This window comes from Brachybacterium sp. AOP3-A1-3 (genome assembly GCF_052378285.1).
GTDB lineage: Bacteria > Actinomycetota > Actinomycetes > Actinomycetales > Dermabacteraceae > Brachybacterium.
On the sequence record NZ_JBQSXM010000002.1, the window covers coordinates 225,708 to 282,007 of the forward strand.

The 56,300-nt window shown below is 69.2% G+C and carries 51 protein-coding genes (2 of these 51 cut by a window edge); 34 read left to right on the forward strand and 17 right to left on the reverse strand.

Translation table 11 applies throughout. From position 1 onward, the window contains the following. Positions 1-681, forward strand: partial view of a hypothetical protein gene (locus ACT3T5_RS03820; protein ID WP_444593659.1) — the 3' portion only. It extends 408 nt beyond the left edge of the window; the window shows 681 of its 1,089 coding nt (coding positions 409-1,089); its start codon lies off the left edge, out of view; it ends in the stop codon at positions 679-681. Positions 682-781: 100 nt separating this feature from the next. On the opposite strand, the gene ACT3T5_RS03825 is transcribed toward ACT3T5_RS03820, so the two are convergent. Next, complete coding sequence (locus ACT3T5_RS03825) at positions 782-1,720, reverse strand: helix-turn-helix domain-containing protein (RefSeq protein ID WP_193115903.1); 939 nt, start codon at positions 1,718-1,720, stop codon at positions 782-784. Between the two features lie 91 nt (positions 1,721-1,811). Here ACT3T5_RS03825 and melA point away from each other — a divergent pair, with 91 nt between their 5' ends. Further along, a complete protein-coding gene (melA, locus tag ACT3T5_RS03830) occupies positions 1,812-3,200 on the forward strand; it encodes an alpha-galactosidase (protein WP_444593660.1) in 1,389 nt (462 codons plus the stop codon). A gap of 60 nt (positions 3,201-3,260) precedes the next feature. Here the strand turns inward: melA and ACT3T5_RS03835 are convergent, their stop codons facing one another. Together ACT3T5_RS03835 and ACT3T5_RS03840 are read right to left on the reverse strand one after the other, a co-directional pair. Further along, the gene (locus ACT3T5_RS03835; protein ID WP_444593661.1) at positions 3,261-4,433 is read right to left on the reverse strand and encodes an FAD-dependent oxidoreductase; all 1,173 of its coding nucleotides are present in this window, start codon (positions 4,431-4,433) and stop codon (positions 3,261-3,263) included. Between the two features lie 47 nt (positions 4,434-4,480). After that, positions 4,481-5,182: a TetR/AcrR family transcriptional regulator gene (locus tag ACT3T5_RS03840; protein ID WP_444593662.1), complete on the reverse strand. Its 702-nt coding sequence runs from the start codon at positions 5,180-5,182 to the stop codon at positions 4,481-4,483. A gap of 178 nt (positions 5,183-5,360) precedes the next feature. Here ACT3T5_RS03840 and ACT3T5_RS03845 point away from each other — a divergent pair, with 178 nt between their 5' ends. The 3 genes from ACT3T5_RS03845 (at position 5,361) to ACT3T5_RS03855 (ending at position 8,766) form a co-directional block, all read left to right on the forward strand. Then, a complete protein-coding gene (locus ACT3T5_RS03845; RefSeq protein WP_444593663.1) occupies positions 5,361-6,794 on the forward strand; it encodes a sulfatase-like hydrolase/transferase in 1,434 nt (477 codons plus the stop codon). 92 nt (positions 6,795-6,886) lie between these two features. Further along, positions 6,887-7,639, forward strand: a complete 753-nt coding sequence (locus ACT3T5_RS03850) for a ZIP family metal transporter (RefSeq protein WP_193117490.1) — start codon at positions 6,887-6,889, stop codon at positions 7,637-7,639. A gap of 167 nt (positions 7,640-7,806) precedes the next feature. Further along, positions 7,807-8,766: an endonuclease/exonuclease/phosphatase family protein gene (locus ACT3T5_RS03855; RefSeq protein WP_444578970.1), complete on the forward strand. Its 960-nt coding sequence runs from the start codon at positions 7,807-7,809 to the stop codon at positions 8,764-8,766. Between the two features lie 17 nt (positions 8,767-8,783). Here the strand turns inward: ACT3T5_RS03855 and ACT3T5_RS03860 are convergent, their stop codons facing one another. Next, positions 8,784-10,307, reverse strand: coding sequence for a DUF1846 domain-containing protein (locus ACT3T5_RS03860; RefSeq protein ID WP_444578992.1), 1,524 nt, complete (start codon positions 10,305-10,307; stop codon positions 8,784-8,786). 548 nt (positions 10,308-10,855) lie between these two features. Here ACT3T5_RS03860 and ACT3T5_RS03865 point away from each other — a divergent pair. The 7 genes from ACT3T5_RS03865 (at position 10,856) to ACT3T5_RS03895 (ending at position 17,224) form a co-directional block, all read left to right on the forward strand. Beyond that, positions 10,856-11,965 (forward strand): extracellular solute-binding protein, encoded by a 1,110-nt coding sequence (locus ACT3T5_RS03865; RefSeq protein WP_444593664.1) that lies wholly within the window; start codon positions 10,856-10,858, stop codon positions 11,963-11,965. 14 nt (positions 11,966-11,979) lie between these two features. Further along, positions 11,980-12,939, forward strand: coding sequence for a carbohydrate ABC transporter permease (locus tag ACT3T5_RS03870; RefSeq protein ID WP_444578967.1), 960 nt, complete (start codon positions 11,980-11,982; stop codon positions 12,937-12,939). Positions 12,940-12,944: 5 nt separating this feature from the next. Then, positions 12,945-13,820, forward strand: a complete 876-nt coding sequence (locus ACT3T5_RS03875; RefSeq protein WP_444593665.1) for a carbohydrate ABC transporter permease — start codon at positions 12,945-12,947, stop codon at positions 13,818-13,820. A 92-nt stretch (positions 13,821-13,912) separates the two neighbouring features. Then, positions 13,913-14,719 carry a ThuA domain-containing protein gene (locus ACT3T5_RS03880; protein ID WP_444578964.1) on the forward strand — a complete coding sequence of 269 codons (807 nt, stop codon included), beginning with the start codon at positions 13,913-13,915 and terminating at the stop codon, positions 14,717-14,719. Then, complete coding sequence (locus tag ACT3T5_RS03885; RefSeq protein WP_444578963.1) at positions 14,716-15,855, forward strand: Gfo/Idh/MocA family protein; 1,140 nt, start codon at positions 14,716-14,718, stop codon at positions 15,853-15,855. Before ACT3T5_RS03880 ends, ACT3T5_RS03885 begins: the two co-directional genes overlap by 4 nt. Before the next feature lie 30 nt (positions 15,856-15,885). Beyond that, positions 15,886-16,866, forward strand: a complete 981-nt coding sequence (locus ACT3T5_RS03890; protein WP_444578962.1) for a LacI family DNA-binding transcriptional regulator — start codon at positions 15,886-15,888, stop codon at positions 16,864-16,866. Between the two features lie 115 nt (positions 16,867-16,981). Next, a complete protein-coding gene (locus tag ACT3T5_RS03895; protein ID WP_444578961.1) occupies positions 16,982-17,224 on the forward strand; it encodes a hypothetical protein in 243 nt (80 codons plus the stop codon). A 33-nt stretch (positions 17,225-17,257) separates the two neighbouring features. Here ACT3T5_RS03895 and ACT3T5_RS03900 read toward each other — a convergent pair whose 3' ends face one another. After that, positions 17,258-17,791, reverse strand: a complete 534-nt coding sequence (locus ACT3T5_RS03900; protein WP_444578960.1) for a hypothetical protein — start codon at positions 17,789-17,791, stop codon at positions 17,258-17,260. Positions 17,792-18,030: 239 nt separating this feature from the next. Between ACT3T5_RS03900 and ACT3T5_RS03905 the strand changes: the two genes are divergently transcribed. The 5 genes from ACT3T5_RS03905 to ACT3T5_RS03925 are packed head-to-tail and all read left to right on the forward strand — an operon-like array spanning position 18,031 to position 24,208. Continuing rightward, the gene (locus ACT3T5_RS03905; protein WP_444578958.1) at positions 18,031-19,257 is read left to right on the forward strand and encodes a peroxidase-related enzyme; all 1,227 of its coding nucleotides are present in this window, start codon (positions 18,031-18,033) and stop codon (positions 19,255-19,257) included. A gap of 49 nt (positions 19,258-19,306) precedes the next feature. Then, positions 19,307-20,410, forward strand: a complete 1,104-nt coding sequence (locus tag ACT3T5_RS03910) for an ABC transporter substrate-binding protein (RefSeq protein WP_444593666.1) — start codon at positions 19,307-19,309, stop codon at positions 20,408-20,410. Next, positions 20,407-21,504 (forward strand): FecCD family ABC transporter permease, encoded by a 1,098-nt coding sequence (locus ACT3T5_RS03915; RefSeq protein ID WP_444578955.1) that lies wholly within the window; start codon positions 20,407-20,409, stop codon positions 21,502-21,504. Before ACT3T5_RS03910 ends, ACT3T5_RS03915 begins: the two co-directional genes overlap by 4 nt. Continuing rightward, entirely contained in the window at positions 21,501-22,322 is an 822-nt protein-coding gene (locus ACT3T5_RS03920; protein ID WP_444578953.1) for an ABC transporter ATP-binding protein, read from the forward strand. Before ACT3T5_RS03915 ends, ACT3T5_RS03920 begins: the two co-directional genes overlap by 4 nt. Next, positions 22,319-24,208, forward strand: coding sequence for an FAD/NAD(P)-binding protein (locus ACT3T5_RS03925; RefSeq protein ID WP_444578951.1), 1,890 nt, complete (start codon positions 22,319-22,321; stop codon positions 24,206-24,208). The genes ACT3T5_RS03920 and ACT3T5_RS03925 overlap by 4 nt, the downstream gene beginning before the upstream one ends. On the opposite strand, the gene ACT3T5_RS03930 is transcribed toward ACT3T5_RS03925, so the two are convergent. Further along, positions 24,198-24,929, reverse strand: coding sequence for an MgtC/SapB family protein (locus ACT3T5_RS03930; RefSeq protein ID WP_343926526.1), 732 nt, complete (start codon positions 24,927-24,929; stop codon positions 24,198-24,200). The two genes, ACT3T5_RS03925 and ACT3T5_RS03930, sit on opposite strands and share 11 nt — an antisense overlap. Before the next feature lie 313 nt (positions 24,930-25,242). Between ACT3T5_RS03930 and ACT3T5_RS03935 the strand changes: the two genes are divergently transcribed. Genes ACT3T5_RS03935 through ACT3T5_RS03955 form a run of 5 tightly spaced genes read left to right on the forward strand, consistent with a single transcriptional unit; the run spans position 25,243 to position 30,868 of the window. Beyond that, positions 25,243-27,069 (forward strand): ABC transporter substrate-binding protein, encoded by a 1,827-nt coding sequence (locus ACT3T5_RS03935; RefSeq protein ID WP_444578949.1) that lies wholly within the window; start codon positions 25,243-25,245, stop codon positions 27,067-27,069. A gap of 8 nt (positions 27,070-27,077) precedes the next feature. Further along, positions 27,078-28,088, forward strand: a complete 1,011-nt coding sequence (locus ACT3T5_RS03940) for an ABC transporter permease (RefSeq protein ID WP_441449071.1) — start codon at positions 27,078-27,080, stop codon at positions 28,086-28,088. A 1-nt stretch (position 28,089) separates the two neighbouring features. After that, complete coding sequence (locus ACT3T5_RS03945) at positions 28,090-29,073, forward strand: ABC transporter permease (protein ID WP_444578947.1); 984 nt, start codon at positions 28,090-28,092, stop codon at positions 29,071-29,073. Continuing rightward, entirely contained in the window at positions 29,070-30,017 is a 948-nt protein-coding gene (locus ACT3T5_RS03950; protein ID WP_444593667.1) for an ATP-binding cassette domain-containing protein, read from the forward strand. The genes ACT3T5_RS03945 and ACT3T5_RS03950 overlap by 4 nt, the downstream gene beginning before the upstream one ends. Continuing rightward, positions 30,014-30,868, forward strand: coding sequence for an ABC transporter ATP-binding protein (locus ACT3T5_RS03955; RefSeq protein ID WP_444593668.1), 855 nt, complete (start codon positions 30,014-30,016; stop codon positions 30,866-30,868). Before ACT3T5_RS03950 ends, ACT3T5_RS03955 begins: the two co-directional genes overlap by 4 nt. Here ACT3T5_RS03955 and ACT3T5_RS03960 read toward each other — a convergent pair. Continuing rightward, positions 30,858-31,481 (reverse strand): TetR/AcrR family transcriptional regulator, encoded by a 624-nt coding sequence (locus tag ACT3T5_RS03960; RefSeq protein ID WP_444593669.1) that lies wholly within the window; start codon positions 31,479-31,481, stop codon positions 30,858-30,860. The genes ACT3T5_RS03955 and ACT3T5_RS03960 overlap by 11 nt on opposite strands. 118 nt (positions 31,482-31,599) lie before the next feature. Between ACT3T5_RS03960 and ACT3T5_RS03965 the strand changes: the two genes are divergently transcribed. Both ACT3T5_RS03965 and ACT3T5_RS03970 read left to right on the forward strand, forming a co-directional pair. Next, positions 31,600-32,424, forward strand: coding sequence for a sugar phosphate isomerase/epimerase family protein (locus ACT3T5_RS03965; protein WP_444593670.1), 825 nt, complete (start codon positions 31,600-31,602; stop codon positions 32,422-32,424). Beyond that, positions 32,421-33,554, forward strand: a complete 1,134-nt coding sequence (locus tag ACT3T5_RS03970) for a Gfo/Idh/MocA family protein (RefSeq protein ID WP_444578939.1) — start codon at positions 32,421-32,423, stop codon at positions 33,552-33,554. Before ACT3T5_RS03965 ends, ACT3T5_RS03970 begins: the two co-directional genes overlap by 4 nt. Positions 33,555-33,697: 143 nt before the next feature. Here ACT3T5_RS03970 and ACT3T5_RS03975 read toward each other — a convergent pair whose 3' ends face one another. Continuing rightward, complete coding sequence (locus ACT3T5_RS03975; protein WP_444593671.1) at positions 33,698-34,438, reverse strand: TSUP family transporter; 741 nt, start codon at positions 34,436-34,438, stop codon at positions 33,698-33,700. Between the two features lie 259 nt (positions 34,439-34,697). On the opposite strand from ACT3T5_RS03975, the gene ACT3T5_RS03980 reads away from it, so the two are divergent. Further along, positions 34,698-35,651 carry an endonuclease/exonuclease/phosphatase family protein gene (locus tag ACT3T5_RS03980; RefSeq protein ID WP_443360417.1) on the forward strand — a complete coding sequence of 318 codons (954 nt, stop codon included), beginning with the start codon at positions 34,698-34,700 and terminating at the stop codon, positions 35,649-35,651. An 82-nt stretch (positions 35,652-35,733) separates the two neighbouring features. Here the strand turns inward: ACT3T5_RS03980 and ACT3T5_RS03985 are convergent, their stop codons facing one another. From ACT3T5_RS03985 to ACT3T5_RS04005, 5 genes are all read right to left on the reverse strand, one after another. Beyond that, the gene (locus ACT3T5_RS03985; RefSeq protein WP_096166039.1) at positions 35,734-36,726 is read right to left on the reverse strand and encodes a glycoside hydrolase family 130 protein; all 993 of its coding nucleotides are present in this window, start codon (positions 36,724-36,726) and stop codon (positions 35,734-35,736) included. Positions 36,727-36,872: 146 nt separating this feature from the next. Next, positions 36,873-37,709 (reverse strand): carbohydrate ABC transporter permease, encoded by an 837-nt coding sequence (locus ACT3T5_RS03990; protein WP_114306161.1) that lies wholly within the window; start codon positions 37,707-37,709, stop codon positions 36,873-36,875. A gap of 1 nt (position 37,710) precedes the next feature. Beyond that, positions 37,711-38,634, reverse strand: coding sequence for a carbohydrate ABC transporter permease (locus ACT3T5_RS03995; protein WP_096166041.1), 924 nt, complete (start codon positions 38,632-38,634; stop codon positions 37,711-37,713). Then, positions 38,631-39,938, reverse strand: a complete 1,308-nt coding sequence (locus tag ACT3T5_RS04000) for an extracellular solute-binding protein (RefSeq protein WP_444578934.1) — start codon at positions 39,936-39,938, stop codon at positions 38,631-38,633. The genes ACT3T5_RS03995 and ACT3T5_RS04000 overlap by 4 nt, the downstream gene beginning before the upstream one ends. Positions 39,939-39,979: 41 nt before the next feature. Next, positions 39,980-41,014 (reverse strand): LacI family DNA-binding transcriptional regulator, encoded by a 1,035-nt coding sequence (locus ACT3T5_RS04005; protein ID WP_441447830.1) that lies wholly within the window; start codon positions 41,012-41,014, stop codon positions 39,980-39,982. Positions 41,015-41,481: 467 nt separating this feature from the next. On the opposite strand from ACT3T5_RS04005, the gene ACT3T5_RS04010 reads away from it, so the two are divergent. The 7 genes from ACT3T5_RS04010 to ACT3T5_RS04040 are packed head-to-tail and all read left to right on the forward strand — an operon-like array spanning position 41,482 to position 49,274. Continuing rightward, entirely contained in the window at positions 41,482-42,534 is a 1,053-nt protein-coding gene (locus ACT3T5_RS04010; RefSeq protein WP_193117518.1) for an extracellular solute-binding protein, read from the forward strand. Positions 42,535-42,583: 49 nt separating this feature from the next. After that, complete coding sequence (locus ACT3T5_RS04015) at positions 42,584-43,669, forward strand: ABC transporter ATP-binding protein (protein ID WP_193117519.1); 1,086 nt, start codon at positions 42,584-42,586, stop codon at positions 43,667-43,669. Positions 43,670-43,692: 23 nt separating this feature from the next. Next, complete coding sequence (locus ACT3T5_RS04020) at positions 43,693-45,429, forward strand: ABC transporter permease (protein ID WP_444593672.1); 1,737 nt, start codon at positions 43,693-43,695, stop codon at positions 45,427-45,429. Then, entirely contained in the window at positions 45,426-46,364 is a 939-nt protein-coding gene (locus tag ACT3T5_RS04025) for a glycerophosphodiester phosphodiesterase family protein (protein ID WP_096166047.1), read from the forward strand. Before ACT3T5_RS04020 ends, ACT3T5_RS04025 begins: the two co-directional genes overlap by 4 nt. Next, the gene (locus tag ACT3T5_RS04030) at positions 46,361-47,476 is read left to right on the forward strand and encodes a LacI family DNA-binding transcriptional regulator (protein ID WP_444593673.1); all 1,116 of its coding nucleotides are present in this window, start codon (positions 46,361-46,363) and stop codon (positions 47,474-47,476) included. The genes ACT3T5_RS04025 and ACT3T5_RS04030 overlap by 4 nt, the downstream gene beginning before the upstream one ends. Further along, entirely contained in the window at positions 47,473-48,390 is a 918-nt protein-coding gene (locus ACT3T5_RS04035; protein ID WP_444578929.1) for a phosphodiesterase, read from the forward strand. Before ACT3T5_RS04030 ends, ACT3T5_RS04035 begins: the two co-directional genes overlap by 4 nt. Further along, positions 48,387-49,274, forward strand: a complete 888-nt coding sequence (locus tag ACT3T5_RS04040) for an HAD family hydrolase (RefSeq protein ID WP_443349600.1) — start codon at positions 48,387-48,389, stop codon at positions 49,272-49,274. Before ACT3T5_RS04035 ends, ACT3T5_RS04040 begins: the two co-directional genes overlap by 4 nt. On the opposite strand, the gene ACT3T5_RS04045 is transcribed toward ACT3T5_RS04040, so the two are convergent. The 3 genes from ACT3T5_RS04045 to ACT3T5_RS04055 are packed head-to-tail and all read right to left on the reverse strand — an operon-like array spanning position 49,245 to position 51,854. Continuing rightward, positions 49,245-49,700 (reverse strand): hypothetical protein, encoded by a 456-nt coding sequence (locus tag ACT3T5_RS04045; protein WP_444593674.1) that lies wholly within the window; start codon positions 49,698-49,700, stop codon positions 49,245-49,247. The two genes, ACT3T5_RS04040 and ACT3T5_RS04045, sit on opposite strands and share 30 nt — an antisense overlap. A gap of 34 nt (positions 49,701-49,734) precedes the next feature. Continuing rightward, the gene (locus tag ACT3T5_RS04050) at positions 49,735-51,270 is read right to left on the reverse strand and encodes a UDP-N-acetylglucosamine 1-carboxyvinyltransferase (RefSeq protein WP_444593675.1); all 1,536 of its coding nucleotides are present in this window, start codon (positions 51,268-51,270) and stop codon (positions 49,735-49,737) included. Between the two features lie 56 nt (positions 51,271-51,326). Next, complete coding sequence (locus ACT3T5_RS04055; protein ID WP_444578924.1) at positions 51,327-51,854, reverse strand: HNH endonuclease; 528 nt, start codon at positions 51,852-51,854, stop codon at positions 51,327-51,329. 262 nt (positions 51,855-52,116) lie between these two features. Here ACT3T5_RS04055 and ACT3T5_RS04060 point away from each other — a divergent pair, with 262 nt between their 5' ends. Together ACT3T5_RS04060 and nagE are read left to right on the forward strand one after the other, a co-directional pair. After that, complete coding sequence (locus tag ACT3T5_RS04060; RefSeq protein WP_193117528.1) at positions 52,117-53,820, forward strand: cation:proton antiporter; 1,704 nt, start codon at positions 52,117-52,119, stop codon at positions 53,818-53,820. A gap of 170 nt (positions 53,821-53,990) precedes the next feature. Beyond that, positions 53,991-55,922 (forward strand): N-acetylglucosamine-specific PTS transporter subunit IIBC, encoded by a 1,932-nt coding sequence (gene nagE / locus ACT3T5_RS04065; RefSeq protein WP_444593676.1) that lies wholly within the window; start codon positions 53,991-53,993, stop codon positions 55,920-55,922. A gap of 18 nt (positions 55,923-55,940) precedes the next feature. On the opposite strand, the gene ACT3T5_RS04070 is transcribed toward nagE, so the two are convergent. Next, positions 55,941-56,300, reverse strand: the 3' end of a protein-coding gene (locus ACT3T5_RS04070) for a phosphodiester glycosidase family protein (protein WP_444593677.1). 3,048 nt of this gene lie beyond the right edge of the window; 360 of the gene's 3,408 nt are visible here — the last part of the coding sequence; its start codon lies off the right edge, out of view; the stop codon is at positions 55,941-55,943.

The following is a 56,300-nucleotide window of genomic DNA, read 5'->3' on the forward strand; positions in this document are numbered from 1 at the left end:
CTCACCGTGGTTGCGACAGAACTGGATTCCAGCTCCGAGCGGATCGTGAACTACCTGCGCGACTTCGGCGTCCCGATCAACGCGGTGTTCTTCTCCTACCTCCAGGACGAGGATCGCCACTATCTCGCCCGCTCCTGGCTGGTCAGCCGCGAGGAGGGCCCATCGCTCGCTGTCGGTAGCGGACGAAAGAGCAAGCGGGCGGACTGGAATGGTCTGGACTGGTTCGTCGCTTTCGGAGAGGAGCCCGGGAGCCGCAACTGGGAAGACGCACGCCACTATGGATTCATCTCTGCGGGAGGCGGCGTCTGGTACTCGCGAACACTGCGGGCGCTTCCGCTCGGAGCGCGGGTCAACGTGCATATACCCGAATCCGGGTATGTCGGCATCGGAACCGTCATCGGGGAGGCGGAAAGATTCGACCGCGCGAAGACCACGATCGAAGGAGAGCAGGTGCTCCTCTCTGATCTCCAGCTCGCAGGCCGCTACTCCCATGGCCCAGGTACGGAGCAGGAGGACGACATGGCCGAATGGGTCGTGCCCGTGCGCTGGCAGACCGCGGTGCCCCGTGAACAGGCCTACTGGACCAAGGGCATGTTCGCCAACCAGAACAGCGCCTGCAAGCTCCGCCAGGAGTTCACACTGGAGCGCCTCGCCGACCACTTCGGCGTGGAGGACGCATAACGGCTGCCATCTGCGACATGGATCGGGTACGCCGAGACGACGTGGGCTCACGTCCATCGGGGCGGGCCGACAGCGCGGCGTGCACTCCTTATCGCCCCGCCTACCCTGCCTGCTGCCGGTACTGCCGCGGCGGCATACCGCACGCGGCGGTCACGTGGGCGTAGAAGCTGCTGAGCGACCCGAATCCACTGCGCTCGGCGATGTCGGCGGTGGGCAGCGCGGTGGTGATCAGCAGGCGCTGCGCCTCCGCGACGCGGCACATCGTGAGGTACTCGCCGATGGTGGCGCCGACGGTGTCCCGGAAGACGGTCATCGCATGCGAGGGCGTCAGATGGGCGGCGCGCGCCACGTCCTCCACACTGAGCGCGGAGCGGTAGTTCTCGATCACGAACTGCGCCATCGCCATCATGTGGTCGATGCGCTCCGGCGGCACCCGACGGGAGCCGCCCTCACGGAACGCGCTGGCCACGGGACTGATCTGGGTGCCGGGCGAATCCGGATCGTCGGAGGAGCACGGGATCCCTGGGGAGCGAGGCCCCTCGTCGGCCCCTGCGCCGTCCCGCGCCGGTGCCGCCTGCAGGATCCTGCGCAGCATCGCCTGGATCTCCAGCAGCGCGACCGCGGAGCCGCCTGCCGTCTCGTACTCTGCGAGCCAGGAGGGGATCATCGATTCCATCCGCGCCCGCACCAGCGCCGAATCGGTGACCACCGGCCAGGGCTGCAGCAGCGCGCCGAGCTCCGCCTCCGGCAGGTTCCAGCCCATCACCGTGCTCACCGGGACGTGCACCCAGCACACGTCCCCGGCGCGGGAGTCGACCAGGCCGTGAGGCTGCGCCGCCCAGAACATGGCGACCTGCCCCTCGCGCACCACGAACGGCCGGCCCGCGAACACATAGCGCAGCTCGCCGCGCAGCACCACGTTGATCTCGACGTCGTTGTGACGATGCATCGACTGCATCGTGGGCGGATCGCCACGACGGCACCACAGGGCGGGCGCCATCGTCTCGACAACGGGTTCGGTGAGGGAATGGGCGGGCATGGGCCCACAGTAGGCGCAGATCGAAGGATCCTGGAAGAACATCGCAGAATCAGGCGAGACCTCCGTGCACCTGGCTCCCTACCGTGGATCCATGACCCAGAGCGCCTTCCTCGCCCACCCCAAGATCACGATCATCGGAGCCGGCGGCTTCGTGTTCCCGTTCCGTCTGATCGGCGACATCCTCAGCTTCCCCGGCCTGCGCGACGCGACACTCACGCTGATGGACGTGCGCCCCGAGAAGCTCGGCCCGGTCGCGAGCGCAACCCGCGAGCTGATCGCTCACCACGGTTTCGGCGCGACCGTCGAGGAGACCGGCGACCGCCGCGCGGCGCTGGACGGCGCCGACATCGTCATCATCACCTTCCAGGTGGGCGGCCTGGAGTCCTACGAGCACGACGTGATGATCCCGCGGAAGTACGGCATCGACCAGGCCGTCGGTGACACCGTGGGCCCCGGCGGGGTGTTCCGCTTCCTGCGCTCCGTGGGCGCCTACGACGCGATCATCGACGACGCTCTCGAGGTGTGCCCGGAGGCCACCTTCATCAACTACGCCAACCCCATGGCGATGGCCACCAGCTATCTCAACGCCCGGGGTCTGCACGCCGTGGGCCTGTGCCACAGCGTGCAGGGCACCACCCGCATGCTCGCCCGCACCCTCGATGTGCCCTATGACGAGGTGCGCTACCGCTGCGCCGGCATCAACCACCAGTCCTGGGTGCTGGAGTTCTCCCGCGGCCGCGAGGATCTCTACCCGCAGCTCCGCGAGGCGATGAACGCACGCCACCTCCGAGGCCGCGGCGCCGCGGACCTCGCAGGGGACGACGGCGACCACAGCGAGGCCGCCGAGCAGTCCAACGTCTACGAGGGCGGCAACGAGCAGGTGCGCACCACTCTCATGAACGCCTTCGGCTACTTCGAGACCGAGTCCAGCCACCACGCCTCGGAGTACCTGCCCTACTTCCGTAGGACCCCCGAGCTCACCGAGTCCTACATCCCCGAGCGCTGGGACTACTTCGAGATCTGCTCCGCGCACGACGACCAGGGGGACATCGACACGCAGCTGCAGCAGCTGAAGGCCGAGCTCGCCCCGTCGGTCGAGTACGGCGCCAGCATCATCAACTCGATCGTCACCGGGGTGCCCAGCGTGGTGCACGGCAACGTGCCCAACAACGGTTCCCTGATCACGAACCTCCCGGCCGACGCCTGTGTGGAGGTGCCCTGCCTGGTCGACGCCAACGGCGTGCAGCCCACCGCGGTCGGCGAGCTGCCTCTGCAGCTGGCCGCACTGAACCGCACCAACGTCAACGTGCAGACCCTCGCCGTGCAGGCCGCGCTGACCGGGAACCTCGAGAACGTCTATCACGCCGTCGCGATGGATCCCCTGACAGCGGCCCAGGTGACCCTCGAGGACGCTCGCGCCATGACCGACGAGCTGCTCGCCGCCCACGCGGATCTGCTGCCGGAGTCCTTGCGGGCCTGAGCACCCGCAGTCGCACGGTGCGATCAACTGCGGACTGACCGTCATAGCCAGCTGGACGGCTCAGCGTGTGACCGGTGCGGACTCTGCGGACTGGCGGTCGAACTCCTCGAACGTGCTGGTCAAGGGTCCGGGGGAGTCATCACAGAAGAGCAGGTCCAGGCTCCCGGCCGACTCGCGGGCAGAGTCGGCAGAACGCGGGAAGAGATCGGCCTCGTACGCGGCGAGGGCTTCCTCCGTGCTGCCGGCGTTCTCCGTGATCGCCAGGGCGAGCTGAGCGCCGTCGTACATGGCGAGGTTGGCGCCCTCGCCGGCGAACGGGGACATCACGTGCGCCGCGTCGCCCAGGAGCGTGGTGCCGGGTGTCCGCTCCCAGGAGTGGCCGACGGGAAGGGCGTGGATGCGGCGCGGCGTCAGCGGGGTGTCCGCGTGGGCGATCAGGCCGCGCAGCGCGTCGTCCCAGCCGTCGATCCGGGCGAGGAGAGCCGTCTTGGAGGCCGCGATGTCGGCGAAGTCGATCGTGTCGATCCAGCTCTCCGAGACGCGCAGGCCCAGATAGACGTGCAGGGTGTCATCGATCTCGCGGTGGCCGAGCACGCCGGTCGGGCCGTTGAAGGCGAACAGCATGCCCCGGCCCATCGCCGCAGCTTCGGCGGGGTGTCGCTCGTCGGCGTCGAACAGGTCGGCCTCGACGAAGGAGATCCCGGTGTAGACGGGGCGGGCGCCGGACATCAGCGGACGGACCATGGACCAGGCGCCGTCCGCGCCGATGAGCAGGTCGGTGGTGATCGCCTCGCCGTCCGTGAACTCGACCTCGTGCCGCCCGGGGAAGCCGTCCACCGTGCGCACCGCGCAGACCTTGCGACCCCAGTGGACAGTACGGGCGGGCAGGGAGTCGAGGAGGATGTCGCGCAGCTGGCCGCGGTCGACCTCCGGGCGGATGAGCTGACCATCGTCCGCCTCGTCACGCAGCACCGTCCCACGGTGGTCGAGGATGCGCATGGCTTCCCCACCGCGATGGATGAGCGGGGTGAACTGCTCCCATAGGTCGGCGGCATGGAGTGCCCGCTGCCCGGTGTCGTCGTGGATGTCGAGCATGCCTCCCTGAGTGCGGGCGTATCGGCTGGCTTCCAGCTCGAACACCGCAGCCTCGATCCCTCGGGCGTGCAGGACACGGGCTGCGGTCAGGCCGCCGAGACCGCCACCGATGATGGCGATCGGGAAATGCGTTGTCATGGTGAGTCTTTCGTGGTCCGGGTGCGAGTGATGTCGGGTGCAGCGATTCAGGCGTGGTCGCCCGTGCCGTCGGTGGTGGGAGTTGCGGTGATGCCGGCGACCAGCGCACGGATGGCCCAGGTGGTGCGCTGGCTCGGCGTGCCCGAGATGACCGTCTCGGCGTGCGCGGCGAGGTGAGGGGTCACCTGCGGATCGGCCGACGCGACGGCTGCGGCCAACGCGTTCTCATCGTCCGCTTCGCGCTCGTCACCTCCGATGCCCTTCGGCGCAGGCGGGCTGCGCTCGGCGGCCGAGGACGTGACGTACTGCAGCAGCAGGTCCACACCCCAGGCCGCTCGGCTCGGAGCGATCGAGCCTTCCAGCAGCAGGCCCAGGAGCTGGTCGTACAGCCGCAGGGCATAGGGGCCGGTCGGGCGCAGCATCAGTGCGGACCGGGCCAGGCCCGGGTAGGCGTACAGCACCTCGGAGTACCCGGCGAGCAGCGACTCGAGCCGGGTTCGCCAGTCCCCGTGTGCACCGGGTGCCAGCGTCCCGATCAGCTCGTCCAGGACGGCTGAGTGCAGGTCTGCGGTGTTCGCGACGTACACGTACAGCGACGCAGGGCCCGTGTCGAGGGCTTTCGCGACGCGTCGCATCGTCGCTTTCTCCAAACCCTCGCGACGCATGATCTCGATCGTCTCCGCGACGGCCCACTCGCGGGACAGGGCGGGCTTGGCCGGGCGCTCTCGTCGGCTGTTGTTCAGTGTCATGCACCCACTGTCACGAACATGTTCGCGACGAACATGATCGGGTGATGTGGTGCCGGACTCCTGAGCGGCCGATCACCCGATCGCCTGATCGACGGAGGGGCTGACCGGGGCGGCCAGGGTGTGATGCACTGCAGGAGGAGACCGTACCGCCGCTCCCTCCCCATCGAACGGATCAGTCGTGACCGCACCGAACATCCTCCTGCTGTGCACCGACCAGCAGCGATATGACGCCCTGGGCGCGGCGGGCAATCCCCACATCAGCACCCCGAACCTCGACCGGCTGGCCGGTGACGGGGCGCGCTTCACCCGCTGCTACACGCAGTCGACGGTATGCGCCCCATCGCGCGCGAGCCTCATGACAGGGGTCTACCCGCGCCACCACGGCCTGTGGGCCAACGGAGTGGATCTCGACCCTGCCCAGCAGCTGTTCACGAAGGTCCTCGCCGACGGCGGGTACGACTGCGCCCTGGCGGGGAAGTTCCATCTCGGATCCGCCTTCGGAGGCCGGATCGAACCGCGCCTGGACGACGGGTTCCGGATCTTCCGCTGGGCCCACGACCCCTACGTGCGATCCCCGGGGAACGAGTACCACCACTGGTTGCGCCGCACCCATCCTGAGCTGCACGAGCAGGCCGTGGTGCGGAGGGAGCGCTCGATCGACGCCCTCCCGCAGGAGGCCCACTACAGCCGCTGGATCGCCGAGGAGACCATCGAGTTCCTCACCGAGACCCGCGATGCGGATCGACCGTTCTGCATGATCGCGAACTTCTTCGACCCCCATCACGGGTTCGAGGCACCGTCGGAAATCCGTGCCCTGTACGACGCCGGCTCCCTTCCCGCCCCGGTCACCACGCCGGACGAGCTCGCCACGAAGCCCCCGGTGCACACCCTGGAATCGCAGCGGTCCTACGCCGGGCAGATGGCCGGCTTCGCGGAGCACACCGCGGCGCAGATCCAGGAGATCAAGGCCCAGTACTACGCGATGGTCAGCCTCGTGGACCACGAGGTGGGACGGGTGCTCGACGCGCTCGAGCGCGAGGGTCTAGCGGAGGAGACCCTGGTGGTGTTCTCTAGCGACCACGGCGAGATGCTCGGTGATCACCAGATGCTCCTCAAGGGCCCCATGATGTTCGACTGCTCCGTGCGGGTGCCCCTGCTGATCCGCTGGCCCGGCCATATCGCCCCGGGCACCGTCCGGGAGGAGCTCGTGGACTGGCTGGACCTCACCCGCACACTCATGGCCGCTGCCGGGAGCGACGGCCTCGTCCGAGCCCAGGGCCGTGACCTGATGCCGCTGGTGAGCGGACAGGACTGGGAGGACCGGGACTGGATCCTCACCGAGTACCGGGACAGCTGCTGGGAGTACGACCCGCCGGTGCACTGCACGATGGTGCGGCGCGCCGACGTGAAGATCGTCGTGCACCACGGGTCACCGGCCACCGCGCGAGAGCGCACCGGTGAGCTCTACGACCTCGAGGCCGATCCCGACGAGCTCGTGAACCTGTGGGATCTGCCGGAGCATCGCGAGCTGCGCGCGGACATGGAGGGCTTCCTGCTCGATGCCCTGGTCGCGACGGAGATGCGGGAGCGGCCGCGCCTCGCCCCGTTCTGAGGAGACGGTCCGCGGCTCTCGCGGTGGGGCACGATGATCCGCGGGTCTAAGGTCGGGGTCACACACCCCACGCTGCCGGCGAAGGAGACACCATGGCCCCCTGGGTGCTTGCCCTGCTCGCCGGACTCGTCGCCGGCGGCGCGCTGCTGCTGGGCAGCGCGATCGCCTGGTTCGTGAAGGTCCCGCCGGCCGTGGTCGCCGGGATCATGGCCTTCGGTGCCGGGGTGCTGATCTCCGCGCTCACCCTCGAGCTCGTCTCCGACGCCATGGACCAGGGCGGGCTGCTGGCCACGAGCGGCGGGTTCCTTGCCGGGGCCGTCATCTACGTGGGCTTGAACATTCTGCTGGCCCGCCGCGGCGCCCGGCACCGCAAGCGCTCCGGGGACCAGCAGACCTCCGAAGGTGAACAGAGCGGCAGCGGGGGAGCGATCGCGATCGGCGCCCTGCTCGACGGCGTCCCCGAATCCATGGTGCTCGGGCTGAGCGTGCTCGCCGGGCCAGGATTGAGCGTGCCGATGTTCGCCGCCGTGTTCATCTCCAACGTCCCCGAGGGCCTGTCCAGCAGCGCCGGCTGGAAGACGGCCGGCCGCAGCCGCCGCTATGTGTTCGGGATCTGGAGCACGATCGCGCTGGTCTCCGGGCTCGCCTCGCTGGCCGGCTACGTGCTGCTGGACGGGGCGGCGCCGGCCACTCTCGCCGTCGTCAACGCCCTGGCGGCCGGGGCGATCCTCGCCATGATCACCGACACCATGATCCCCGAGGCCTTCGCGAAGGACTCCCTGTACACCGGGCTCCTCGCGACGCTCGGTTTCCTCGCGGCGCTGACGCTGCACGCGATGGGGTGAACCGCCCGGCTCGAGGTCATGACCCTGGCCTGAGAATGACCGGTCGGCGATGACCGGCTCCCGGCGGATCCGTGAACATCCGCTGCTGAACGGGCAGAACGTCGGTTGCGACGTCGTGGGGTCCCTAGGGTGATCGCGGCCCTTTCCCTGATCCCAGGAGCATCTCCATGTCCTCGTCGTTGAACCGTCGCACCCTGTTCGCCACGACGGCGGCGGTCGGCACAGCTGCCGCAGCAGCCGCTGCCCTCGCCGCACCGGCGTCGGCCGCGCCCGCTCGTCCCTCCGGCGCAGGAGGCGGCCGGGCTCTGATCGGCAGGGCGAAGCGCGATCAGCTGCACGTGATGACCTTCAACATCCGCATGGAGAACGAGGCGAACACGGAGCCCGGCGAGCCGGACCACTGGTCGGACCGCGAGCCGCTCCTCATCGCACTGCTCGAGCGGGAGCAGCCCACCCTGCTGGGCATCCAGGAGGGCAAGTACGGGCAGCTCGGCGCGATCGACGAGGCGCTGCCGAGGCACCGGATGGTCGGCTACGGGCGCCAGGGCGGCAGCAAGGACGAGTACTCGGCGATCTACTACGACACCACCCGCCTCGAGGTGCTGTCCTGGGACCAGTTCTGGCTGTCCGATACTCCCGACGAGATCGGCTCCGCCACCTGGGGCAACAGCGTCACGCGGATCGTGGTGTGGGCGAGGCTGCGCGATAAGGCCAGCGGCACCGAGTTCGCGTTCATCAACACCCACTTCGATCATCAGTCCGAGCCCGCGCGCATCAAGAGCGGCGAGGCGATGATCGACCTGTTCGAGGGCGGCGAGCTCGACGAGCTGCCCACGATCGTCACCGGCGACTTCAACTCGGTGGCCCACGATTCCGGCGCGTACACGACGCTGGTCACCGACGGTCCCACGCTCGACACCTGGGACGTCGCGGAGGAGCAGGTGACCCCGGCGTGGGGCACCTTCCCCGGCTACGACGACCCGGTCGACGGCGGTACCCGCATCGACTGGGTGCTGGTCACCGAGGAGTTCACCACCGACAAGGCCGCGATCAACGTCTGGCGCGACGAGGTGGGCGCCTACCCGTCGGACCACGCCCCGGTGCAGGCGCTGATCTCCCTGCCCTGAGGGCGACCCGGCGCGGATCAGCGCTTGTGGTAGAGCGACTTCCGCTGGAAACGGGGCTCCGAGGTCACGAAGATCCCGAGATTGCGGAAGATGTCCTCGTCCACGGTGCCCAGGATGGTCGTGGTGTGCACATCGCAGCCGGAGAGGTTCCGCAGCTCGTCCAGCGCACGCCGGGCGTGCTCGTCGGAGGAGGCGGAGACGGACAGGGCGATGAGCACCTCGTCGGTGTGCAGGCGCGGATTGCGCGAGCCCAGGTGCTCCGTCTTGAGGGTCTGGATCGGCTCGATCGAGCTGGGGGAGAGCAGGTGCACGGTGTCGTCGATCCCGGCCAGGTGCTTCAGCGCGTTGAGGACCATCGCGGCCGAGCAGCCCAGCAGGGGTGAGGTCTTCCCGGTGATGATGGTGCCGTCGTGCAGCTGGAGCGCGGAGCCCGGCTCTTCGGTGGCCTCCTCGATCGCGAGCGCGGGGCCCACGACGGACCGGTCCTCGACCCGGCAGCCGGCCTTGCTCATCACCATGGCCACGCGCTGGGAGACCACGTCGTCGTGGTCGTTGATGCGCTCGTCCACAGCGGCCTTGTAGTAGCGCCGGATGATCTCCTGCCGCGAGGCCTCGCGGCACACCTCGTCGTCCACGATGCAGTTCCCGGCCATGTTGACCCCCATGTCCGTGGGGGAGGCGTAGGGCGAGGCGCCGGTGAGCTTCTCCAGCAGCGTGCGCAGCAGCGGGAACACCTCGACGTCGCGGTTGTAGCTGGTGACCTGCTTGCCGTAGGCGGCCAGGTGGAACGGGTCGATGAGGTTGATGTCGTCCAGATCCGCGGTGGCGGACTCATAGGCGAGGTTCACCGGATGCTCGAGCGGGAGGTTCCAGATCGGGAAGGTCTCGAACTTCGCGTAGCCGGCCGGGATCCCCCGGGCGTGGTCGTGATAGATCTGCGAGAGGCACGTGGCGAGCTTGCCCGAGCCCGGCCCCGGTGCCGTCACTACGATGAGGTCGCGCTGGGTGGTCGAGTACTCGTTCGCGCCGAGCCCCTGCTCGGAGACGATCCGGGCGGTGTCCTGCGGGTAGCCGGGGATCACGCCGTGGCGGGCCACCTTCAGCCCCAGCCGCTGCAGGCGCTCGATGAAGGCGTGGGCGACGTGGTTGGACTGCTCGAGCTGGGTGAGCACGACGTTCTCGACCAGGAAGCCGTGCTCGCGGAAGACGTCGATGAGGCGCAGCACGTCGTCCTCGTAGGTGATGCCCAGATCGGCGCGCACTTTCTGCCGCTCGAGGTCCTTGGCGTTCAGGCACACCAGGATCTCCAGCTCGTCCTTGAGCCTCTCGAGCATCGCGATCTTGTTGTCCGGGGTGAAGCCCGGCAGCACCCGAGCGGCATGGTGGTCGTCGAAGAGCTTGCCGCCCATCTCGAGGTACAGCTTGCCGCCGATCTGCTCTCGGCGCTCCTGGATGTGGCGCGACTGCAGCGCGATGTACTGCTCCGGGTCGAAGCCGACGCTCCCGCCTCCGCGGCCCTCCGGGGTGGAGGAGGTGGACAGGGCGGGAGGGCGAGATTCCGAGACGGTCACCCCGGCACGCTAGCACCGAAGGGTGCCGGCGCAGCGGCGGCGCGGCCCGTCTGTGAGGGGAGCCGCCCGCGTCAGACGGGACTCCTCGACGTCTGCGGCGCCTGGCGAGGTCCAGGTGATACGAATCGACATGTTCTCTCCGTGGGCCTTGCGCCTCCCGGGAACGTGCGCCATGATGGCTCGACCTCGCCGCACGAGACCCGCACCACAGCCGATGTGTGGAGCGTGCGGATATCCCGACCGACAATCCGCCCGCCACTGACGGCGACCGCGCACCGGTATCGATTCGAATCGACAGCCGGACGTCCCCAGGAAGCAGGACGACGATGCCCACGACACCGACGACATCGCTACGAGACATTCCCGGACAGGGAGCCTCCGACACCCTCTTTCCCGGAGTGGGGCGACAGCTGACCCGTCGATCTCTCGGACGGGGCGCGATCGCTGCCCCTGGCCTTCTGGCGCTGGCCGGCTGCGGCGGTTCCGAAGGGAACGGTGACCCGTCCGCGATCCGGATCGTGGACTACTACAACACCCCGGCCGACGACGTCGCGATCAACGGCACCTTCACGAAGTGCGCCGAGGAGCTGGGACTGACCTTCTCCCGGGAGCGGGTCCCCGGCGACCAGCTCATCGCCAGGGTGCTCCAGATGGGCTCCTCACGAACCCTTCCCGACCTGCTCATGCTCGACAACCCGAACGTCCAGCAGGTCGCAGATTCCGGGGCCCTGGCACCGCTGGAGCAGTACGGGATCAGCACCGAGGGCCTCACCCCGGCCGTCGCCGACCTGGGCATGTACGACGGGACGCTCTACGGGATCGCCCCCACCGTGAACACGATCGCCCTGTTCTACAACGTCGACATGCTCGAGGAGGCCGGCGTCGAGCCCCCGAGCACCTGGGACGAGCTGCGCACCGCAGCCGAGGCGCTGACCACCGAGGACCACTACGGCTTCGCCTTCTCCGCGATCGCGAGCTACGAGGGGACCTGGCAGTTCATGCCGTTCATGTGGTCCAACGGAGGAGACGAGACCGACCTCGACTCCGAGGGCGTGCTCGGCGCCGCCCAGCTCTGGTCAGATTTCGTGGCCGACGGGCTCACCTCGCGCTCGGTCGTGAACTGGGGACAGGGCGACGTCATGGACCAGTTCAAAGCGGGCAACGCCGCCATGGTCATCAACGGCCCCTGGAACATCGCCGGGCTCGAAGCAGACACCCCGGACCTGCACTGGGACGTGGTCACCATCCCCGTGCCGACCGCCGGCGCGGACTCCGTCGCGCCGCTGGGCGGGGAGGTCTGGACCGTCCCGATCACCGGCGACGAGGAGAAGCAGGCCAAGGCCGCCGAGCTCCTGAAGATGTTCGTCGCCCCGGAGAACCAGCTGTACATGGCCGGCGAGCGCTCCACGATCCCCGGAGACGTGGAGGCCGCGACGCAGTTCGCGAGCGAGAACCCGGACCTGGGCACTTTCGTCGACCAGGTCTCCACCGCCCGCTCCCGCACCGCGAAGCTCGGCCCGGACTGGCCGCGCACCGCGAAAGCGATCTACACCGCCAACCAGCGCGTCCTCGTGGACGACACCGACCCGGGAGAGGCCTACGACGAAGCCGCCCGGACCGTCAGCTGAGGCAGGGGAGAGACATGACCACCACCCAGAACCCTGTGGACCTGCAGGCGGCCACCGCGCCGACGGACGTATCCCGTCGTCGGACCCAGCGGCGCAACGACCTGCTGGTGCGCTACGCCTTCATCGCCCCGGCCGCGATCTACATGATCGCGTTCTTCGGCTACCCGATCCTCAAGAACGTCGTCATGAGCTTCCAGGCCTACGACTTCGCGACCTTCTTCAACGGCCATGCGCCGTTCGTCGGCCTGGACAACTACGCCGCGACCCTCAGCGATCCGATCTTCCTGCGCGCACTGGGCAACACCGGGCTGTTCACGATCGGGTCGATCATCGGCCAGTTCGTGATCGGCATGGGCCTGGCGCTCTACTTCCGCAAGCGGTTCCCGCTCTCGGGCTTCCTGCGCTCGCTGCTCCTGCTGCCGTGGCTGCTGCCGATGATCGTCTCGGCGGCCGTGTGGCGATGGATCCTCGAGCAGGACAACGGGGCGCTGAACGAGTTCCTCTCCGGCATCGGCCTGATCTCCGACCCCATCCCGTGGCTGAACAGCTCCGACACCGCTCTGATCGCCGTGATCATGGTGAACATCTGGCTGGGCATCCCGTTCAACGTGGTGCTGCTCTACAGCGGGCTGCAGTCCATCCCCGACGAGCTCTACGAGGCCGGCCAGCTCGACGGCGCCACCGGCTGGAAGTCCTTCTGGCACATCACGCTGCCGATGCTGCGCCCCGTGGTCTCCGTGGTGCTGCTGCTCGGGGTGATCTACACGATCAAGGTCCTGGACCTCATCATCGGCCTCACCGGCGGCGGTCCCGCCAACGCCACCCAGACCCTCGCCACGCGCAGCTACGAGATGAGCTTCATCGAGTTCGACTTCGGCCAGGGAGCCGCGCTGAGCAACATCCTGATCCTCATCGCCCTCGCCTTCAGCCTCGTCTACCTGCGTGCCAACGCCCGCGCCGCGAAGAACGGATGACCCCGATGAGCACCGCCACCACCGCACCCGCCACATCGATCGCACCCGTCCCCGTCCCCCGGCGCCGCACCAAGACGAAGAGCCGCTCCTGGCTGCACACCGTGATCGGCATCGTCCTGGTCGCGATCATGCTGTTCCCCGTCTACTGGATGCTCAACGCCTCGCTCGCGCCGGCGGGCAACAGCCTGAACACCCAGTGGCTGCCGCTGAACCCTGACTTCTCCGGCTACTCCCGGGCGATCGCCGACCAGGGCAAGAATCTCATCACCTCCCTGATCGTGGCGGTCGGCGCCTGCCTGCTCTCGATCGTGATCGCCGCGCCGTGCGCCTACGCGCTGGCGCAGTTCAAGATCAAGGGGACTGCCGTGCTCCTCTTCGTCGTGCTGATCAGCCAGATGATCCCCGGCATCGTGATCGCGAACGCCCTGTACACCGTGTACACCCCGCTGGGCCTGATCAACTCGATCCCCGGGCTGATCCTCGCCGACGCCTCCCAGGGCATCCCCTTCGCGATCCTCATCGTGCGGGCCTACCTCGAGACCTTCCCGACCTCGATCGTCGAGGCCGCCCGCGTGGACGGCTGCGGCCACGTGCGGGCGTTCTGGTCGATCGTGCTGCCGGTCTCGAAGAACTCGCTGATCACCGCCGGGATCTTCTCGTTCCTCTTCGCCTGGAGCGACTTCCTGATGGCCCTGACGCTCACCACCGGCGAGTCCATCCGACCCGTCACCCTGGGCCTGTACACCTATATCGGCACCAACGACACGGACTGGAGCGCCGTGATGTCCACGGCGGTCCTCTCCTCCCTGCCCGCGGTGGTCCTCATGATCGTCGCCCAGAAGTACGTCGCCGCCGGGGCCACCGGCGGAGCCGTCAAGTGACCACCGTGCCCGCCCCTGATCCCTCCCTCGACCCCGAACCCTTCGTCGGACCGGCCCTCGCCGGCCCGTCCCTCTCCGAAAGGACCACTCTCATGACCAGCACCCCCGCCGCAGCCTCGCTGCGCGTCACCGTCTGGGGCGAGAACCGCCACGAGCAGCGCGACCAGCGCGTGCGCGACCACTATCCCGAGGGCATGCACGCCGCGATCCGCGACGGCATCGTCGAGAACCTCGGGGACGACGTCACCACTCACATCGCGCTGCTGGATGATCCCGAGCACGGGCTCACCGAGGAGGTCCTCGCCCGGACCGACGTGCTCACCTGGTGGGGTCACATGGCCCACGACGAGGTCTCCGACGAGGTCGCCGAGCGCGTCCAGAAGCACGTGCTCGCCGGCATGGGCCTGGTGGTGCTGCACTCCGGGCACTGGTCCAAGCCGTTCACCCGCCTGATGGGCACCACCTGCACGCTGCGCTGGCGCAACGAGGCCGACCGCGAGCTGGTGTGGACCGTGAACCCCAGCCATCCGATCGCCGAGGGCGTTCCCCACCCGATCGTCATCCCCGAGCAGGAGATGTACGGCGAGCACTTCGACATCCCCGTGCCCGACGAGCTGGTGTTCGTCTCATCCTTCAGTGGGGGAGAGGTGTTCCGTTCGGGCTGCACCTTCCGGCGCGGCAAGGGCAAGATCTTCTACTTCAGCCCCGGTGACCAGGACTACCCCGTCTATCAGCACACCGATGTGCGCCGCGTGATCGCCAACGGCGTGAGCTGGGCGCGCCCGGCCACGGGCGACCGCACGGTGCCCTTCCTGGACCGCTACGAGGCCGACTGGTTCCTCACCGGCTCCGGCGGCCAGGGCCTGGGCGACGCCGAGGCGGCGGGCAAGAGCGCATGAGCACCACCGCCTCGAACCCCACCGAACGGACCTCCGTGCCGGTCGTCGTGGTCGGCGCCGGCGGCATGGGCCGGGCGTGGATGGGCACCGTGCTCCGCAGCGCCGACGCCCTGCTCGTCGGCGTGGTCGACGTGATCGACGGCGCCGCCGCCCGGGCAGTCCAGGAGGTGGTCCCGGACGGCCGCCGCGACGGGATCATCACCGGCACCGATGCGGTCACCGTCGCCCGGGAGGCCGGCGCCGAGGCCGTCATCGACGTGACGATCCCCGCCGCCCACCACGCCGTCACGGCCGACGCGCTCCACGCCGGGTTCCCGGTGCTGGGCGAGAAGCCCTGCGCGGCGACCCTCGCCGAGGCCCTCTCCCTGGCGGGTCACGCCGAGGCGACGGGGAGGCTGTTCATGGTCTCCCAGTCCCGCCGCAACAACCCCCACCTGCACGAGACGAGGCGGCTCGCCGACGAGCTCGGCGGTGCCGGGATCGTGGACACCCGGTTCTACAAGGCGCCCCGCTTCGGCGGATTCCGGGACGAGATGGACCATCCCCTGATCGTCGACATGGCGATCCATGCCTTCGACGCCGGGAGGGTGCTGCTGGACGGCAACCCCGTCTCCGTCACCGCCAGCTCCTCCAACCCGCCCTGGAGCTGGTATGCGGGTGACGCGGCGGCGACCGTCGCGATCACGTACGACACCGGCGCGGTGCACACCTTCTCCGGCTCCTGGGCCGCTCCCGGCGCCGAGACCAGCTGGAACGGCGACTGGCTGCTCAGCTGCGCGACGGGCACCGTGAGCTGGGACGGGGAGACTCCTCCCACCGCCAGCCCCGAGGGAGGCGAGGAGTCCGCGGGTCGGGCCCCCGCCGCCGACGAGCTCTGGGAGCTCGACGCCTCCCTGGCGGGTTTCTGCGACGCCCTGCGCGGCGGGGACGTCCCCGCCTCCGAGGTGCACGGCAACGTGTGGACCCAGGCGATCGTCGAGGCCGCGGTGCGCGCCGCGGACACCGGAGCACGTGTGGAGCTCGCGGCGATCCTCGACGAAGCCCTTCAGAGCGCCCGCACCCTGGATATCGCCGACGGGCGCAGTCAGGCGCTGGCCGCATGGAAGACTGGGACATCTGGTCTGACCGCCGTGTGAGTGGTGGCCCGAAGGAAGGGTGGAGGCACGGTGAGGAAGAAAGCACCGACGAGCCAGGACGTCGCCCGGCTGGCAGGGGTCTCCCAGTCCACCGTGAGCTATGTGCTCACGGGATCCCGACCGATCTCCGACGCCACCCGGGCGCGGGTGGAGGACGCCATCGAGAAGCTCGGCTACCACCCCAACTCCGGGGCCCGCACCCTGCGTTCCCAGCGCAGCGGTGTGATCGGTCTGATGGTCCCGGAGGCGGAGTCCGATGACGGTGTGCTCATGGTGTTCATCGGCGCCATCGCCCGGGAGGCCCGTCGCTACGGCTACGACATCCTGCTGGTCACCGCCCAGGAAGGGGCGCAGGGCATCCGCCGCGTGGTGCGCACCGGCGTGTGCGAGGCGCTGATCCTCATGGAGCTGGGACGGCACGACGAACGGGTGGCCCCGGTGATCGACTCCGGGCTCCCCTTCGTGACCATCGGCAAGCCCGACGAGTTCCCTCAGGGATCCGTCGTGGATCTCGACTTCGAGATGCTGGGCGGGATGATCGTCGAGCGCGCTGTCGAGGAGCAGTGCGACCGGCTGCTGCTGTTCGGCGAGCCCGGGCGCAAGCGCTCTCGCAACGATGTCGCCCGCTTCCTCGCCGGGGTGGAGGATGCCGCCTCGGAGGAGGATCTCGAGGTGGTGCTGGACGCCGTCCCGCTGGCCGACGTGCCGGATCAGGCGCTGCGCATGACGCTGCCGAATCAGCGCACCGCCCTGTTCGGGATCACCGGGGTGCGCCAGGTGCTGTTCGCGATGGCGGCGACCGGCGCCCTCGTGGACGATTCCCGGTTGTTCATCGCCCTCAGCGGGGAGGATCTCGTGGACGTCAGCCCGCTGCTCGCCTCGGTCCCGCAGGTCGACCCGCGGCGGGTCGAGATCAGCGAGCTCGCCGTCACGGAGCTCGTGCGGCTGCTGCAGGTCGAGGGCGCCGCGCCTCGTGTCACCCTCGTCGAGCCCCGCTGGCTCGAGGGCTGACCACGGGCCGTCACCTTCGGGGTGTTCCTCTCAGGACGGCTCGAGTCCCGCTTCGTGCTCCCGTACATCGGCACCCAGATCGTGGGTGGCCTGATCGCCGCGGGTCGCCCTGTTCGTGATCGCCAGTGGCCAGGCGGATTTCGCGATCGACCTCTCCGCCGCCGGCTCCTTCGCCACCAACGGGCACGGGGATCACTCGCCCGGCGGGTACAGCCTGCTCTCGGCGCTGTTCATCGAGGTGATCCTGACTGCGGTGTTTCTCTGGGGGATCCTTGGAGCGACCGACGGCCGCGCCCCGGTCGGCTTCGCGCCGATCGCCGGGCTCAGCTGTACATTCCTCTTCGCCGCGAAGAGCTGACCACCTCGTGCGCACGACAGGCCTCGCTGCTGGCTATGGCCGCTGCAGGCTCCGATCGAGCCTCAGCACGATCGTGCGGACCACGCCGTCGGGATCGATCGTGAGGGCGACGCTCGCTGCACCGTTGCCCCAGGTTCCCTCCCGGGGAAGCGGCTCGTAGCCCTCCTCCGTGAGCGGGGGAGCGGTGACCGTGTCCCGATCGATCGACACGATCCACTCCTCGATCCGTTCCTCGGCCGCGCCGCCGTCCTCATACGACGTGGCCGGGTGGTCAGTGCGGGCCATGGACGCGGAGAGCCTGCCGCACCCGATGTGCGCAGAGGTGCCCAGCAGAGTCAGGGAACTGAGACGGAAGTCCGTGGTGACCTCGGGAGAGATCCAGAAGAGCAGCTCCCCGAGATCGACGGACAGGCTGTGGTCCTGAGGCTCGGAGGCGCTCTCGGTCACCTCGACGGTGAGCTGGCCGTGGCCGCCTCCATCGACCTCGTCCTGGGGCATCGAGGCATCTGCCGAGGGATCTCCCGAATCGACCGAGAACCTGGCGGCGAGGGGTGGCGGCGATGGCATGGGACGACTCTAGAGGTGACGGAGTGCGAACGGGCGCCGACGAGGCATTCCGCTGTGAGCGTGCAGCGATGCGGGCCTGATTCCGGAGACCGGCACCGTTCGGCCCGGACTCCCTGCAGATCAGCGCACCACAGCAGCAGAAGCCCAGGCCGCAGGTGACTGACCGGTCACCGGACGGGTGACCACTGACACCTCACCCTTCCGCAAAGGTGATCTTGGGTAGTGCATAAGATGTCCTCATGTCCGACGTGATGATGTCCCTCGACGCCCATCAGATCCTCACCGCTGTCCTCACGGATGCCCCGGAAGATCGTGAGGCGCTCACGGTTTTGCGACCCGAGGTCCTCGCCCACACCCGGGAGGCCTACGACGCGCTGTACCGCAGCGAGCAGCCTCTTCCCGCTTCCGTGCTGCACGCCCTGGCCGCCGTCACCGCGGACTGGCAGGGCAGCGGCCCACTCGCCCAGTGGCACCGTGCCCAGGGCGCCGACGCACAGCTCACCGCCGCCGATCCGGTCGCCACCGACCTCCGGGGTCCGAGCGGCGCGACCCTCGATGCCGCGACGCTCAACGCCCTGCGGGATCACGTCGACCTGCTGTCGATCTCTCCGGCGCTGACCACCCGCGCCGACCAGCAGCGACTGCTCGACGCCGGTGTCGGCTCGTCGGTCGCCGTGCTCATCAGTCAGCTCGTCTCCTTCGAGAGCTACCTCCAGCGCCTGGTCGCCGGCCTCGCCGCGCTCCGTGGCCTCGAGGTCCCGTCGGCCGACGCCCCCGTGCGCCTCCCGCGCACCCACGGCCGCACCGCCGAGCACGGCGGGACCACTGTCACCGGCCGCACCCGCCCGTCGGCCTTCACCCGCGAGCAGCTGCAGTGGGAGCCCTGGGTGGCGGTGCCCGCCGAGGACGAGCTGACCGAGCTCCAGCGCGACTCCTTCGCCTCCAAGGCCAGCACCAACAGCGTCTACTTCCGGATGCTCTCCCAGACCCCCGGCATCACGAAGGCCCGCAGCGCCCTGGACAATGCGATCTTCCTGCCGCGGGATGGCGCGCCCAAGGCCGAGCGCGAGCTCGCCGCCGCCGTGACCAGCAAGGTCAACGACTGCATCTACTGCGCCTCCGTCCACGCGAGGAAGTCCGCCGGCTTCTCCAAGCGCCCGGAGGACGTCGACGCCCTGCTCGCCGCCGCCCTCGATCGCGACGCGAACTGGATCTCCACGGACCTCGACCCGCTGGTCGCCGAGCAGGACGAGCGCTGGAGCGCGGTGGTCACCGCGGCCGCCGAGCTCTCCCGTCCGCGCGCCCACGTCACCGCTGAGGCGATCCACGCGCTGCGCCGCCTGGAGCTCACCGACCCCCAGATCGCCGATGTGCTCACCGCCGCCGCCTTCTTCGCCTGGGCGAACCGCCTCATGCTCAGCCTCGGGGAGCCTTCGCTGCCCGACGCCGAGCAGGCCGCCGCCTGACCCCGCCGCACCCCTCCCCGTCCTCCCGCCGACCCCTCGAGGAACCCCCATGACCCCCACGCGTTCAACCCACTCCACGGGCCGCGCACTTCGCCGTCGCACCCTGCTCGGCGCCGCTGTCGCCACCCTGCCCGTCCTCGGCCTCGCCGCCTGCGGCGAGGTCACCGTGGAGGGGGAGTCCGCCGTGAGCGACGAGGACACGTCGATCACCATCACCGATGACCAGGACCGAGAGGTCGTGCTGCCCGGCCCCGCGCGGAAGGCCGTGGTGCTGAACAGCTACACCAACGAGTTCGTTCGCGCCATCGGCGCGGGCGACAGGGTGGTGGGCGTGGACCGTGCCTCGCTGGACCGCCTGCCCTACCTGCCGCTCGAGGAGAGCCAGGTCATCGCCGAGGGATTGGACCAGCTCAACTACGAGGCGATCGCGAAGCTCTCGCCGGACGTCGTGATCCTGCCCCGCAACGCCGTCTGGCAGGAGGCCGCCGAGCAGCTCGAACCCTTCGGCATCCCGCTGGTCGTCGCGACCGCCTGGGACACCGAGGTCGTCGACGCCACCATCACCCTGCTCGGCCAGGTTTTCGGGGCCGACGACGCAGCTCGGACCGTGCTGTCCTTCAAGGACGAGATCTCGGGCCTGCTCACCGAGCGCCTCGCGGACGTCGAGCCCGTCCCGGTCTACTTCGAGACCGTCGAGCCGTACCTCACCACCCTGCCCGGCTCCGGCTTCCACGCCATGATCCTCGCCGGCGGCGGCAGCAACATCTTCGACGACGCCTCCGGCGGCGACGCCCAGGAGGAGCTGACCGTCGACCCCAGCGAGGTCGTGCTGCGCGACCCCGAGTTCGTGATCCATGAGTTCGAGCCCTCCGCCGAGCCCGTGGACCGCTTCGAGGACCTCCGCGCCGATCTCGCCGCCCGCCCCGGCTGGAGCGGGATGACCGCCCTCGCCGAGGGGAACGTCGCGATCGCCAACGGCTGGGCCACCAGCGCGCTGGGCAAGTCCATCGGCGCCCTCTACCTCGGCGTCTGGCTGCACCCCCAGGAGATGGCCGACGTGGACCCCGATGAGTACCTCACCCGCTGGGTCACCGAGTTCCAGGACACCGAGCTCTCCGACCCGGCCGACTACGTGCAGGGGCCGCAGTCATGACCACGACCCTCGCGACGAAGCCCGCTCCGGCTCCCGCCGCTGCGGCGGCATCGGCCCCCGCCCGCCGCCATGAGCTGCGCAAGCGCCTGGTCATCGCTGCCGGCCTCGTGGTCTCCGTGCTCGCCCTGATCACCTCGGTGACCATCGGCACCGCCGGTGTGGGCTTCACCGACGTGGTCCGCTCGATCCAGGTGAGCATCGTCGGCGGCACCATCAGCGCCGATTTCGCGTCCTCCTACGCGGTGATCACCCAGCTGCGTCTGCCGCGGGTGCTGCTCGCCTTCACCGCCGGCGCCGCGCTGTCCGTCTCCGGCGTGCTCATGCAGGGGCTGCTGCGCAATCCCCTGGTCAGCCCTTTCACCCTGGGCGTCTCCCCGGCGGCGGCCTTCGGTGCCGCCCTCGTGATCACCCTCGCCGGCACCAACCAGCTCCCGGCCTGGGCCACGATCGCCGGCGCGATGGTCATGTCGCTCATGGTCTCCGCGCTCGTGCTCGGCATCGCGACCGCCCGCCGCATGGCCGTCGCCACGCTGCTGCTGCTCGGCATCGCCATGACCCAGATCTTCGAGGCCCTCACCTCGGCGCTGCAGTTCACCGCGAACGAGAACACCCTGCAGGCGATCATCCGCTGGACCTTCGGGTCGGTGAACGACGCCAGCTGGCAGGACGTGCTCATCGTCGGCGCCGTCACCGTGCTCGCCCTCCCGCTGACGATGTGGTTCTCCAAGGACCTCAACGCGATCGCCTTCGCGGGCGACGACGCCGCCCGCAGCTTCGGCGTGAACGTGGGCCCGCTGCGCGTGGGCCTGATCGCCCTGTCGGTCACGCTCGCCGCGATCGTGGTCAGCTTCTGCGGGATCATCGGCTTCGTGGGCCTCGTCGGCCCGCACATCGCACGCCTCGCCATCGGTGCCGACCACCGTCACCTGCTGCCCTTCGCGGCACTCTCCGGCGGGCTGCTCCTGCTGGTCGCCGACGCCGTGGGGCGTACGGTGATCGCTCCCGCCGTCGTGCCCGTCGGCATCGTGGTCGCCTTCATCGGCGGCCCCGTGTTCATCTATCTCATCCTCACGCGAAGGAACACCCTGAAGTGAGCCTCTCCGTCGACCACCTCTCCTTCGCCTACGGCAAGCGCAGGATCCTCGAGGACATCTCCTTCGAGGTCGCACCGGGAGCGTTCTGCGCCCTGCTGGGCCCCAACGGCTCCGGGAAGTCAACGCTGGTCAAGGCCATCGCCGGGGTGCACCGGGCGAAGGCCGGCCGAGTCACCGTCGAGGGCCGGGACACCTCCTCGCTCGGTCGCCGTGAGCTCGCCAAGGTCGTCGGCTACGTGCCGCAGGCCGGCGACGCCCCCTTCGACCTCACCGTGCGCGAGGCCGTGATGCTGGGCCGCACCCCGCACTTCGGGATCGCCCCGCGCCAGGAGGACCGGGCGACGGTCGAGGACGCGATCGTGCGCATGGGTCTGATGGACCTCGCCGAGCGCAGCATGTCCGAGCTCTCCGGCGGTCAGGCCCAGCGCGCGCTGATCGCTCGGGCGCTGGCCCAGGAGACCCGCGTGCTGCTGCTGGACGAGCCCACCAGCGCCCTCGACCTGCGCTACCAGATCGAGACCCTGCAGCTGGTCCGCCAGATCACCCGCGAGGAGGGCATCAGCGCCCTGATCGCCATCCACGACCTCAACCACGCCGCCCGCTACTGCGACCAGGTGATCGTGCTGCACGACGGGCGCATCACCGCCGACGGCAGCCCCGCGAGCGCCCTGCAGGCGCAGACCCTGCGCACCGTCTACGAGGTGGACGTCGAGGTCGGCATCAGCGACGGCACGGTCGAGGTGCGGCCCCGGGTGGACGAGCACGGTGTAACCCGCACCGGCTCCCGGCTCGACGAGCTCGTCGCCGACGCCCGATGAGCACCCTCGACGCGATCATCGTCGGCGGCGGACCGCGCGGCGTCGCGACCGTGCTGCGCGCCGCAGCCCGCGCGGAGGCCGACGGCGCGCCGCCCGCTCGCCTGGCCGTCATCGACGCGACGTCCGTGGGCGCCGGCGCCACCTGGCGGATCGACCAGCCCGGTGAGTACCTCAACAACACGCAGGCCGACGCGACCACCATCCATCCCGACGACTGCACCCCGATGAGCGGCCCGGCCGCCCCCGGTCCGGACCTCGTGCAGTGGGCCCGCACCGTCACCGCCTCCGGTGGCCATCCGCAGGGATCCTGGGTGCTCGAGGAGGCCCGCACCCTGGTCGGGGCGAGCTTCCCGACCCGCCGGCTGCAGGGCGTCTACTTCCGCGATCAGCTCGACGCCGCGATCGCCGCCGGGCACGTCGAGGTCCAGGAGATCCACGGACTCGTCGTGGACCTCGCGCGCGACGGGCAGGAGACCGTGGTGGTGCTGGCCGACGGCCGCCGTCTCGCCGCCCCCACCGTGGTCCTCGCCCAGGGGATGGTCCAGGCGCGTCGCGACCCAGAGGTCACCGCCTTGATCGAGGCGGCCGACCGCCACGGCCTGCGCTGCGCAGAACCCGGCATGCCCGCCGAGCGCCGCTACACGGGACTGCCCGCCGGGGAGACCGTGCTGGTGCGCGGCCTCGGAGCGAACTTCTTCGACGTGATCGGACAGCTGGTCGACGACTGGGGCGGCGCCGCGCGGCGCATCCCCGGCGATCCGACCGGCCGCCTGCGCTATGCACCCAGCGGACGCGAGCCCCGCCTCGTCGTCGGCTCCCGCCGCGGTGTGCCCTACCGGTCCAAGCCCGACGGCGGCCGCTCCGTGCGACCCTTCACCGCCCGCTGGGCCACCCGTGCATGGTTCGGCGAGCTGGCAGAACGCTCCGACGTTGACTTCGCCGCCGAGGTGTGGCCCGTGCTCTGCCGGGAGTTCGCGCGCGCCTACCTCGACGCCCTCACGGACCACGTGCCCGGCGCCGTGCGCGGAGGCTGGCTGCCCGCCCTCGACGCCTCAACCACGCAGGACGCGGTCGACGCAGTGCTCAGCGCGGCGATCACCGACCCCCGCTGGACCTGGACGCTCGACGAGCTGCACCGCCCCACCCACGGCCGGCCCGTCACCGGCGAGGCCTGGGACGCCCTGGTCGCCCGCCTGATCGAGGACGAGCTCGGCTCGCTCTCCGACCCCGCCCACCACCCCCGCGCTGCGGTCAACGGGGCGATGGGCGCCCTGCGCCGGCACGTCGGCCGTCTCACCGGGCTCGGCGCCTTCCACGGCGAGTCCCTGGCCCGGGATGTGCTGGGCTGGTTCGACGGCGACTCCCTCGCGCTCGCCTCGGGTCCTCCTGCGGACCGGGTCCGCCTGGTCCTCGCCCTGATCGAGGCCGGGGTGATCGAGCTGCTGGGGCCCGAGCTGAGCATCGGGGTCGACGAGACCCGCGGCCGGTTCTTCGGCCGGTCGGCGATCACCGGCCGCTCCGCGTCCTCACGCGTGCTGCTGGAGACACGGATGTCCAAGGGACGGATCCCGCAGACCGACGACCCGCTGCTGCGGGAGCTGCTCCGCACCGGGCGCGCCCGCATCCACACCGTCGACGGTGTCCCCACCCAGAGCCTCGAGGCCACACGGGCGGACGCCGCGGAGTCCGCCCGCGGAGGGCACAACCTGGTCGCCGCCGATGGCACCGAGGATCCCGCCGTGATCGTGCTCGGCATCCCCGCTGCGAGCACCCAGCCCGGCAGCGCTATCGGGGCCAGCCCGGGCGTGCCGTCACCCCTGCTCGCCGGCGCCGACGTGGCCGCGCGGCAGATCATGGCCCGTCGACGGGTCGCCCTCAGGAACTGACATCCTCGTCGTCGGCGTCCTCGCCGCTGGTGCGCAGCATGACCCGGTCCACGCCGTCGAGCTCCATGAACTGGGGGATCAGGTCGCGCACCGGGGGCCTGCCGTGGAACCGGACGTCCATCACCACGAATCGATGACCGTCCCGCTCGGTGCGGCGGCTGTGCTCGATCGAGCTGGTGAACCCCATCGCGGTCGCGAGAGCGAGCAGGTCCCGCAGCACGCCGGCGCCGTCGGCGTAGGTGATCCGCAGCAGGCGCTTCGCATCGGGGGAGGGGAGCCGGCGCAGCAGCGGTGCGACCACGAACAGCGTCAGCAGGTGCAGCGCCGTGAGCAGCACGGCCAGCGACAGCATGCCGGCTCCGCAGGCCATGCCCACGGCGGCGGCGACCCAGATCGTGGCGGCCGTGGTCAGCCCCCGCACCACATTGCGTCCTTTGAAGATGACGCCCGCGCCGAGGAAGCCGATGCCGGAGACGATCTGTGCGGCGATGCGCGACGGGTCCAGTCGCACGTCGTCCCCGAGCACGGCGGCGAAGCCGTAGACCGAGACCAGGGTGAAGGCGCACGAGCCGAGGCCGACGAGCACGTGGGTGCGGAAGCCGGCGGCCTTCTGCCGGAACTGGCGCTCGAGCCCGATCAGCGAGCACAGCACGAAGGCGACGAGGAGCAGCTGGCTCTCCACGAGCGACGTGCTCGTGATCGCGCCGACCAAGGGATCCATGCGGGCGCCTGCCTCCGTCGTTCCTGTCGTGGCTCTGGCCTGCACCGGGGATCCGCGCAGGCGGTCGTGCCGATGCCAAGTTAGCAGAATCACGCCCGGGCGCCGGGAGGCCGGGAGGGCCGGTCGACAACGGGGCAGGCCAGAGCCTCTTTGTCACCTCAACGTTTTACGCCGTGAAGCTCGCCACAATCGTTATCGGACCGTAACGCCTACCAGTGGATGTTTTCTGGCGGGGGAGGGTTCAATCAGTGTCATGGATCACTGATGATCCGACGCTCCAATGGGGGAGCGCGAACAGAGAGGCAGGTCTGCCATGACCGAACTTGGATCCCGTCGACTCCCCGGCGGAACATCCCGCCGCCGCTTCATGGCGGGTACCGGTGCCCTCGGCGGCGCCGCGGCACTGGCCGCCTGCGGCGGTGCGACCGGTGGTGGAGGCAAGAGCGGCGGTGGCGGCGGCGAGGAGCTCGTCGGCGTCGGCAACAACGGCAAGGCCGGGAAGGGGCGCAGCGGCGACGGCGCCGACCAGCTCTTCATCGCCGGCTTCCAGTGGAGCCCGCCCACCAACTTCAACACCTTCGCGGCCGCCCCGGCGTGGCCGGCCTCCAACAACGTCGCCCAGTACGTCTACGAGACCCTGCTGCGCTTCGACATCGTCTCCGGCGAGCTCCTCGCGGGCCTCGCCGCCAAGCACGAGGTCTCCGGGAACGAGTCCATCACCCTGACCCTCCAGGACGGCATCACCTGGCACGACGGCTCTGAGTTCACGGCGGACGACGTGCTCTACACCTTCGAGCTGGGCAAGATCGACGAGGGTCTCGGCGTCGCGTCGTTCTGGACCGAGGTCGACGAGATGACCGCGGACGGCAACACCATCAGCATCGCGATCAACAAGGAGCGCAAGAACGTTGGCTCCGTGCTGACCTCGCTCGCCCAGCAGTTCATCGTGCCCAAGGCCGTGTTCGAGAAGGTCGCGAAGGAGACCGGGAACAAGATCGCCTCCTGGGAGACCGACACCGCGATCGGCACCGGTCCCTTCAGCCTCGAGCTCGCGGACCAGACCCAGATCATCCTCGCGCGCAACGAGGACTACTGGGGCAAGGACTTCTACGAGGGCCTGCCGGCGATGACGAAGATCATCCACCCGATCTTCAAGTCCAACGAGGACGGCAACCTCAAGTTCCAGAACGGCGAGCTCGATGTCATGCAGCAGTTCGTGCCGCAGATCTGGAAGATGTGGGAGGCGGACAAGCCTGTGGGCACGTACCTGCAGGACAAGCCGTACTTCTCGCCCGGCTCCATGCCGATGTTCATGATCAACACCACCAAGCCCGGGCTCGATGACGTCGAGGTCCGCAAGGCCCTCGCCCACGCCGTGGACTACGCCTCGATCGCCGAGACCGCCATGTCCGGCTACTCCTCCCAGGTGCTCGCCTCGCTCGTCGTCCCGGACGGCGCCGAGGACGCCTGGCTGGATCGGGACAAGGCCAAGGCCGATGGCTGGACCTTCGACGCCGCGAAGGCCGAGGAGATCCTCCAGGGCGCCGGCTATGCCAAGGGCGACGACGGCTTCTACGCCAAGGACGGCGTGAAGCTCGGTCCCTGGAAGCTCATCACCCCGCAGGGCTGGACGGACTGGAACGCGGCGCTCGAGATCGTGGCCAAGAACTTCCAGGCCATCGGTGTCGATGCCGCGACCAACTTCCCGCAGCAGGCCCAGACCTCGACCGCCTTCCAGAACGGCGACTTCGACATGGGCTGCTGGTCGGTGGCCGGCACGAACCCTGCCGCCCCGTGGCAGCGTTTCAGCGACGTCATGAGCAACGTCGACATGGCACCGCTGGGTCAGACCGCCTACCGCAACTTCGGTCGCTGGGAGAACGACAAGGTCAACGACCTCCTCGAGACGGCTGCCGCCGCACCCGACGACGCCTCCAAGAAGGACGCGATCACCGCGCTCGACGATCTGTACCGTGCGGAGGTCCCTGCCTTCCCGCTCATGTACCGCCCTGATGAGTTCTTCGAGTTCAACGCCTCGAACTGGTCGAACTGGCCCACCGAGGACAACGACTACGCCCCGCCGATGTTCCGCGGCGCCGGCAACGAGTGGATCTTCCAGCTCAAGAAGATCGGCGGCTGAGGGAACCTGTGAATCTCGGCCGCTACATCGCCCAGAAGACGGTGTGGTACCTGGTCGCGCTGGTGGCAGCAGTAGGTCTCAACTTCCTGCTGCCCCGGCTCGTCCCGGGCAACCCCGTCGACGTCATCGTCTCGAACCTGTCCCGCGGCGGCTCCGTCACCAGCGAGCAGCAGAAGCAGGTCTATGAGAGCTACGTCCAGGAGTTCGGTCTCGACCAGCCCCTGTGGCAGCAGTTCTTCACGTATCTCGGGAACGTGTTCACCGGTGATCTGGGGACGTCCTTCGCGTACTACCCGGCATCGGTCAACGACCTCGTGGGCCAGGCGCTGCCCTGGTCGATCGCCGTGCAGCTGCCGGCGATCCTCATCGGCTGGATCCTCGGCAACGTCGTCGGCGCGATCGCCGCGTTCCGCGGCGGCAACTGGGACCGCAGCGTGTTCACCTCGTCGCTGTTCCTCTCGGCCATGCCGTACTACTGCCTCTCGATCCTGCTGCTGTACGGACTCGCCGTCGTCGCCGGGGTGTTCCCCGTCGGCGGGGCGTACTCGCTCGGGCTGACACCGGAGTTCAGCCTCGCGTTCCTCTGGGATGCGGTCAGCTACTACTGGCTGCCCTTCCTCTCGCTCGTGGTCGTCTTCATCGGCGGCCAGGCCGTGGGCATGCGCTCGATGGCCATCTACGAGCTGGGCGGCGACTACGTGAACTACGCCCGGGCCATGGGCATCCGGGACAACAAGATCACGCAGTACATCTTCCGCAACGCGATGCTCCCGCAGATCACCGGCCTCGCTCTGGCGATCGGCACCCTCGTCGGAGGCGCGCTCATCACCGAGCTGGTCTTCAGCTATCCGGGCGTCGGTCTGCTGCTGTTCAACGCGATCTCCGCGAATGACTATCCCGTCATCCAGGCGGTGACGCTCATCATCACCGTCGCCGTGCTGGTGGCGAACTTCGCCGTGGAGATCGTCTACGGAATCGTCGACCCGCGCATCCGCGCGGCCAAGTCCGGGGAGAAGTGATATGTCGACGGTGAACACCTCCATGGCCGAGGAGACGGCCGCTCCGCGCGCGAACACCCTGCGCTCCTTCAACTTCTCCGGACGCTTCTGGATCTCCCTCGTGCTGGTGGTCTTCGTGGTCGCCCTGGGCCTGGCCGGGTACATCTACCCGACCACCGCCGGGGAGAAGGTCGGCTCGCTCTACGATGCGCCAGGTGCCGGCCTGCTGCTGGGCACCGACAACTTCGGGCACGACGTCCTGGCCGTCCTGATGGCCGGCACACGCACCTCGCTGATCATCGGCCTGGTCGCCGGGACCGTCGCGACGACCATCGGCGTGGGCGTCGGGCTGCTGGCCGGTTATGTCGGCGGCTGGTTCGAGGAACTGCTCATGGGCGTCACCAACGTGGTGCTCGCGATCCCCTCGATCGTCGTGCTGATCCTCATCTCGATGTCGCTGCCCGAGAGCACCATCTGGTCCCTCGCCATCGTCATCGGGATCACCTCCTGGCCCTGGACGGCCAGGGCGGTGCGCGCGCAGGCGTCCTCGGTCGCCACCCGCGAGCACATCGACGTGGCCCGGCTCTCCGGGGCGCGGCTGGCCGGGATCCTGCTCAAGGACGTCCTGCCGTACATCCTGTCCTACGCCGTGATGGCGTTCGTGCTGCAGGTCGCCGGCGCCATCCTCGCCGAGGCCGCGCTCTCGATGCTGGGCCTGGGCCCGTCGGGCGCGAACTCCCTGGGCACCCAGCTCCACTGGGCGCTCGCGTTCCAGGCCGTCGCCAGCGGCGCCTGGTGGGCATTCCTCCCGCCGACGATCATCCTGACCCTCGTCTCCTTCGGCTTCCTGCTGCTGCAGGCCAGCCTCGACGAGGTGTTCAACCCGCGCCTGCGCCGCGGCAAGCGCAAGCAGATGAAGCAGGCCGCCAACCGGCGGATCGAGGAGGCCCGGCAGCTCGCCGAGCAGGCCGGCCCCGACCGAGCGAGAGCAGGTGAGAAGGCATGAGTACGAACGACACGAACGGCACGACCGGCGCGACCGGCGCGGCGTCATCCCCCTCGCGGTCAGGCATCCTCGCCCGCGCCGAGAACATCCGCTGTGTCTACGGCGGCGGCGAGGAGGACTTCACCGCCGTCGACGGAGTCTCGATCGAGCTCGGCGAGGGCGAGATCCTGGGGCTGGCCGGGGAGTCCGGCTGTGGGAAGACCACGCTGGGCAACGCGCTCGCGATGATCGCCACCCCGCCGCTGTACGTCCTGTCCGGGACCCTGGAGATCAACGGGGAGACGATCGATCTGTCGACCCTCCAGCCGTCGGATCTCACGCGGCATCGGCCCTACCGGGGGCGCACCGTCTCGATGCTCCCGCAGGGCGCGATGAACTCCATCAGCCCCACGCTGCGGATCAGCAGCCTGGTCAGGGACGTGATGCGGGCCCACGACCCGAAGATCACCAAGGACGAGGCCCTGGACCTCGCCCAGGACCGGCTGAAGATGCTGGACATGCCCGTGCGGGTGCTGGACTCCTATGCGCACCAGCTCTCCGGCGGCATGAAGCAGCGCATGATCACCGTGATCTCGACGCTGCAGAACCCGCGCCTGCTCATCGCCGACGAGCCGACGTCGGCCCTGGACGTCTCCAGCCAGCGCATGCTGGTGGAGATGCTGCTGGAGATGGTCCAGCAGGGGATCATGTCGGGCGTGGTCTTCGTGACCCACGATCTGCCGGTCCTCTCCCAGGTCTCCGACAAGCTGGCGATCATGAACGCCGGGAGCATCGTCGAGTCCGGCCCGACCCGGCAGCTCGTCGAGAACGCCCAGCACCCGTACACGCGCAAGCTGCTGTCCTCGGTGCTCGATCCCAGCCAGGAGACGCGGAGGCGCGGCGTCGCCCGTCGCACGAGAGGCTCCACGACGCCCACGACCACCGAGGAGGTGGGGACGCCATGAGCGAGTCCACCGCAGCTGCTGCGCAGAACGCCCCGCAGGACGACATGATCACCCGCAGCACGACCGATGCCGAAGTCCTGCTGTCCTGCCAGAACGTCACCAAGGAGTTCAGCGTCGCGGGGTCGAAGATCACCGCGGTCGACGATGTCAGCCTCGAGTTCCCCGAGTCCAGCGTGCTGGCCGTGGTGGGGGAGTCCGGCTCCGGGAAGTCGACCCTGGCGCGGATGCTGCTGCGCCTGATGCCGGTGACCTCGGGGACGATCACCTACCGCGGGCAGGACGTCACCCATCTCCGGGGCGGCGACCTGCGGGAGTACTGGACGGACGTGCAGGCGGTCTTCCAGGACCCCTTCTCCTCGTTCAACCAGTTCTTCACCGTGGGGTCCCTGCTGCGGCGCGGCCTCGCCCTCGCGAAGGTCCCCAAGGACGAGGCCGACTCCTTGATCGAGGAGTGCCTCGGCTATGTCGACCTGCGGCCCAAGGAGGTGCTGCACAAGTTCCCGCACCAGATGTCCGGCGGTCAGCGCCAGCGCGTCATGGTGGCCCGTGCCCTGATGATGCGCCCCAAGGTGCTGCTCGCGGACGAGGCGACGAGCATGCTCGACGCGACCCTGCGCGTGAACGTGCTCAACGTGCTGCACGATCTGAAGAACGACCTGGGCCTGACGGTCCTGTTCATCACGCACGACATCGGCCAGGCGTGCTATCTCGCCGACCGGGTCGCGGTCATGGAGCACGGCAAGGTCGTCGAGCGGGGCACGACGGAGGAGGTCATCTTCTCCCCCCAGGGCGACTACACCCGGCGGCTGCTCTCGGACGTGCCCGACCTGCGCGGCAGCCTCAAGCCGTAGGGGCGAACAGCACCGCGAAGGTCTCCAGTGTGCGCTCGAGCTCCACGGTGGGCTCGAGCAGCCACTGGACCTGCAGGCCGTCGGACGCCGCGATGAGGAGGGCCGCCATATCGGCGGGATCCACATCCTGACGCACGCTGCCGGCGGCCTGCCCGGCCGCCAGGCGCTGCGTGAGATCTTCTCGGATCCGCGCGAATCGTGAGCTGAAGAAGGTGTTCGACGGTGAGCCGTCCACCGCGAGGGCGGTGGCGACGAGCGTCGTGTACAGCTCCACCATGCCCGGCACGCCGATGTTGATCACGGCCGCCGTGACCAGCACGTCGAGCGCGGATCTGTCCTCGTACATCTTCGCGGTGTCGCGCTGGGACTCCGCGTGCTCGTAGACCGCGACCAGGAGCTGCTCACGGGAATCGAAGTAGTGCAGCAGCGCGGCATGCGAGACCCCGATGGCCGTGGCGATGCGACGCAGCGAGGTGCCGTCGGCCCCTCGCTCGCGGAACACCTCGATCGCTCGATCGAGGATCTCCTGGCGTCGAGCCACGCCTTTCGAATACGAACCGGCGCGGCCGATGACGGTGGGCTCGGCGGCGGCGCTGGCTTCATCGGTGCACATGTCCAGATGCTACCCGGACAAAACCTCCATGTGGAGGCTTTGCGTGCTAGCGTTTCCCCCACGCCCCCACCGTGACGTGCGGAACAGCGGGTGATAACCGCCAGAAAGAAGGTTCGTCGTGGCCCTGCCCATCGCTTCCATCCAGCTCTATTCCTTGGCCTCCGAGTTCTCGGCGGACATGGACGGATCCCTCGACAAGCTCGCCGGCATCGGTCTGCGCACGGTCGAGGCCTTCGACTTCGTGCGTCGCCCCGCGGAGATCCGCGCCGCCCTCGACAAGGCCGGCCTGACCTCCCCGACCGGCCACGCCCCGCTGCTCTCCGACGAGCTGTGGACCCCGGACGGCTCGATCCCCACCCCGGCCAACGAGATCGTGTTCGAGGCCGCCGCCGAGATCGGCATGAAGACCGTCATCGAGCCGATGGTCGCCGCGGACCGCTGGCTCACCGAGGACGGCGTGAAGGACATCGCCGAGCGGCTCAACGCCGCGTCCGAGAAGGCCAAGGAATTCGGCCTCACCGTCGGCTACCACAACCACGCGCAGGAGTTCGTCGCCTCGTTCGACGGACAGACCGCCTACGAGCGCTTCCTCGATCTGGTCGACCCGACCGTCGTGATCGAGCTGGATCTGTTCTGGGCCCTCGCCGGCCAGCAGGACGCCGTGGGCCTCGTGAAGAAGCTCGGCGACCGCCTCGTCGCGATCCATGTCAAGGACGGCGTCGCGCCGGCCTCGAACCCGTTCGCGCCCGACGCCCCCAAGTTCGACTCCTCGAGCCTGGACCAGCGCCACGCCGGGGACGGCGAGGTGCCCACCATCGACGCCCTGAAGGCCGCGACCGCCCTGGAGTACGCCGTCATCGAGTACGACAACGCCCCCGGCGACGTCTTCGAGGACATCGCGGACAGCTACACCTTCCTCATCGAGAACGGCCTCGCAGCATGAGCGCCTCCACCGGGCCCGTCGGCGTCGGCTTCATCGGCGTCGGCGTCATCTCCGACACCTACCTCGAGAACCTCGGCTCCTTCCCGGACGTCGACGTGCTCGTGCTCGGCGACATCGACACCGATCGTGCCCGCAGCCAGGCCGAGAAGCACGGCATCGCCACCTGGGGAACCGCACAGGACGTGCTGGACCACCCGGGCGTGCAGGTCGTCGTGAACCTGACGATCCCCGCCGTGCACGCCGAGATCTCCGCCTCGGCGATCGCCGCCGGCAAGCATGTCTGGACCGAGAAGCCGCTGGGCCTGGACCGCGAGTCCACGTCGGCGCTGCTGAAGGCCGCCGGCGAGGCCGGGCTGCGGGTGGGCTGCGCGCCCGACACCGTGCTCGGCCCGGGCGTCCAGACCGCCAAGCGCGAGATCGCCAAGGGGACCATCGGTCGCCCGCTGTTCGCGCAGACCTCGATGCAGTACCAGGGCCCCGAGGTGTTCCACCCGAACCCCGGCTTCCTGTTCGCCCAGGGCGCCGGCCCGCTGCTCGACATCGGCCCGTACTACTTCACCACTCTGGTGAGCCTGTTCGGCACCGTCGAGAAGGTCGCAGCCGTGGGCCTGAGGGCCACGAAGGAGCGTGCGATCCAGGTGGGTCCGAACGCGGGGGAGACCTTCCCCGTCGAGGTGCCCTCCACGATCTCGGTGCTCACCCAGTTCGAGGCCGGCCAGACGGGCACGTCGCTGGTCAGCTTCGACTCGCCGCTCGCGCGCCAGGGCGTCGTGGAGATCCACGGCACCGAGGGGTCGCTCGTGGTCCCCGACCCGAACATGTTCGAGGGTCGCATCGCCTACGTGAAGCCCTTCGACTCCTTCGGCGAGCAGCCCCCGGAGCAGGAGTGGATCGAGGTCCCGCAGGAAGGCATCGTCGCAGGCCGCGGCACCGGCCTGCTGGACATGGTCCGCGCGATCGCCGAGGGCCGCCCGCACGTGGCCAGCGGCGAGCTCGGCTATCACGTGCTCGACGTGATGCTCTCCGCCGAGGAGTCCGCAGCCTCCGGCGAGTTCGTCACCGTGAACAGCTCCGTCGGCGAGGTCCCGCTGGTGCAGGAGGGCTTCGACCCCTTCGCCAGCACCCTGTGAGCTGACCGGCGAGGTGTTCTCGACCTCGTCATGGACAGGCCCCTGTCACCCCCGCCGTCGGCGGGAGGAGGCAGGGGTCTTGTCGCCTGCGGGCGCCCTCGGAAGGCTCCGGTCTGCGCCGACGGCTGGGCGCCGGGCCCCGGTCAGAGCGCGGCGAACATACCGCGCCCCAGAGCGAGGAGGGCTCCGGCCATCGCGATCAGGACGACGACGCGCATCGCGGCGGCGCCGTCGATGCGACGCGAGAGACGATCTCCCACCAGGAGGCCTACGAGCAGCGAGACCAGCAGTGCGATCCAGCCCGAGGGCTCGAAGGACGGCAGAGCACGCTTGGCGGCGAGCGAGACGATGCCGAGCGCCACTCCGTGCAGCTGTGCGGTGGCGGCGAAATGGCGATGCTCCCAGCCCGTGGCGCGTGCATAGACCACCACGCCGGGCCCAGCCACACCTGCGGTGACGCCCATGAAGCCCGAGGTGAAGCCGCCCGCCGCTCCCAGCACGGCCGACGGGGGCACCGTGCGGCCCCGCAGCAGGTTAGTGACGCCGGGCCCGAGCACGACCAGGAGGCTGACCACGATGGTTAGCGGCGCCTCCGGCAGCAGCTCGACGGCGACGGCGCCGGGCAGGACGCCCACCACCCCCATCGGGACCAGCAGCTTCGCGCGCGGCCAGTCCACGTCCCTCCACACCTGCACCAGGTTCAGCGAGTTGGCGAGGACGGAGGCGGCGTTGACCGCGAGCATTCCCTGCAGCGGTCCCAGCACGAGCACGAGGAACGGGGCGGACAGCAGCGCGAAACCCATCCCGGTGGCACGCTGGGAGACGGCGCCGATGAACACGCTCAGCGCCATGCTGAGAGTGAGGAGCAGACCGGGATCGTCCACTCCGCACCTCGCTCTCCGATGTCAGGGATCCGTCGCTCGTCGGCGGCACCGCCGACCGGGCTCGCACACCGCGCATCGCTCTGCACGGCGGCTCGCGGGACTGCCCGCTGTCGGGCGGGTGCCGCGTACCGGATGGCCGGACGGTTCCCAGCGCACGAATTCCGAGACCGATCGATGGTCCATTCGGAGAACTCCGCACCTAGGGGGAGCGCTCCCCCTAGTGTGGATCTCCCATGACGACAACCTTCAGGAGAAGACCATGGACATGTCGATCGCCCGCCGCACCTTCGCGACCGGAATCGGGGCAGCCGCCCTCGGAGGAGCTGCCGCAGCGCTTGCCGCTCCCGCCTCGGCTGCACCCGTGAGAGCCGACGGCGACAGTGCTCGACCGCTGATCGGCAGGGCAGGCCGCGACCGCCTGCATGTAATGTCGTTCAACATCCGCCAGGACACCACCCCCGAGACAGAACCAGGGGACCCGGATCATTGGCCGGACCGTGAACCGGTGCTGATCGATCTGCTGGCCCGTGAGGAGCCGACCCTTCTGGGCGTGCAGGAGGCGCAGTACACCCAGATGAGCGCGATCGACTCCGCCCTGCCCCGGCATCGGATGATCGGCTACGGGCGCAAGGGCGGCAGCAAGGACGAGCACTCGGCGATCTTCTACGACACGACCCGCCTCGAGGTCCTGGCCTGGGACCAGTTCTGGCTCTCGGACACCCCGGAGGTCATCGGCTCCGCGACCTGGGGGAACCGCATCACCCGCATCGTGGTGTGGGCGCGGCTGCGGGACCTCGCCAGCGGGGCCGAGTTCGCGATGATCAACACCCATTTCGACCACGAGTCCGAGCAGGCACGGATCAAGAGCGGCCAGGCGATGATCGACCTCTTCGACGGTGGTGAGCTCGACCAGCTCCCCACCATCGTCACCGGCGACTACAACTCACCCGCCCACGACTCCGGCGCCTACACGACCCTCGTCACGGACGGCCCCACCGTGGATTCCTGGGATGCCGCGGCCGAGCAGCTCACCCCGGCCTGGGAGACCTGCCCCGGATATGCAGAGGCAGTCGAGGGCGGCGACCGGATCGACTGGGTGCTGACCACGGAAGACATCACCACGCATCAGGCCGCGATCAACGACTACCGCGATCCCAGCGGTGCCTTCGCGTCCGATCATCTGCCGATGCAGGCGTTGCTCTCCCTGCCCTGAGAGTCCTCGCGCAGGCACGGCCCGCCTCCCCGGGGGAACCGGGGAGGCGGGCCGTGCCGTGCCGGGGTCCGACCGAGTGAGCTCAGCCGTCGGCGCGCAGATCGGTCCCGTACGTCGCGCCCGGATCGGCGACCGCGACGGCGAGCGTGGTGTCGGACTGGCCGTAGTAGGCGAACCACGTCCCGCGGAACTTCACGAGCCCCTCCACGAAGGTCACGTTCGAGACCAGCCCGTGCGTGTCCTCGAAGGTCTGCGGGCGCAGCCACGGCTCCTGGAGGCGGGCGAGGACCGTCGTCGGGTTCGCGGGGTCGATGACGATCTGGCCGCAGCGGTAGTCGACCTCCCGCGTGCCGTCCTTCAGGTAGCGCCGGGTGGCGCCGTTGGTGAGCATCAGCAGGAGCCCGTCGTCCGTCAGCACCGGAGAGGTGCCGATCTCCACGAGGGCCTCGTCCCAGGTGCCCGGGGTGGGGGAGTACATCGGCTCCTCGTCGCTCGTGCCGGGGGTCCAGTGGATGAGGTCGTCGCTGGTCGCCCAGTAGATCCCGCCCTCTCCGAAGTACATCCACCACTTCCCGTCGATCTGCTGAGGGACGATCACGCCAGCCTTGGACCAGTTGAAGCCGCGCGGGTCCATGGTCTTGAAGGTGTCGAAGTCCTCGAAGAGCGGGCCGTGCTTGGTCCACGTGCGCAGGTCGGGAGAGGTCGCCAGGCACAGCTGCGCGGAGCGTCGGTCCCAGCCCGTGTAGGTGAGGTAGTAGGTGCCCTCGATGTATGCGATGCGCGGGTCCTCGCAGCCGAAGCGCTCGTAGTCGTGCTCGGGCGAGAGGATCGGAGCGTTCTCCCGCTCGAAGTGGTAGCCGTCGTCGCTGAACGCGATGCCGACGTGGGAGACGATGTCCTCCGCGTGGGCCCGATACAGCAGCACCACCTGGTCATCGACGACCAGCGCCGCCGGGTTGTAGAGGTTCGAGGACTCCCAGGAGTCGCCCTTGGGCCGCAGGATCGGGTTGTTCTCGTAGGGGGTGAAGGGGCCCAGCGGGAAGCGGGCGTCGCCGAAGAGGCTGGTGGTGGTCATGGGGAGGTCCTTTGCAGTGGGGGTCGAGGAGGAGAGCAGCGGCGGCTCGGCGCGGTGGCGCCGATCGCCTCCGCTGCTGCGGTCGCTTCAGCTGCGGCCGTATCAGTCGTATCGGTGGCGTCAGATGCGTCGGTCGTGTCGGCCGATCACCCCTTCACCCCGGCGCCGATGTCGGAGGCCGTGAAGTACTTCTGGAACAGGCAGAACAGGATCACGACGGGCAGCGCGAGGGCGCAGGCTCCGGCGAGGATCGCGCCATTGGGGTTCGCGACGGTCTGGGCGATGTTGGCGATGTAGTTCGCCAGCGCCACCGCGAGGGGCTGCATCGAGGCGTCCTTCGTGATGAGGAACGGCCAGAGGAATTCGTTCCACGGGCCGATGAAGGTGATCAGCACGACCGTCGCGATCGCCGGGCGCACCAGCGGGATCGCGATGGCCCACAGCACCCTCAGCTCGCTCGCCCCGTCGATCCTCGCCGCCTCGAACATCTCCTCGGGCAGGGCCAGGAAGAACTGCCGGAAGATGAACACCGCGGTGGTGTTGATGAAGAACGGCAGGATCATCCCGGCGTAGGTGTCCCCGAGCCCGTACGAGCCGGCGACCTGCACGTACAGGGGGATCATGAGCAGCTGGAAGGGGACCATCTGCACCCCGAGCATGACCACGAACAGTACTCCGCGGCCACGCCAATGCAGCCGGGACAGGGCGTAGCCGGCGCTGAGGCCGAAGGTCAGGGTGCCCAGCAGGACACCGGCGGTGAACACCACCGAGTTCAGCAGCGCACGCAGCAGCGGGAGCCGCTCGTTGATGCTGGCGAAGTTCTCCAGGGTCCAGCCCCCGGTGGGGAACATGCCCGCCGGGGTGGTGGTCGGGTTCTCCTGCAGGGCACCGACGATCATGAAGTAGAAGGGGAAGATGAACACCAGCGCCGCGAGCGCGAGGATCACGTACAGCGCGATCCGGGTGGGGGTGCGGGACCTCATGTCAGCTCTCCTTCGTCAGGCGGGTGGAGGCCAGGGACAGCAGGCCGACGCCGATCACGAGCAGCACGCCGATCGCAGAGGCGACATCCGGGTTCCCCTGCTGGATGCCCTTCTGGTAGATCATCAGCACCGGTGAGGTGGAGGCGCCATCCGGTCCGCCGCCGCTGGTCAGCAGATATGGCTCGGTGAACAGGTTCGCGCCGGTGATGATCGAGAGGATCAGCACGAGCATCGTGGTGGCGCGCAGGCCCGGCACCGTGATGTGTCGGAAGCGCTGCAGGATCCCGGCCCCGTCGGTCGAGGCGGATTCGTACAGCTCTTTCGGCACGTTCTGCAGCGCGGCGAGATACAGCAGGATGTAGAACCCCAGCTGCTTCCACGTCACGTACAGGGCGATCGACGGCATCGCGAGGGCGTCGTTGACCAGCCACGAAGGATCCGGAGCGAGCGGCCCGAGGATCGTGTTGACCAGGCCATCCTGCGAGAACAGCAGCATCCACACGCCGATCAGCGACACGCTCGCCGTCACGTACGGGACGTAGAACGCCACGCGGAAAGCACCGGCCCAGCGGGTGACCGCGTTCAGGGCCGAGGCGAACCCCATCGACAGGATGACCGTGAGAGGCACATTGATCACGAGGAACACCGCGATGTTGCCGAAGGACTGCAGCACGCGGGGATCGGTCAGGGCGGTGCGGTAGTTCTCCAGCCCCACGAACGGATGGTCCATGTCCATGCCGGGGGCGGTGAACACGTAGTCGAAGAACGAGATGTACACGGCGTAGGCCAGGGGATATGCCATCACCGCGGCGAGGAACACGATGTACGGCAACGAGAGTCCCAGACCGAGGGGCTGCTTCCCGAGCAGCCGACGCAGCGGGCTCGTCGGAGGGCGTAGGGGCGGGGCGGTATCGGGGGTGATCATCGTGCTCCCTTCTGCACCAGCTGGTCGATCTGCTCGGCGGCATCGTGCAGGCCGTCCGCGACCGACTTCTTCCCGAAGATCGCGGAGGCGGAGAACTCGTCGCGGAATCGCTGCCAGATCTCGATGGCACCGGACAGGTAGGGCACATCGGCCACTCGATCGGCCTGATCGGCGAAGCTCGTGTAGTCGGGATGCTCGGCGAAGTAGTCCGGGTAGGTGGCGAGCAGGTCGGTGCGCAGGGGCATCTGACCGGAGAGCTCGAGCAGCTTGCCGTCCCACTCCTCGCTGGTGGCGAAGGACAGGAACTCCCAGGCCGTGAGCCGATTTCGGCTCGAGCTGAACATCGCGACGTTCTTGGAGTCCGCGAAGGTGATGGTCTCCTCGGGGGCGATGCCGTCCGCACTGGGAACCGGCATGAATCCGTAGTCGAGCTGATCCTTGTAGGTGGCGATCGCCCAAGGCCCTGCCAGCTGCATCGCGGTGGTGCCCATCGTCATCGCGTCGTCCGTGGACTCCTCCCGCGGGGCGAGCCCTTCCTCGTACATCGCGCGCCACAGCTCGGCGACCGCCAGGCCGTCGGGGGAGTCGAAGGTGGTCGCGTCATCCTCCACGAGGAGCGTGCCGTGGGTCTGGGCGAGGTACATCGGGTAGAAGTCGAACCACGGCTGGTAGAAGTCGCTCGTGGGTGCGGGCCAGACGGCTGATGCCGAGGCACCTGAGCTGACGATCTGCCGTGAGCCCTCGAGGAAAGTCTCGAAGGTGTCCATTCCTGGGGACCCTGGATCGATCCCGGCGGCCGCGAAGATCTCCTTGTTGAACATGACCATCACCGGGTTGGACTTCCAGGGCAGCTGGTAATAACCGCCCTGGCCTCCGTCCTCGGCGTAGTCGCGGGCGCGCTGTCCGGTGCGGCTCTCGATGTGCTCCCGGCCGCCCTCGAACGTGGTCAGATCGACCAGGCCGCCGGCGCGCACCCAATCGGGCAGCGCCGCCGGGGACGCGTTGAAGACGAGATCCGCGGTGGTGCCGGCCACGATCGCGGCGGAGATGGCCTCCTCCGAGCTGGCTCCGGCAGGGACCTCCTGCAGCGTGACCTGCTCATCGGGATGCTCGGCGTTCCAGGCGGCGGTGACCGCCTCGCCCCAGGCGAGCTCCTGCTCGTTGTTGGAGACCCAGATCCGGATGGCGCCACGCGTTGTCGCCGCCTGCACAGGGTCGACCGCGCTGCGTGAGCAGGCTCCTGCGGCGAGGGCCAGAGGAACTGCGAGTGCTGTGGCGCCGAGAGCGCGCCGGGTGAGGGTCATCGTCGATCTCCTCGGTGGTGGTCGTGGTGGTGGGCGGATCGTCAGGGCTGAGAGGGCGGAGCGATGCTGCCTCGGCGCACGACGACAGTGCCGTCGACGAGGACGGCGCGGTGGGCATCGCCGCCGAGCGCCGCCAGCAACGTGCGGGCCGCGACGGCGCCGCGTACATCGGCCCCGGTGGAGACGCTGGTCAGCCCTGGGGAGAGGTGCGCGGAGAGCTCGCTGTCGTCGAAGCCCGTGACGGAGAGGTCCTCGGGGATGCGCAGCCCGGAGCTGCGCGCGTAGGAGAGGCCGGCGATCGCCATCACGTCGTTCGCGTAGACGATCGCTGTCGGGTGGTCGTCGCCGTCGAGCAGTGCAGCGGTCGCATCACGACCGGAGGCGGCGGTGAAGTCGCCCTCGACGATGCGGTCGGGGAGGAGGCCATGGCGGGTCATCGCAGCCGCGAAGGCGTCCCGGCGCGCTGCGGCGTGGACGTAGCGCAGGGGCCCGGAGACGTGCGCGATGGAGGAATGGCCGGCATCGACGAGCAGCTCCACGAGCTCGCCGACGGCGGCGGCGTCCTCGGTGTAGACCACGGGGGTGTCGACGGGCTCCTCCTCGTGGGGTGCTTCGGCGCTGAGTATCACGGCGGTCAGTCCCAGCTCGCGGACGAGGTCAGGGCGGCGGTCGCCCTGCTCCACATCGAGCAGGATCACACCATCGACGCGTCCCGCGGCGTATCGCTCGTAGGCCGCCGTCTCGGCGTCGTCATCAGCAACGACGTTGAGCATCAGGCCCATCCCGGCCTCGGCGAGGACGGCCTCGCAGCCGGCGATGAAGCGTGGGAAGAAGGTGTCGGTGGCGATGATCTCCGGTCGCCGTGCAATGACGAGACCGATTGTGCTGGTGCGAGACGTCGCGAGCGCCTGGGCGCTCGAGCTCGCGGTCCACCGCAGCGATTCAGCCGCTGCGAAGATACGGCGACGAGTCTCCTCTGCCACTGGGCGCTTGCCGGAGTATGCGAGGGAGACGGTGCCCTTGGAGACGCCGGCGGCTCGCGCGACGTCCCCGATGGTGGGTCGTGCACCGTGCATGGTCTTCCTCCTCCGGGCGGGGTGAGCGCAGTCGGCTCGGTCGAACCGGTCGGTCGTTCTTGGGTCTGGCGGTCTCAGCAGCTGTGCTGGCGCTGACGCCAGCACCGATGCGCAGACCGGTTTGAACAGAAAGCAGTTAAACCGGTTTGTGGATTCCTGTCAAGCTGATCGGGAGGAAGGGCCCCTATGGTCGGCACGCACTAACACGCGGTCCGGGCCCCTTGTGCAGCCGCCTGGGTGTCCCCTAGTGTTGCTGATCACGCACAGGGGGAGCGCTCCCCCACTGTTCGACCAGAGTTCACATGGCGATGCCTTCGGCGTTGCGTCGGATCCACTTTCGATGACGAGAGTTCCTACCGGTGGGGGAGCGCTCCCCCTGGCGTGGCCTCGACGTGACGCCCGTCCGCAGTCGTCCGCACCTCCGCCCTCCGGAGGGCCTCACCCCTTCGTGTACAGAAAGTGTTCCCATGCGACAGCTCCTGAAAGCCTCCGCAGTCCTCGCGACCGCAGCCCTTGCCCTGACCGCCTGCGGAAGCGCCGACAGCGGCGCCGACTCCGGCGACACCCTCATCGTCTACACGAACTCCAACGGCGACGGCCGGGGGGACTGGCTCACCGAGCAGGCTGCCGAGGCCGGCTTCGACATCGAGGTCGTCGGCCAGGGCGGCGGGGACACCACCAACAAGATCCTCGCCGAGGCGGGCAACCCCGTCGCAGACGTCGTGTTCGGGCTCAACAACGTCTACTTCAACCAGCTCGTGGACGCCGAGACGATCGAGCCGTACACCCCGGTGTGGGCCAACGAGATCGACGCCGAGCTGGGCGACGCCTCCGGGGACGGGAACTACTGGCCCGTCGTGCAGCAGGCCATCCTGCTTGCCTACGACGCCGACAGGATCGATGCGGCCGACGCCCCGAACGACTGGCTCGACCTCTGGAACGACCCCGCCTTCGAGGGCCGCTACCAGTCCGAGACCAGCATGGGCAACGCCACCATCCAGATCGTCATGTCCGGCATCCTCACCCGCTATGCCGATCCTGAGGGCGAGATGGGCATCTCCGAAGAGGGCTGGGCCGAGGTCGAGAAGTACTTCAGCACCGGCAGCCCCGCCGTCGAGGACGTCGACGTCTTCCAGCGGATCGTGGACGGGGAGGTCGACTACGGGCAGCTGCCGTCCTCCGGCCTGCCCGGCCGCGAGGCCAGCTACGACATCACAGCCGGTGTGGTGGAGCCCGAGGTGGGCGTGCCGTTCGTGGTCGAGCAGGCCGCAATCATCAAGGGCACCGACCAGCTCGAGGAGTCCCAGGAGTTCATCGACTGGTTCGGCGGCGCCGAACTGCAGGCCGCCTGGTCCGCGGAGTTCGACTCCATGCCCGTGAACCAGGGCGCGATCGACCAGGCCGAGCCATCGATCGTCGAGTTCCACGAAGGTCTCGTGCGGCAGGACATCGACTGGGAGTTCGTCACCGAGAACCTGCCGGGCTGGGTCGAGAAGATCGAGCTCGAGTACGTCGTCTGACCGGCTTCGCACCACCACCACCCACCGCACCCTGACGGAAGGCACCGAGATGATCCGCTACGACGGGATCCGCGTGGACTACGGCGATTTCACGGCGATCCACGGCCTCGACCTGCACGTGCGCGACGGCGAATTCTTCACCTTGCTGGGCCCTTCGGGCTGCGGCAAGACCACTGCTCTGCGCACGCTGGCAGGTTTCGTGAGTCCCTCGGCCGGGGACGTCCACGTCGCCGGCCGGCGCGTCACGCGCCTGCCCAGCGACAAGCGCCAGATCGGCATGGTGTTCCAGAACTACGCCCTGTTCCCGTCGCTGAACGTGCGGGAGAACATCGCTTTCGGGCTCAAGGTCCGCAAGGAGTCCCGAGCCGAGGTGGAGCGCAAGGTCCGGGAGATCGCCGAACAGGTCGATCTGTCCCCCACCCAGCTCGAGAAGAACCTCGCCGATCTCTCCGGGGGGCAGCAGCAGCGCGTGGCGATCGCGCGCGCGCTGGTGCTGCGCCCCAAGATCCTGCTGCTGGACGAACCGTTGTCGAACCTCGACGCGAAGCTCCGGGCCCAGCTGCGAGTGCAGCTCAAGGACCTCCAGGAGCAGTTCGGCATCACCACCGTCTACGTCACGCACGATCAGGACGAGGCGCTGAGCATGAGCGATCGCATCGCCGTCTTCCACGACGGCCGGGTGGAGCAGATCGGCACCCCCGAAGAGATCTACGACGCCTCCGCCACCGAGTTCGTGTGCCACTTCATCGGCGATGCGAGTCGCCTGTCGCCCGCTCTCGTCACGGAGGTCGCAGCCCGGTCGGGCACGGCCCTCGACCCCACGCGCGTCTCGTACGTGCGCGAGGAGAAGGTGAGGCTCGGCACCGGGACGGCGAGCGGCGGATCGGTCGCGCTTCCCGGCACCGTGGTGCGCCGTCGGTACCACGGAGTGCGCTCGAGCTACGAGATCAGCACGCACGGCGCGATCGTCAAGGTCATGCAGCCCGAGGACGGCTCCGCCCGCCCTCAGGCCGGCGACGTCGTCACCGTGCACATCGACCCCGCCACGATCCTCCAGTACGAGGGCAGGGCCGCCTCTGGCGCCGCCGAGGACGGGGCGCCCGCGACCGCCGTGACGTCCGTGGCCGCGCGATGAACGGCGCGAGCAGCATCTCGAGGATGATCCGCTCGCCCTTCGTGATCGTCACCGGCGCGATCGTGGGCTGGTTCATCGTCGCGTTCCTGATCTGGCCCAATGCGAATCTGCTGGTGCAGACCTTCGTCCCGGACGGCGAGCCCACCCTGCGGGCGGTCGAGAAGCTCGCCTCGTCGGAACGGGCCATGATGTCCCTCGGCAATTCGTTCCTGCTGGCGTTCGTCCTCTCGGTCACCGTGAACGTCGTCGGCATCTTCGTCGTGCTGGTCACGCGGTACTACGACATCAGGGGTGGCAGGATCCTGTGGCTGGGATACGCCACCACCCTGATCTACGGAGGCATCGTGCTGGCCGCCGGGTACAAGTTCGTCTATGGCGCCGACGGGATCATCACCGGGTTCCTGCTGCGACTGTTCCCCGAGATGGACCCCGACTGGTTCAGCGGCTTCTTCGCCGTCGTCGTCGTGATGACCCTGGCCACCACGACGAACCACCTCCTGTTCGTCTCCAGCGCCCTGTCCAAGGTGGACCATCAGACCATCGAGGCGGCACGGAGCATGGGTGCTTCGGAGTGGACGATCCTGCGCCGAGTGGTCCTGCCGATGCTGAAACCGGTGCTCTTCGCCGTCACGATCCTCACGTTCCTGGGCGGGCTCGGGGCGCTGTCGGCCCCGCAGGTGCTCGGCGGGCGCGACTTCCAGACCATCACCCCGATAATCCTGACGTTCGCCGCAACTCCCAGCTCGCGGGACATCGCCGCGCTCCTCGCGCTGGTGCTCGGCATCGCCACGGTGCTCCTCCTGATCGTCCTGACCCGGATCGAGAAGGGCGGCACCTATTTCTCGATCGCCAAGGTCTCCTCGCAGTTGGTCAAGCAGAAGATCCGCAATCCGGTGCTGAACGTCGCGGTGCACGTGGTCGCCTACGCACTGTTCGCGGCCTATCTGCTGCCCGTCATCCTCATCGTCCTGTACTCCTTCCAGGACTCTCGCGCGATCGAGTCCGGGCAGTTCCGCTTCTCGACCATGTCCCTGGACAACTATGTGCGCGTGCTCGGGGAGTCCGCGAGCCTGCGGCCCTTCGTCATCAGCATCGTCTACGCGGGCCTCGCCTCCCTGATCAGCGTGCTCGGGCTGCTGTTCGTCGCCCGCATCATCGCGAAGCACCGCAACGCGATCACGCTCGCCGCCGAATACCTGCTCCACATCCCGTGGATCCTGCCGACCACCTTGATCGCGCTGGGCCTGATCATCAGCTACGACCATCCGAGCCCTCTGGTGGGCGGCCGCGTACTCACCGGGACCACCGTGATCCTGCTGATCGCCTACGTGATCGGCAAGATCCCCTTCACCCTGCGCCTGCTGAAGGCTGCCTTCTCGGGGATCAATGACAACCTCGAGGAAGCCGCCTCGCTGATGGGCGCGAGGACACTGTACGTCTTCCGCAGGATCCTGCTGCCCGCGGTGCTGCCGACGGTTCTGGCGATCGGGGCGCTGAACTTCAACAGCCTGCTGGACGACTACGACACCTCCGTATTTCTCGCGCACCCGCTGTTCCAACCGCTGGGCCTGGTCATCAAGGCGAGCACCGAGGGTGATGCCAACCTCGATGCGCGCGCGAACACCTTCGTCTATACGGTGCTGCTCATGATCATCACCGGCGCGACGATGTACCTGGTCTACGGGCGGGGTGCCCGGGATCGCAGCGGCCGGCGCGCCCGAGCACGCCGTCAGCGCGATCGCGACGGGGCCGAGCGATGAGCGCCGCCTTCCGGCACCCGCAGCGGGGAGGCACCGACCGGCTCCTGCACCGGCGCCTCGCCGAGCTCGGGACCCTCGTGGTGGCGCATCGCGGCACGGCCGTCGGCAGCATCGCCGAGAACACCCGCGTGGCGGCGATGGCCGCTCTCGTCTCCGGGGCCGATGTGGTCGAGATCGACGTCTCGACCTCCGCGGACGGAGAGTTCTACGCCTTCCACGACGGGACCGAGCAGCGGCTGCTCGGGATCGGCGCGAACCTCACCACGCTCACGGCGCGGCAGATCGACGAGCTGCGATACGTGCACGTGGACCGCCCGGGCCGTCCGGCTGGTGTGGAACGCCTGCTCGACCTCCTGGCCGCGCTGCGTCCCACTGAGCTGGGTGTGGAGGACGAGGCGGCGCCCCTGGTGAACGTGGACCGGTCCTGGGGGTCATGGGCCACGCTCCTCCCCGCCCTGGACGGTCTCGGGATGACCGAGCAGCTGCTGCTGAAGAGCCCGGCCGCTCTGCCCGGACCGCTCGACGTCCTGCGGCGCCACGAGGTGAAGTACCCCTACCTGCCGATCTGCACGGATCTCGCGCAGATCGAGGACCTCGTCGAGGACGATGACCTCGACGTCGTGGGCGTCGAGCTGCTGGCCGATGGCCCGGACCACCAGCTCGCGGACCCCGACCTGTTCGTCGAGCTGCACGCCCGCGGACTGTTCGTGCTGGTCAACGCCGAGGTGCTGACCAACGGGATCCCGCTGTTCGCGGGCTATGACGACGAGGCGGCGCTGCTGCACGGGCCCGGTGCCGGGTGGGGACCGCTGTTCGACCTCGGCGCCGATCTGATCCAGACGGACTGGCCCTGGCTGCTGCGTGCCTATCGTGGGACCCGAGCAGCCCGCGGCACCGCCGGGGCGACAGCCGTCGACCAGGAAGTCCGTTCATGAGCACCTCCGCCTCCGCCTCTCCCGAGCCACGTCCCCCCGGTCGCGTCCGGCTGGAGGACGTCGCCGCCGCCGCCGGGGTCTCCCGCACCTCCGCCTCCCGCGTCATGCTCGGCCAGGGAAAGGTCTCCGACCGGACCCGGCGCCGAGTGCTCGCGGTCGCCGACGAGCTCGGATATGTCACCAACGTCGCCGCGAGCGAGCTCGCCTCCGGAGGCTCGTCCACCGTCGGCCTCCTGCTGCGCGACGCCTCCAACCCTGCCTACGGTCTGCTGTTCAGCGAGCTGCAGAAGGCGGGCCACGCCGCCGGCGTCACGCTGCTGTCGATGACCATCAAGCATGACGACCAGGGCAGGCAGCAGGTGGCCAGCCTGCACCGCCTGATGGGCATGCGCGTGGCCGGTCTGATCGTCGCCACGGGCGGAGTGACCAGCGACCAGCTCGAGCCCTTCCGCGACCGGCTTCCCATCATCCGGGCCGGACGCCCGGAGAGCAGCGGGCGGATCCACGCCGTCTCCTACGACGAGGAGGACGCGGCCCGTCGCCTCGCCGAGCACATTCTGGAACTGGGCCACACGGATGTGGCCGTGCAGACCGCCCGCGCCGAGGACTCCTACCCCGAGTTCGTGCGCAGCACTGTCATGACCCAGCTGCTCGAGAGCCGCGGAGCCACGGTGCACCGGCTCGAGTACCGACGAGGTCACGACGCGATGGACGAGTCCGTGGACCTGGCCCGTCGCGGCCGCGTCAGCGCCGTCATGGTCCCCTCCGACCTGCGGCAGCTGACCCTGATCCGTCGTCTCCACGAGGCGGGCCTGCGGACCCCCGAGGACGTCGCCACCACCGGCTGCGACGGGATCCTTCCCGGGATCGACCTGCTGGGCCTGACCACCATGCGCATCGCCGTCGAGGACGTCGCCGAACGGACCATCGCGAACATCGCCCGGATGATCGGGGCGACCGGCATCGGGGACGATGCGGGGTCGGGCGGATCCGCGGAGGCCGGGCCTGGAGATCCCGCAGGAGGCAGGGTCGTGCACGAGAGACTGCCCGGCCGATTCATCCAGGGGCGCACCGCCGGGCCGCCCCGCACCACCGGAAGGACACCCGCATGAACGCACTGCGCGCCGCCGAATATCCGAGGGCGAACCACACCCTGGTCCACCTCTCGGACACCCATTTCGTGCCCCCGGGCGAGCTGCTGTCCGGGGTCGCCCCGGTCCGTGAGCATCTCGAGGGGCTGCTCGAGGACCTGGTCGCCACCAACCTGCGACCCGAGGCACTGATCTTCACCGGCGACCTCGCCGATCGCGGGGAGGCACCCGCCTATCGGCAGCTGCGCGAGCTGGTCGAGCCGCTCGCCGAGCACCTCGGCGCCGAGCTCATCTGGGTGATGGGCAATCACGACGATCGCGCCACGATGCGCACCGAGCTGCTCGATGCGGAGGCCGACGACGCCCCGTACGACCGGGTGGTCATGCTCGGAGGCCTGCGGATCATCGTGCTCGACTCGACCGTGCCCCGCAGGGCCTACGGCGAGATCCGTCCGGCCCAGTACGCCTGGCTGCGAGAGGTGCTCTCCGAGCCTGCCCCGGAGGGAACGATCCTCGCCCTGCACCATCCCCCGGTCCCGTGCGTCCAGGACCTCGCCATCACCGTCGAGCTGCGCGACCAGGACGCCCTGGCTCAGGTGCTGGCCGGCAGCGATGTGCGCGCGATCATCGGGGGTCACTTCCACTACTCGACCTCCGCGACCTTCGCGGGCATCCCGGTCTCCGTCGCCTCGGCCACCTGCTACACCCAGGACCTGCAGACGCCCGACCGCGGCACGCGGGGCCGGGACGGCGCGCAGGCCTTCAACCTCGTCCATGTGTACAACTCCACGATCATGCATTCCGTGGTGCCCCAGGGCGGCGGCGCGAGTGTGAGCCGCCATGTCGATGGTGCTGCCACCGCCCGCAAGCTCGCCGAGCAGGGCCTGTACATCCCCGACGCCCCGGCGCTCGCGAGCTGGACGGGGGCCCGGTGATCCTGGACCCCGGACGACGCATCGTCTTCCTCGACGTCGACGGCACGATCATCGCCCACGACGGAATCCTCCCCACCTCGACGGTCGACGCGATCCGCTCCGCCCGCGCCGCGGGGCACCGCGTACTGCTGGCCACCGGCCGTTCCCCGAGCGAGCTGGACCCTCGTCTCGCGGAGATCGGGTTCGACGGAGCCGTCCTCGGCGCCGGCGCCTTCGTGCACCTCGGCGAGGACTGGGTGGTCCAGCACGCCATGCCCGTCGCGAAGGCGAGACGCATGATCGAGGTCTTCGGACAGCTCGATCTGGACTACGTGCTCCAGGCTCGCGACGGCGTCTATCCCGTCGCCTCGCGTCGGGAGGAGATGCGCAGGATGCTCGGCATCGAGGACCGGCCCGGGCTGGGGCCGGGCGAGGAGCTGGACATCGAGCAGGTCGCGGAGAAGGCCCCGCTCGACGCGATCGCCAAGGCGATCTTCCTCGGCGTGACCCCGGACGCCTTCGAACGGGTCCATCAGGCGCTCACGCCCGAGGGCTTCAGCGTGATCACCGGGACCATCACGCATCTGGGCACCGGTGGGGGAGAGGTCTCACTGGCCGGGGTGAACAAGGGCTCGGCAATCCTGGCCCTGCTCGACCAGCTCGGGCTGGACGTGGCCGATTCGATCGGGATCGGGGACAACAACAACGATCTGGAGATGCTGCGCATCACTGGCGTGGGCATCGCGATGGGTGAGGCGACCCCCGAGGCGCGGGCCGCGGCCGATGAGATCACCGGCACGGTGCACCAGAGTGGGATCGCGCAGGCGTTCGCCCGGCACGGTCTGCTGGATGGGACAGCTCCCGAGGGAGAGGGGTCAGCGACTGCGGGCGCCGCGCAGCGGTGAGTGCAGTGCGACCAGCACGGCCGCGGTGAAGATCACTGCAGCAGCGTCAACTGGCCCCACCGTACCCACGAGCGCTCCGCCGAGCGCGGGCCCGGAGCACTCCGCGACCGTCAGCGACTGGCCCACCCGGGCATCGGCGAGGACCCGGGTCCTGCGCGGCACCAGATCGGGCAGGTACGGCTGCTCGGCGGCGACGACGAACACTCCGCCGCAGCCGACGGCGAACAGGATGCCTGCCGTCGCACCGATCGAGAGCCCGCCGGCCACGAGCACGTCGACCGCGACGGTCGAGATCCCGAGCGCGGGGAAGCCCGACGCGCTCGCCGGCCAGTAGCTGCGGAAGCTCGGAGGGCGAGGGGCTCCCTCACCGTTCGGTGCCGAGCGGCCTCGCCGGCCCATCGCCCCGCTATCGCGGGTCGAGTCCACGGAGCCGAGTGGAGGAGCGGGGCCCAGCTCCTACTCAGATGTCCTTGAACGTCTCGATGCGCGCACCGAGCTTGTTGAGGCGCTCGGCGAGGTCCTCGTAGCCGCGGTTGATGACGTACACGCTGCGCAGCACCGAGGTGCCCTTCGCGGCGAGCATGGCCAGCAGGATCACGACGGCGGGACGCAGCGCCGGCGGGCACACGATCTCGGCGCCGCTCCAGCGGGTCGGCCCGTCGATGAGCACGCGGTGGGGATCCATGAGCTTGACCTTGGCCCCGAGCTTGTTGAGCTCGGTGAGGTAGATGGCGCGGTTCTCGTACACCCAGTCGTGCAGCAGCGTCTGGCCCTCGGCGGTCGCGGCGATCACGGCGAAGAAGGGCAGGTTGTCGATGTTCAGCCCCGGGAACGGCATGGGATGGATCTTGTCGATCGGTGCCTTGAGCTGCGAGGGGTGCGTCGTGATGTCGACCAGACGGGTCTGCCCGTTGCGGGCGAGGTACTCCTCGGACCGGTCGTAGCGCAGCCCCATCTCCTCCAGCAGCGCCAGCTCGATCTCCATGAACTCGATCGGCACGCGCTGCACGGTGATGCTGGAGCTGGTCACGATCGCGGCGGTGATCAGGCTCATCGCCTCGATCGGGTCCTCGCTGGGGGCGTACTCGACATCGGTGCTGATCTCGGCCTTGCCGTGCACGGTGAGCGTGGTGGTGCCGATGCCCTGGATGCTCACGCCGAGCTTCTCGAGGAAGAAGCACAGGTCCTGGACCATGTAGTTGGGGCTCGCGTTGCGGATCACCGTCTCGCCCTCGTACCGGGCTGCGGCCAGCAGGGCGTTCTCGGTGACGGTGTCGCCGCGCTCGGTGAGCACGATCGGCCGACGGGGGCCGACCCCGGGGGAGACTGTCGCCTGGTAGTCGCCCTCGGTGGCGACGACGTCGAGGCCGAAGGGGCGCAGCGCCGTCATGTGCGGCTCGACGGTGCGCGTGCCGAGGTCGCAGCCGCCGGCGTAGGGGAGCTGGAAGGACTCCTCACGGTGCATCAGCGGGCCCATGAACATGATGATGCTGCGGGTGCGGCGCGCCGCATCGGCATCGATCGAGGCCAGGTCGAGCGAGGTGGGGACCTTCAGCTCGAGGTCGTTGTCCTCGTTCATCCAGCGGGCCTTGACGCCGATCGAGGTGAGCACCTCGAGCAGGCGGTTGACCTCTTCGATGCGGGCCACCTTGCGCAGGATCGTGGTGCCGGTGTTCAGCAGCGACGCGCAGAGCAGGGCGACGCCGGCGTTCTTGGAGCTCTTGACGTCGATGGAGCCGCTGAGGGTCCGCTGGCCCTGGACGCGCAGATGGCTGGGGCCCGAGGTGCCGAGGCCCACCAGTTCGGAGTCCAGGGCGGAGCCGATCTTCGAGATGGTCTCCAGCGTCAGGTTCTGCTGACCCTTCTCGATCCGGTTCACGGCGCTCTGGCTGGTGCTCAGCTGATCGGCGAGCTGAGCCTGGGTGAGGCCGGAATGCTGACGGGCGTCACGGATCAGGGTGCCGATACGGGCCAGGTAGTTCTCGTTCTCAGTCATGGATCGACCGTATCTCATAGATGAGATACGGGGTGGAGGTCGGCGTGCGGAGCGGGTCACACCGCGAGAAGCACCGGCAGCGCCTCGACCTGACCGCCGACGCGATAGGCCAGCGCCGGATCGTACGGCTCGAAGCGCAGATCCATGCCCGCCTCCAGCGGCGTGAGGGCGCCTTTGCGGTTGTTGCACTCCTTGCAGGCGCTCACCAGGTTCCACCAGGAGGACTCCCCGCCCCGGGAGACCGGCTGGATGTGGTCCACCGTCGCCAGCAGTGCTTCGCAGGGCGGTCGTTTGGAGACGCTGCGCCCGCAGTAGGCGCAGGTCCAGTGGTCGCGCTCGTGGATCGCCCGATAGGAGAAGCCGACGGAGCGCTGTCCGGCACCTTCGACCCAGGCACCGCTCAGCTCGCGGGTCAGCTCGAGCGCGGTGGGGAGGATGCGGTCCTCGACGATGATCAGCTCCACCGGGCTCGCGACCTCGCGGCGGATCATCCCGAAGGCGTGGCGCACGGACGTGGTGTGCAGGAGCTCGCCGATCCCGGTGTCGACGTCGTACCCGCGGTTGTAGACCCTCACCACGCTCATCGTCACCACCGCCTCTCCGGACCACCCGTCATAGTGTGGTCCGCTTCACGTCCGGTTTCCACTGAATTGTGCTCCCTGGCGGCGACAAGAGTGTGACGCGAGGCCGTACGACCTGGAAACTCTGCGTGTCGGGCGCGACGTCGCCCCCCCGTCCTGAGGGAAATCCCAGCCGGGCGAGACGATCGATGAGAAAATGGGCGCACGGCCCGGAGATCGGGTGTGCCGCCGAACGGTGGAGCGAAGGCCACCGGGAGGACACTCCATGGGTTTGGAACAGTTCGAGGTCGTCGCCGTCCTGGCCGTGCTGATCATCGTCGCTGCGTCGTACTTCTCGAGCCGTTTCGGACTCGCCACTCCGATCATCCTGGTGATCGTGGGTCTGGCCGTGAGCGTCATCCCGGGGATGCCGCTGATCGCCCCGGAGCCCGAGCTGATCCTCGCGCTGGTGCTGCCGCCGCTGCTCTATTCGGCGGCCGTCAACATGCCGGTGATGGACTTCCGACGCGATCTGAAGACCATCGGCGCGCTCTCCGTGATCCTCGTCCTGGTGTCCGCCTTCGGCGTCGGGACCCTGCTGTGGGCGATCTTCCCGACTCTCAGCTTCGCCGCCGCCGTGGCCGTGGGCGCCGTGGTCAGCCCTCCCGACGCCGTCGCCGCGACCGCCATCGGCAAGCGATTGGGGCTCCCGCCGCGACTCCTGACGATCCTCGAGGGCGAGGGCCTGGTCAACGACGCGACCGCCCTGGTGCTGCTGCGCACCGCCGTCGCCGCGACGGCCGGCGCGTTCTCCTTCTGGCAGGCCGCCGGGGACTTCTTCTACGCGGTGGTGGTCGCCATCGCGATCGGTGCCGCCGTCGGGTTCGTCGCGGTGCGCATCCGTTCCAAGATCGACCAGCCCGTGCTCACCACTGCGATCTCCTTCGTCGTGCCGTTCATCGCGTTCCTGCCCACCGAGCTCGCGAACGCCTCCGGGGTGCTCGCCGTGGTCGCCGCCGGCCTGGTGACCGGCGCGAGCAGCGTGCGCCGCCTCAGCGTGGCGGACCGCAATGCCGAGCGCACCAACTGGCTCACCGTCCAGCTGCTGCTGGAGAACGGCGTGTTCCTGCTGATGGGTCTGCAGCTGCGCACGCTCGTCACGGACGTCTCCGAGGGCGGGCTGTCGGTGTGGCACGCCGTCTGGGTGGGTCTCGCCGTCACGGTGCTGCTGGGCCTGATCCGGGTCGCCTTCGTGGTCCCCGTGGTGTTCACCGCCCGCCGCCGACGTCCGGACTACGAGGAGCAGGCCCGGCGCTTCGACGAGGCGCTGGAACGGGTCTCGGCCGACGAGCGCTTCCAGCAGCACCCCCGGAGTGCACGCTTCGAGCGCTGGCTGCAGCGTCGCCGCGCCGATGCCCGGTTCTACGCCGGGAACGGGCTGGGCTGGCGCGGCGGCGCCGTGCTCGCCTGGTCGGGCATGCGCGGCGTGGTCACCCTCGCCGCCGCGCAGTCCCTGCCCACGGACTTCCCGTATCGCACCCAGCTGGTGCTGGTCGCGTTCGTGGTCGCGCTCGTGACCCTCGTCGGCCAGGGCGGGACGCTCCCGCTCCTGATCCGCGTGCTCGGCATCCGGGGCACCGACGAGGAGCAGGCCCGACGCGAGCTCGCCCTGCTGCTGGTCGAGATCAACGAGGCGGCCGCCGGTCAGGTGCTCGACAACCCCGATCTGCGCCGCCGCGGCGGTGAGCACTTCGACCCGGGGGTGCTGGAGAAGGTGCGGGAGGTGCAGGCCCGGATCGCCGATCCCCAGCTCCGCAGAGCCGCCGAGGATCCCGTCAAGTCGCAGTACGCAGAGCTCATGCAGCTGATCCTCGACGCCCAGCAGGATGCCCTGAACGAGGCCCGTTCGACGGGCTCCTACGACTCCAGCACGATCAAGACGGCCCAGAAACGGCTCGACCAGGGGTCGGTGCGCGCCTCCGGGACCTGAGCGGCAACCGCACCCGGCGGTGAGCGTCATGCGGGATCCGTCATGCCTGCTCCCCCTGAGCATGGTGCTGAGCCGGTGCGGGGGCACAATGGCGGCCGTCCCCAGGCACGCACCTCCCGGCACCGTCGTCGGCCCTTCCGGTGCGTCCTCGACCCCCTCGAGAGGTACCCATGAAGTTCTTCCAGCGCCTCGGCAGATCGCTGATGCTGCCGGTCGCCGTGCTCCCCGTCGCCGCGATCCTCAGCGGCATCGGCTACTGGATCCTGGCCGCCACCGGCAACGAGACGAATGTCGTCGGCGGCTTCTTCAAGATCGCCGGCGGAGCCCTCCTCGACCAGCTCCCGCTCCTGTTCGCCATCGGCGTCGCCATCGGCATGGCCAAGAAGCCCGACGGCACCTCGGCCCTGGCGGGCCTGGTCTCCTGGCTCGTGGTCACCAATCTGCTGTCGCCGGCAAGCGTGGCGATCTTCAAGGGGATCGCCGAGGAGGATGTCAACCTCGCGTTCTCCAACGTCGAGAACGTCTTCGTGGGCATCATGTGCGGCCTGATCGGCGCCTACTCCTATGACCACTTCAAGGACTCCGAGCTGCCCGACGCCCTGGCGTTCTTCTCCGGTCGTCGCTCCGTGGCGATCGTCGCCGCCGGTGCCTCGCTCGTGCTCTCCCTGGTGCTGTTCTTCCTGTGGCCGCTCGTGTTCACCGGCCTGGTCGGATTCGGAGAGTTCATCCTGACCCTCGGCCCGCTCGGCGTGGGCATCTACGGCTTCCTCAACCGCATGCTCATCCCGCTGGGCCTGCACCATGCCCTGAACTCCGTGTTCTGGTTCGACGTGGCCGGGATCAACGACCTCGGCAACTTCCTCAACGCCACCGGCACCTACGGCGTCACCGGCCAGTACATGACCGGCTTCTTCCCCGTGATGATGATGGGCCTGCCGGGCGCCGCGCTCGCGATGTATGTGACCGCGAAGTCCTCGCGCCGCAAGGTGGCGGCGGGCGTGCTGTTCTCCAGCGCCATCGCCTCGTTCTTCGTGGGCGTCACCGAGCCCCTCGAGTTCTCGTTCATGTTCCTCGCCCCGGGCCTGTACGTGGTCCACGCCCTGTTCACCGGCATCTCCATGGCGGTCTCCGCGATGCTCCCGGTGCGGATGGGCTTCGGCTTCTCCGGCGGCTTCATCGACCTGGTGCTGGGCTGGGTGAACCCCATGGCCCAGAACCCCTGGGCGATCCCGCTGATGGGCATCTTCTGGTTCGCGGTGTACTTCGTGGTGTTCCGCGCGATCATCCTCAAGTTCGACCTCAAGACCCCCGGTCGCGACGAGGGCGACCTGCTCACCGATGAGAACGCCGTGCTCTCCGGCGAACGGAAGCACCTCGCCGAGGCGACGGCCTTCCTCGCCGCGCTCGGCGGCAAGGACAACATCACCGACCTGGAGAACTGCACGACCCGGCTGCGGATGGAGGTCGCCGACACGACGCTCGTGGACGACGGTGCTCTGAAGCGGGCCGGCGCCGCGGGCGTGGTCCGCCCGGGCGGCCAGTCCGTGCAGGTCATCTACGGCACCAGCGTCCAGTTCGTGAAGGACGCGATGGAGTCGATCATGACCGGCCGGGTCGATCCGGTCGACGACGCGCAGCTCGCGGCGGAGGCAGGGACAGAGGCCGACGGCGGCGCCGACACCGCGGTGCGCACCAGCCACCTCGTGCGCCTGCGCCAGCCGATGGCCGGTGCGGTCATCCCGCTGTCCGAGGTCCCCGATCCGACGTTCGCCCAGGAGATCATGGGCCCGGGCGTCGCGATCGAGCCGACCGACGGCGAGGTCGTCGCTCCCGCCGCCGGCACCGTGGGCCATGTGTTCCCGACCGGGCACGCGGTCGCGCTGGTGCTCGAGGACGGCGTCGAGCTGCTGATCCACGTCGGCGTGGACACGGTCCAGATGAAGGGCGAGGGCTTCACCACCCTCGTGGAGGCCGGCCAGAAGGTCTCCGCCGGCACCCCGCTGCTGCGCGCCGACCTCTCGGCCATCCGCGTCGCCGGGCATCCGGCGGTCACGCCGATCCTGGTCATGAACGACAAGGATGCGCGGATCGAACTGGTCTGATCCGCGCACCCTCCGCGGTCAGCGCCCGGCGACCTCCACCGTGGAGGTCGCCGTGCGGCCGTTGACCGTGACCGAGAGGGTCGCGGTGCCCGGGCGCATGCCCGTGATCTCGCCGGTCGTGGGGTTCAGGCGCACCACGCCGCGGCGATCGGAGCTCTTCGCCCCGTCGCCGAGCACCTGCACCCCCTCGCCGCCCCACTGGGCGGTCACCGGCCAGGCCACGGGCACGGTGCGTCCGTCCTGGGTGAAGCTCGCCGAGGTGCTGGCCACACCGCCCACCGTCAGCGTCCGTGGAGCCTGCACCGAGATCTCGTCGACCCACGGATGGGTCTCGGCGGCCAGCCAGTCCACTCGGTCCTGTGTGCTCGGAGCCGTGCC

What these genes read in the sequence shown, in the direction of transcription:
- ACT3T5_RS03825 (WP_193115903.1), bottom strand. Translation starts at nt 1,720, where the DNA reads ATGCCCGCCCATTCCCTCACCGAACCCGTTGTCGAGACGATGGCGCCC.
- melA (WP_444593660.1), top strand. Translation starts at nt 1,812, where the DNA reads ATGACCCAGAGCGCCTTCCTCGCCCACCCCAAGATCACGATCATCGGA.
- ACT3T5_RS03835 (WP_444593661.1), bottom strand. Translation starts at nt 4,433, where the DNA reads ATGACAACGCATTTCCCGATCGCCATCATCGGTGGCGGTCTCGGCGGC.
- ACT3T5_RS03840 (WP_444593662.1), bottom strand. Translation starts at nt 5,182, where the DNA reads ATGACACTGAACAACAGCCGACGAGAGCGCCCGGCCAAGCCCGCCCTG.
- ACT3T5_RS03850 (WP_193117490.1), top strand. Translation starts at nt 6,887, where the DNA reads ATGGCCCCCTGGGTGCTTGCCCTGCTCGCCGGACTCGTCGCCGGCGGC.
- ACT3T5_RS03855 (WP_444578970.1), top strand. Translation starts at nt 7,807, where the DNA reads ATGTCCTCGTCGTTGAACCGTCGCACCCTGTTCGCCACGACGGCGGCG.
- ACT3T5_RS03870 (WP_444578967.1), top strand. Translation starts at nt 11,980, where the DNA reads ATGACCACCACCCAGAACCCTGTGGACCTGCAGGCGGCCACCGCGCCG.
- ACT3T5_RS03875 (WP_444593665.1), top strand. Translation starts at nt 12,945, where the DNA reads ATGAGCACCGCCACCACCGCACCCGCCACATCGATCGCACCCGTCCCC.
- ACT3T5_RS03880 (WP_444578964.1), top strand. Translation starts at nt 13,913, where the DNA reads ATGACCAGCACCCCCGCCGCAGCCTCGCTGCGCGTCACCGTCTGGGGC.
- ACT3T5_RS03885 (WP_444578963.1), top strand. Translation starts at nt 14,716, where the DNA reads ATGAGCACCACCGCCTCGAACCCCACCGAACGGACCTCCGTGCCGGTC.
- ACT3T5_RS03900 (WP_444578960.1), bottom strand. Translation starts at nt 17,791, where the DNA reads ATGCCATCGCCGCCACCCCTCGCCGCCAGGTTCTCGGTCGATTCGGGA.
- ACT3T5_RS03905 (WP_444578958.1), top strand. Translation starts at nt 18,031, where the DNA reads ATGTCCGACGTGATGATGTCCCTCGACGCCCATCAGATCCTCACCGCT.
- ACT3T5_RS03910 (WP_444593666.1), top strand. Translation starts at nt 19,307, where the DNA reads ATGACCCCCACGCGTTCAACCCACTCCACGGGCCGCGCACTTCGCCGT.
- ACT3T5_RS03915 (WP_444578955.1), top strand. Translation starts at nt 20,407, where the DNA reads ATGACCACGACCCTCGCGACGAAGCCCGCTCCGGCTCCCGCCGCTGCG.
- ACT3T5_RS03925 (WP_444578951.1), top strand. Translation starts at nt 22,319, where the DNA reads ATGAGCACCCTCGACGCGATCATCGTCGGCGGCGGACCGCGCGGCGTC.
- ACT3T5_RS03930 (WP_343926526.1), bottom strand. Translation starts at nt 24,929, where the DNA reads ATGGATCCCTTGGTCGGCGCGATCACGAGCACGTCGCTCGTGGAGAGC.
- ACT3T5_RS03935 (WP_444578949.1), top strand. Translation starts at nt 25,243, where the DNA reads ATGACCGAACTTGGATCCCGTCGACTCCCCGGCGGAACATCCCGCCGC.
- ACT3T5_RS03945 (WP_444578947.1), top strand. Translation starts at nt 28,090, where the DNA reads ATGTCGACGGTGAACACCTCCATGGCCGAGGAGACGGCCGCTCCGCGC.
- ACT3T5_RS03950 (WP_444593667.1), top strand. Translation starts at nt 29,070, where the DNA reads ATGAGTACGAACGACACGAACGGCACGACCGGCGCGACCGGCGCGGCG.
- ACT3T5_RS03955 (WP_444593668.1), top strand. Translation starts at nt 30,014, where the DNA reads ATGAGCGAGTCCACCGCAGCTGCTGCGCAGAACGCCCCGCAGGACGAC.
- ACT3T5_RS03960 (WP_444593669.1), bottom strand. Translation starts at nt 31,481, where the DNA reads ATGTGCACCGATGAAGCCAGCGCCGCCGCCGAGCCCACCGTCATCGGC.
- ACT3T5_RS03970 (WP_444578939.1), top strand. Translation starts at nt 32,421, where the DNA reads ATGAGCGCCTCCACCGGGCCCGTCGGCGTCGGCTTCATCGGCGTCGGC.
- ACT3T5_RS03980 (WP_443360417.1), top strand. Translation starts at nt 34,698, where the DNA reads ATGGACATGTCGATCGCCCGCCGCACCTTCGCGACCGGAATCGGGGCA.
- ACT3T5_RS03985 (WP_096166039.1), bottom strand. Translation starts at nt 36,726, where the DNA reads ATGACCACCACCAGCCTCTTCGGCGACGCCCGCTTCCCGCTGGGCCCC.
- ACT3T5_RS03990 (WP_114306161.1), bottom strand. Translation starts at nt 37,709, where the DNA reads ATGAGGTCCCGCACCCCCACCCGGATCGCGCTGTACGTGATCCTCGCG.
- ACT3T5_RS03995 (WP_096166041.1), bottom strand. Translation starts at nt 38,634, where the DNA reads ATGATCACCCCCGATACCGCCCCGCCCCTACGCCCTCCGACGAGCCCG.
- ACT3T5_RS04000 (WP_444578934.1), bottom strand. Translation starts at nt 39,938, where the DNA reads ATGACCCTCACCCGGCGCGCTCTCGGCGCCACAGCACTCGCAGTTCCT.
- ACT3T5_RS04005 (WP_441447830.1), bottom strand. Translation starts at nt 41,014, where the DNA reads ATGCACGGTGCACGACCCACCATCGGGGACGTCGCGCGAGCCGCCGGC.
- ACT3T5_RS04010 (WP_193117518.1), top strand. Translation starts at nt 41,482, where the DNA reads ATGCGACAGCTCCTGAAAGCCTCCGCAGTCCTCGCGACCGCAGCCCTT.
- ACT3T5_RS04015 (WP_193117519.1), top strand. Translation starts at nt 42,584, where the DNA reads ATGATCCGCTACGACGGGATCCGCGTGGACTACGGCGATTTCACGGCG.
- ACT3T5_RS04020 (WP_444593672.1), top strand. Translation starts at nt 43,693, where the DNA reads ATGATCCGCTCGCCCTTCGTGATCGTCACCGGCGCGATCGTGGGCTGG.
- ACT3T5_RS04025 (WP_096166047.1), top strand. Translation starts at nt 45,426, where the DNA reads ATGAGCGCCGCCTTCCGGCACCCGCAGCGGGGAGGCACCGACCGGCTC.
- ACT3T5_RS04030 (WP_444593673.1), top strand. Translation starts at nt 46,361, where the DNA reads ATGAGCACCTCCGCCTCCGCCTCTCCCGAGCCACGTCCCCCCGGTCGC.
- ACT3T5_RS04035 (WP_444578929.1), top strand. Translation starts at nt 47,473, where the DNA reads ATGAACGCACTGCGCGCCGCCGAATATCCGAGGGCGAACCACACCCTG.
- ACT3T5_RS04050 (WP_444593675.1), bottom strand. Translation starts at nt 51,270, where the DNA reads ATGACTGAGAACGAGAACTACCTGGCCCGTATCGGCACCCTGATCCGT.
- ACT3T5_RS04055 (WP_444578924.1), bottom strand. Translation starts at nt 51,854, where the DNA reads ATGAGCGTGGTGAGGGTCTACAACCGCGGGTACGACGTCGACACCGGG.
- ACT3T5_RS04060 (WP_193117528.1), top strand. Translation starts at nt 52,117, where the DNA reads ATGGGTTTGGAACAGTTCGAGGTCGTCGCCGTCCTGGCCGTGCTGATC.
- nagE (WP_444593676.1), top strand. Translation starts at nt 53,991, where the DNA reads ATGAAGTTCTTCCAGCGCCTCGGCAGATCGCTGATGCTGCCGGTCGCC.